The sequence below is a fragment of the Microbacterium sp. dk485 genome, from assembly GCF_004570445.1.
GTDB classification, from domain to species: Bacteria; Actinomycetota; Actinomycetes; order Actinomycetales; family Microbacteriaceae; genus Microbacterium; species Microbacterium wangchenii.
This window is the reverse complement of the sequence record NZ_SPQW01000003.1, coordinates 55241-111104: the sequence shown is the minus strand read 5'-3', so window position 1 is coordinate 111104 and position 55864 is coordinate 55241. Positions and strand designations below refer to the sequence as shown.

Sequence of the window (55864 nt, the reverse complement as noted above, 5' to 3'; positions counted from 1 at the left end):
ACGTTCGATGAAACGACGCGCGAGTTCCGGGCGACGAAGGCGTCGACCACGCCCGGCCACCTCAGCAAAGGCGTGCTGAGCGGACTCGAGTCGATCATCGACGACTTGGCGGACATCGACTTCATCGTCCACGGCACCACGCAGGGCCTGAACGCGTTCCTCGAGCGCCGTGGTGTGCGGGTGCTGCTCCTGGCCACCGACGGTGTGCAGGACGCCTACCACATCGCCCGCGGCCCCCGTCACCGCCTCTACGACGCGCAGTACCGCAAGCCGGAGCCGCTGGTCGAGCGCAAAGACGTCATCGGTATTCCCGGCCGATTCCAGTACGACGGCAGCGAACTGACGCCCCTGGACGAAGCCGCGGTGCGGGCCGCGGGCATCCGGGCCAAGGAGGAAGGCTACGGAGCCATCGCCGTCGGGTACCTCTTCAGCTACCGCAACCCCGCGCACGAACTGCGTACCCGCGAGATCCTCCGCGAGGTACTCGGCGACGACTTCACCGTGTCGCTGTCGCACGAGGCGGCGAAGGAGTGGCGCGAGTACGAGCGCACCTCGTCCGCTGTGATCGAGGCCTACACCGGTCCCGTGGTCCGTTCGTACCTGCTCGACCTCGAAGACCAGCTCACCGAGCGCGGCGTCGACGCTCCGCTGCACATCATGCAGTCCTCCGGCGGTGTGCTGACTGCCAAGTCGGCCCGGGAGCGGCCGCTACAGACCCTGCTGTCGGGGCCGGTGGGCGGCGCGATCGGCGGCGAAGCGCTGACGAACATCGTGGGCACCAAGAACCTCATCGGCGTCGACATGGGAGGCACCTCGTTCGACGTCTCGCTCGTCGTGGACGGCACTCCCGATGTCTCGACCGAGGCCGTCCTCGAGGGGCTGCCGATGCTTATGAGCATCGTCAACATCCACACGATCGGTGCCGGCGGCGGATCGGTCGCATGGATCGAAGCGGGCGGCCTGCGTGTCGGGCCGCGTTCGGCCGGCGCTCAGCCCGGACCCGCTTGCTACGGGCGCGGGGGCACCGAGCCGACCGTCACCGATGCGAACTTCGTCCTCGGCCGCGTGGACGCCGACAACTTCGCCGGGGGCCAGATGCGCCTGGACCGCGACGCCGCCGTGCGGGCACTGGAGAGCGTCGGCCAGCAGCTGGGTTACGACGTCGTCCAGATGGCAGAGGGCATCTGCAACGTCGCCAACTCCCAGATGGCGCAGGCCATCCGCACCATCACCATCTCGCGCGGAATCGAGCCTCGCGATTTCTCGCTCGTCGCGTTCGGCGGGGCGGGACCGATGCACGCGGTGTTCCTCGCCAAGGAGCTGGGCATCAAGGAGACCATCGTCCCGCGCTTTCCCGGGGCGTTCTCGGCATGGGGGATGCTGCAGGGCGACATCCGGCGCGACTTCACTGAGCCGTACTACTTCCTGGATGAGGACATCGACACGACGGACATGAGTCGCGTGCTCCGGACCGTCGAGACCGAGGCGCTGCACTCGCTGGAGAGCGAGGGTGTGCCGGCGGCCAGCCGCACCGCTCAGCACGCCGTGGATGTGCGCTACCTCGGGCAGGAGTACTTCCTCACCGTGCCGCTGGAGAGCGCCGACGAGCCGCTGCAGGCGGGCTTCCTGGACTCCCTCGGGGCTCGCTTCGCCACCGCGTACGAGGCGCGCTACGGGCACTCGACGCTGGGAGCGCCGATCGAGATCGTGACGCTGCGCACCCGAGTCGTCGGCAAGCTCGAGGGCGTCAGCGCCTTCACCGTCGACGCGGCGACCTCGCCGGAGTTCGCCCACGAGATCCGTCAGGTCATCTTCGACGGCCAGGAGCTCGACACGATCGTCACCGAGCGCGACGCCTTGCGCGGCGGCCACTCCTTTGCCGGCCCCGCCATCGTGATCGAGCCCACCGCCACGACGGTCGTCCCCCCCGGCTTCCGGGTCGACGTCGACGCGCACGGCTCCCTCATCATCACCAACCTCGAAATCGAAAGTGAGGCCTGACATGGCATCCACGGTTCTTGACCCCACGGTCACTGTCGACCCGGTGACCGTAGAAATCCTCCGCAACGCGCTGACCAGCGCCGCCGAGGACATGAACGCCACCCTCATCCGGTCGGCGTACTCGATGATCATCTACGAAGGCGGCGACTGCGTCGTGGCGCTGCTGGACCAGAACCATCAGGTCCTCGGGCAGTCGGCGGGCCTCCCGCTGTTCCTCGGCAACATCGAGACGTGTTCGAAGGCGGTCGAGGACAAGTACGGCCGCGACGTCTGGCGCGAGGACGACGTGTGGATCCTCAACGACTCGTACATCGGCGGCACGCACCTCAACGACGTGACGATCTTCGCCCCGGTGTTCGTCGACGGCGAGCTGGTGGGCTTCTCCGCCACCCGCGCCCACTGGATGGACGTGGGCGGCAAGGACGTCGGCGCATCGATGGACTCGATCGACATCTTCCAGGAGGGGTTCCGGATGGGCCCCGTGAAGCTGATCGAGGCGGGCGTCGAGACCGACGTCGTCGAGCTGATCCAGACCAACACCCGGTTCCCGTACCAGACCATCGGTGACATGCACGCCATGGTGGCTGCGCTGCGGATGGGCTCCATCCGCATGCAGGAGCTCGTGCGCAAGTACGGCCTGGAGGTCATCGAGGCGGCGCGTGACGAGATCTTCCGCCAGACCGAGGAGCTCGAGCTCGAGCGGGTGCGGCAGATCCCGGATGGCGTCTACACCGCCGAGGGCGTGCTCGACAACGACGGCATCAACCTCGACACACCCATCCCGATCAAGCTGAAGGTCACCGTGTCGGGCAACCAGATGGAATTCGACGTCACCGAATCCGCTGACCAGACGCAGGGGCCCGTGAACTGCGGCGTCGCGCAGGCGATTTCCGCACTCCGCGTCGGGTACAAGATCCTCGTCAGCCCCGAGACCAACTCCAACGGCGGCTCATTCCGGCCTCTCACGGTGAAGGTGCGCGAAGGCTCCGTCCTCGGCGCCGTCGCGCCGGCCGCGTGCCAGTGGTACTTCTCCCACCTCGGGATGCTGATCGACATGGTCTCGCGTGCCCTCGCGCCCGCGCTCCCCGATCGTGTCGCGGCGGCCAGCCACGGTGATTCGATGATCATCACCAGCGCCGGCTTCGACCCGCGCGTCGGACGCAACTGGGTCTCGATGGAGGCCACCCTCGGCGGATGGGGGGCGTGGGAGGGCGAGGACGGCGAGTCCGCCCTCATCAACAACGTCAACGGCTCGCTGCAGGACTTCCCCATCGAGATGGTCGAGACCAAGTGGCCCTTCCGCATCCGCGAGTACTCGATCCGCACCGACTCCGGCGGCGCCGGTCAGTGGCGCGGCGGCAACGGGGTCATCCGTGAGTACGAGTTCCTCGCCGATGGCGTGGTCGGACTGTGGTTCGAGCGATCGAAGACCCCCGCGTGGGGCCTGTTCGAGGGTAACGACGCGGTCGGACCCGAGGTGATCGTCAACCCGGGCAAGCCCGATGAGATGCGCACCCTGAAGATCAACGCGCACCCCGTCAAGAAGGGGACGGTCGTGCGGCTCACCGTCGGCGGCGGCGGCGGCTATGGCGACCCCGCCCGGCGCGATCACGAGGCGGTCCGCTACGACGTCGAGAACGGCTACGTCTCGGCCGAGCGGGCTCTCGCCGACTACGGCTACAGGCACTCCTCCTGAATCACCCGAAAAACACAAGAGAAACGGCACTGCCATGAAAAAGAAGTACCTTGCACTTCCCGGGCTCCTTCTCGCCTCCGCCGCCGTGCTCGCCGGCTGCAGCGGCGCAGCCTCTGAGCCCGCATCCGGGGGCGGTGAAGACGAAGCGCTGAGCATCGGGTTCTTCGGCTTTGCAGCCGCGAACTCCTTCGCTCAGGGTGTTTACGACGGCGTCGAAGCCGCCGCCGAAGAGAACGGCGCGACCGCGGAGTTCGTCGACTCTAACTTCGACGGGCAGCTGCAGGCGCAGCAGATCACCGACGCCACCACGTCGGGCCAGTACGACATCATCATCATCCAGGCCAACGACAACCTCGTGGTGCAGAAGCCCCTCGAAGATGCCATCGCCGCCGGCATCACGGTCGTCGTGGAGTTCACGGCGGTCGGCCCCGACTTCGAGACCATCGAGCCGCAGATCGAGGGTGCCATCTCGATCGTCGACCCTGCCGTGACCAACGGCGTGAAGCTCGGCGAGATGGGTCTGCTGGCCTGCGAAGAAGCCGCATCGGACCCCTGTCAGGTCGCTTACATGGAAGGCTCCCGCGCCCTGCCGTTGGACAACGCCCGCACCAAGGCTGTCGTCGACACTCTAACGGCAGGCGGCGCCGAGGTCGTGGCGCAGGTCGAGGGCGGCTACACCGCCGACGCCGGCCAGGCGGCGTTCCAGGACATCATCACGGCAAACCCGGATGTCGATGTGGTCATCGGTTCCTCGCAGGCGGTGGGAGGCGCGCGCCTCGCGGCCGGCGCCGACAGTGACGTCAAGTTCATCGGCAACGGCTCTTCGCGTCAGGCGGTCCAGGCCGTGCTCGACGGTGAGTGGTTCGCTGCGTACGCCCTCGATGTGTACCTCAACGGCTTCACGGCTGCGGAGCTTGGGATCAGCAAGCACAACGGCGAGGACGTCGAGGTCGCCATCTCCGAGCCCGACCTCACCCCCAGCAAGGGCATCGGCACCGCCGAAACCCTGAAGGACTTCGTCGCCACCTACGACGACTGATTCGGCCCGCGTCGACCGGGCCCGCCGTCGCGGCGGGTCCCGTCGACCGGTCATCCGCATCCGCATCCGCAAAGGGGAAACAGTGACTCCGTCGGCGACACAAGAGAAGACCCCGCTCCTCGGGCTCGAAGCGGTGGGAAAGTCTTACAACGGCATCTCCGTGCTGCGCGACGTGTCCCTCGAGATCGCGCCCGGCGAGATCCACGGCCTGCTCGGAGAGAACGGCGCAGGAAAGTCCACGCTGCTGAAGATCCTCGGCGGCGCCATCACGGCCGACGCGGGCTCCGTGACGTTCGACGGCGCCCCGACGCGCCTGGGCACTCCGCGCGACGCGATCGCGCACGGGGTCTCCCTCATCGCACAAGAGCTCGCGCTCGTGCCGCAGCGCACAGTCCTGGAGAACGTGTTCCTCGGCCGTTGGTCGCAGGCGGGCGGGGTCGCGACGCCGGCCGCCGATCGACGGCTATTCGACGCCCTGTGCGCCGACAGCGGGTTCGATCTCGACCCGCACGCCAGAGTCGACTCGCTTCCGCTCGGCAAGGCCCAGCAGGTGGAGATCCTCAAGGCGCTGGCCCGCGGCTCTCGCATCCTCTGCCTCGACGAGCCGACCGCCGCGCTCGGCGAGGCCGAGACCGAGCAGCTTCTCAGCGTTCTGCGTGTGCTCGCCGCGCGCGGGACGACCGTCATCATCGTCTCCCACTTCCTCGACGAGATTCTCGGGATCGCCGACCGCATCACGGTGCTCCGCGACGGCGCGCAGATCGCCACCGACGATGCGTCCGCCCACACGACCGAATCCCTCGTGCGCCTCATGGTCGGCCGCGAAGTCGCCGCGCTGGCCCGCAGCCCGATTCCCGTGCCGCCCGGTGCACCTGTCGTGCTCCGCGCCGAGCATCTCACCACCGACCGCATCACGGACGTGAGTTTCGACGTGCATGCCGGTGAGGTGCTGGGTCTTGCCGGCCTCGTCGGAAGCGGCCGGTCCGAGACCCTCCGTGCCATCTTCGGGGCCGATCGCATCCGGTCAGGCTCCCTCACGATCGACGGGACGCGCGTGCGGACGGGATCGATTCGCCGCATGATCGCCCGCGGACTCGCGCTGGTCCCGGAGTCGCGCAAAGACAGCGGCTTGATGCTGGGGCGAGACGCGTCCGAGAACATCGCGCTCCCGTCGCTCGGGGCGCGGCAGATCGGAAGCGTCGTGCGCCGCGGCACCGAGCATGCCGCCGTGAATCGGGTCGTGACCACGGTCGACGTGCGTGGCAGCGTTCGACACGTCCCCGTGGGCGCGCTGTCGGGCGGAAATCAGCAGAAGGTGCTCTTCGGGAAGTGGCTCGTCGAGCCGCCCCGCGTCTTTCTGATCGACGAGCCCACCCGCGGCGTCGACATCAACGCCAAGGTCAACATCCACAACCTCATCCTCGATCTCGCCGCGGCGGGGACGGCCGTGATCGTGGTGAGTTCCGAGCTCGAGGAGGTCATGGCGCTCTCCCACCGGATCGTCGTCATGTGTCGAGGACGGGTGGCCGCCGAGTTCACGAGCCCCGCCGCCCGCGAAGACATCCTTTCCGCCGCCTTCCTGTAGGAGAAACCGTGAGCACTGGAACATCAGAGACCGTCGTCGTCCGGCGTCGTAAGCGGATCGACGTGAAAGATTTCGGCATCCTCGGCGGCCTGGTCGCCATTGTGGTGTACCTGAGCCTGGCGACCAACACGTTCCTGACCGGGCAGAACATCGTCAACTTGCTCGATCAGGCTGTGGTGATCGGGCTTCTCGCCGTGGGTGCGACCCTGTGCATCGTGTCGGGGGTCTTCGATCTCTCGGCCTCGGCCAACCTCGCCGTCTCCGCCATCGCAGGGGTGTTCCTCACGGCGCATTTCGGTGTCGCGGGCGGCTTCGTCGCGGCTCTTGTCGTGGGTGCCATCCTGGGTGCGATCACCGGCACCCTGATCGTCGTCACGCGGGTGAACTCCTTCATTGGCTCGCTGGCGGTCAGCATCATCTACCGGGGAGTGGCGATCGTCCTCACGGGAGGGGCCATCGTGGCCGTACCCGCCGATCAGCTCGCGGAGTTCCGGGTGTGGGCGCTGCCGGTGTTCGCCGGGATCTCCGGCGGCACCATCCTCCTCGCCGTCGTGGCGCTCGTCCTCGGCTTCGTGCTGTGGGGCACGACCTTCGGTCGTCGCATCTACGCCGTCGGCGGCAACGAGGAGGCGGCGCGGCTGAGCGGTGTGCGCACGCCCCTCATCCACATCTCCGTCTTCGCCATCAACGGCGTGTGCGCCGCAGCAGCAGGGATGGTGCTGGCCTCCCGTGCCGGATCGGCGCAGCCCGCGATGGCCATCGGTATGGAACTGACCGCGATCGCGGCCGTGGTCATCGGTGGGACCAGCATCCTCGGCGGTTCCGGCGCCGTGTGGCGGACCGTCGTCGGAGTGATCATCCTCACGGTGATCGGAAACGGCTTCAACCTCCTGCGATGGGATACCACGTATCAGCAGGTGGTCACCGGTGTGCTGATCCTCGTGGCCGTCGCCGGAGACGCGTGGTTGTCGCGGCGATCACGCCGAGCGGGATGATTGAGAGTCAGACTCTTCCCCCTACCCGGAAGGACGCCATGCGGATCGGCGTGCGCGTAACGGTCGCCGAGGTGTCGGCTGCTGCCCTCACCTCGGATGGACGGACGCAGTTCGCCTCGCGTCCCCTCCAGGGAGGACTGACTCGCCCGGTCGCCGCGGTGATCACGGAGCTTCGCCGCGCTCTGGACGAACCCGTCGCCGTGGTGGTATTCGATGTCACGGGGGTGCTGCGGACGGATGCTGACGCTCGCGTGGTGTCGGTGCTGATCGAGCCGCGTCGTCCGCTCCAGCCGCGCCGACATCTGTGGCTCGAGGAGTCCCTTCAGGTGCGGGCGGCTCACGTGCGCGGTGGCCACAATGCGCTCGGGCAGGAGCTGTTCTCGCTGGATGAGGACGCGCTCCTCCGGCTGGCGGAAGACGTCGGCGACGGCGCGCACATCGTCGTCTCCGCCGCAGGTGCGCCGGGCAACGGCGATCACGAACGTCGCGCGGCCGAAGTGCTGCGCGGCGCGCTCGCGCCGGCAAGCATCACCGAATCACGATCGTTCTACGGCGACAGCCTTCTCGTGCGCGAATACACCGCGGTACTCAATGCACTGCTCGGCGCCAGCGCCGAGCGCATCGCCTCCGATCTCGCGGATGCGGTGACGACGTCGGCGGGGGAGAAGGCTCGGGCGCTCGTCGCCACGAATGAGGGGGGAAGCACGCCGCTGACGCGACTGCCGATCACCCCCGTCCACGCGTTCCGCGCCGAGATCGCCAGCGAGATGCTCGGCGCGGCCCTCCTCGGGGGCAGGTCGGACGGACGGGTGATCGTCGCCCACGCCGGCACGGTGCGGATCGCGGAGTTCATCAGCGGTCTTCCTGCGGTGGTCAGCCGCACCTCGCTCCCCGACGGCACATCCCTCGCATCGAGCTTCGCGCACGTCGTTCCGCTTACCCAACTCCTCCTCTCCGGATCGGGGGAGCCGCCCGTCACCGTGCTGGTGCGGGGCGCCGAAGACGCGCTCGTGCCCTTCGGCCTCACCCCCGCCGTCACCACAGACCACGATCTCGTTGCACTCGGTGCGGCGGTCGCCCCGATGTCGTATTGGCACAACCGGGTGGTGAGGGTGACCAGCGCCGCAGATGTGGCGCAGGCGCTGGCAGACGGTGAGGGCACCGCCCGTGCCAACCTTGTGGCGGCCGGAGCGGACCCCGGTCACGTCCACATCCCGGAGTCTCGCGTTCTGGCCACCACGTACGGTGAGGCGCAGATGGTGCGAATACGGGTGCGCGGTGTCGCCGAGACGGCCCCCCGTCCGTGCCGTCGCGCGCCGATCGGAGCGCGGCATGACACGTCGCCAGCTCAGCGCCGGCGACATCGCGCACCTGTGCACGGGAGCGATGTTCGTCGCCCCCACGATCGAACACGCCAGCTGCCTGCAGTATCGCGACATGGCCGTTGAGCTCCTCGAGCGCGACGACCGCAGGCCCGTTCTCGCCACGGTCGACGACCTACCGGCCACCGCGCTGACCGCCTCGATCGGGTTCGTCAACAAAGGACTCATGGTCGCCGAGATGATCCCCGTCGGCGACGAGTTCGTCACCGCTCTGGGTCTCCTCGAGCAGCGGCTCGAAGTGCGACTCGAGGGGATCTTCCCCCTTGCCGCAGCCAGCGTGAATGCCATGGTGCCGGTATACGTGGCGCTTCAGACGGGGCTTCCGCTGATGGACGCCGACCCGATGGGGAGAGTGTTTCCGCTCGTACATCAGACGACGCTCGCGCTCGGCGGCCTCAGCGCAGGGCCGATCGGTCTTACCGGACCGACGGGGGAGACGGCGGTGCTGGACGTCTCTGCCCCCGCACGCGCCGAGCGGTTGGTCCGTGCGATGGCGGCAGAACTGGGCGGCTGGTCGGCGACCGCGTCGTATCCGGTCTCCGCCTCGCAGCTGCAGCAGTACGGTGTGCTCGGAAGTGTCAGTCGGCTGATCGACATCGGGCGAATCCTCAACTCCCCCCAGCACACGCAGGAGAAGTACGCCGCGCTAACGCGCTTGCTGGGGATGAAGAAGGTCATCCGTGCGCGGGTCGCGGAGGTCGAAGGCCTCTCCCGCCCATCGATCCCGGGCATGCCCGACAGTCCGTCGAGTGTCACGCTGGTCGACGAGGCGCAGGGCCGGATCGTGAGACTGGAGATCCAGAACGAGATCCTCATGATGCTCGTCGACGGGGCCGTCCACGCTGTCATGCCCGACATCATCACCATGGTCCGCCCCGAGGACGCGAGCGTTGCCAGCCTCGAGGATCTGTGGGTGGGCAACAAGCTCGATCTGATGTCGTTCCGCGCGGCTGCACCGTGGTACACGCCCGAGGGGCGTGCGCTCGTCGAGCCGATGGCCGTGCGCATCGTCGGTCGCGCACGGGGAGGGCGGTCCGCATGAGCACCTCTCGTCGCGGCGTCACGCTGCAAGACCTCCTGGCCGCGCACAATAGCGCAGGTCTCACCGCTCATCATCTGCCGACGCATGCTCAGCCGGTGAGGGATGTCACTCTCGTCACCGATGTCGACCACATCCTCTCCGTCGGCCCCGACAGCGTCGTTCTTCTCGGAGAAGAGCTCGCCCTCGGCGGCTGGGTCGTCTCGGTCGCGCTGCGCTACGCCTGGGAGCGCAGAGCTGTCGCGCTGATCGTCTCCGATCAATCGGTGTCGGAGACCGTCACCGAACTCGCCCGTCGGTTCGGCGTCGGGCTGTTCACGACCGCGGCCGGCATCGACCGCACGGCGCTCGCCCTGGCCAGGGAACTCGGGGCGCTGGAGGCGGGCGTCTTGACCCGACTGGACGCCCTGCACTCGCGCATCCTGACCGTGACAACGGTGGCGGATCTGCTGTCCTTGCTCTCGCGGGAACTGGGCAGTGCGCGCGTCGACCTCCTCGTCGGGGGCCTTGTACTGTCCTCGGCCGGGGAGCAGCCGGCGGGCGCGGCGGAGATGCGACTGCCCGTCGGCCCGGGCGCCTCCGCCCAGGAACTCGCCGCGTGGGTGCCACCCGCCCAGAATGAGGTCGCGGTGCAAGCGCTGTCGCGTGCCGCGCCCACCGTACGCGCGCTTCTCCTGGAGCAGGAGATCCATGACCTCGCGAACGCGGCCCCGCTGTTGTCGTTCACCGCGCTCACGGGTATCGAGGATCGTGACCTGGACGAGCTTCCCGCTACGACGACGGAGAGGCTGCGCCGGTGGCCGGCGGAGTCGCCGCTGGCGGTGGCCGTCTTCCGCACGCGCGAGGATAACGCGGGGCGGGTCGGCCCGCTCCTCAGCCACTCCTGGCGCACGATGTTCCCCCATGTGCCGTTGGCTCGCACCCGTTCGGCCTGGTTCGGATTCGTTCCGCTGGGCGACTCCTCCGCCGACGTGCTTGCGAAGCTGCGCGATGTGTCGGGCGTAGCGCTATCCGGACTACGAGTCGCGGTCGGCGTCGCCGCGGACACGGCGGGCGGCGAGGAGCATGCCCTCCTTCTCCGGCGTGCCTGGCTGGCGGCCCGCCTCGCCGAACCTGACGGCGAAGCAGTCGAATTCCAGGCGATGGGCCCGGCGATGATCGCCCGGCTCCTCCCCGCCGAGGACGCGCGGGAGATGGCCGAGATCGCGTACCCGGCGCTGGTGGGCGACGCGCACTCCGCAGAGATCGCCGACGCCGTTCTCGCCTACCTGGATTGCGCCGGCTCCGTCGCCGGCGCAGCCGAGCGTCTGGGCATCCACCGCAACACCATGCAGGCGCGCTTGCGCCGGGCCGCCGAACTCGGCGTGCGCCTGGACGATCCCGATCAGATGCTGGCGACGCATTTGCTGCTGTCGGCATTCGCGCGCTCCCCGGCACCCTCAGACCACACCGACTCCTGACCATCCACGAACGGAAAGCACCACCCATGACCTCCCTCTCCCTTCCCGAAGCGGCAGACCAGGCGCGGCAGCGTCTCGGCACCATCCTGTTCACCGTCACGGTCCTCACCCCCGACGGGGGCGAGATCTCCCGCGTGTACTCCACCCACCCCGAGGCCTACGCCATCGGCGGTCGAAAGCGCACCGACCCCAGCCAGACCTCGCCTATCTGGGCAGAGCAGGTCATCGCCGGGCAGGAGCCTTTCCTCGGTGCCGACCGCGAGGCCGTCCGCAGCTTCTTCTTTGACTGGGAGACGATCGAGTCCCTCGGATGCGGCGCCATCGTCAACACGCCGGTGGTGCACGAAGGGCGGACGATCGGGTCGATCAACTTCCTCGGGCCGGAAGGGAGCCTCGACGACGATTCCGTCGCCGTTGCGCTCGAGATCACACACGCGAGCACCCCCGCGGTCGCCGAGGTACGCGCCCAGGTCTTCCCGGAGGTTGCACAGTGACGAATTTCCGCGGCCGCGCTGGTTCCGTTCTCATCCGCAACGGCCTCGTCTTCGACGGTGAGTCGGCCGAACTCTCCGCTTGCGACGTCGTCATCCGCGACGGGGTCATCCTCGCCTCGGACGAGCCCGCGCCCGCCGATGCCGTCGAGATCGACGCGGCCGGCGGCGTGGTGACGCCCGGGTTCATCGACGCGCACCTTCACGCCTACGCGGTGTCGCTCAATCTGCTGAGAAACGAGACCCGCCACCTCAGCTACGTGGCGCTCGCCGCGGCCCAGCGGTTGCGTGCGGCCCTCGGACGCGGGTTCACGACGGTACGCGATGTCGCCGGTGGCGATGCCGGCCTCGCCCTCGCGATCGAGGAGGGACGCTTAGACTCGCCCCGCTACTACTACTCGGGAGCCGCTCTCAGCCAGACCGGCGGTCACGGAGATCCGACGGCGCCGGATGACACGCTGTGCTTCCATTCCGGCCCCGGCCTGGAGATCGTCGACGGCGCGGATGCGCTTCGCGTGGCCGTCCGCAGCCGTCTGCGCGGGGGCGCCCATGTGATCAAGATCATGGCGTCCGGAGGCGTGATCTCTCCGTCGGACCCGCTGCGGATCCCGCAATACTCCCTCGAGGAGATCCGCATCGTGAGCGAAGAGGCGCAGCGGCGGGGAAGCTATGTCGCCGCGCACGCGTACTCGCCGGAGGCGATCAGTCACGCTCTTCAGGGCGGTGTCCGCTCGATCGAGCACGGAAACCTGATGGATGAGGCGACCGCTCGCGAGATGGCAGATGCACACGCCTACCTCGTTCCCACCCTCGCGACCTACGACGCGATGTCACGCCACGGCGAGTCGCTCGGGATGACGGCGGTCGGGCTCGCGAAGAACGCGGAGGTGCTCGACCACGGCAAGGTGGCGATCGAGCGCGCACGCGCCGCCGGAGTCCCCATCGGGTTCGGCTCCGACCTCATGGGCGATCTCGAGACCGAGCAGCTGCAGGGTTTGCGCCTGCAGAGCGAGGTGACCGGAGTGCTCGAACTCCTTCGCAGCCTCACCTCCGTGAATGCCTCGCTCCTGCGCGAAGAGCGTCTGGGGCGCATCGCGCCGGGAGCGGTGGGCGACGTGCTCGTGTTCGCCGGCAATCCGTTCGAGGAGCCCTCCCTGCTGTGGCGAGAAGAGCGTCCGCTCGTCATCCTCGATGGCGTGGCCGTGCCCGGCACGGGTGAGGTATGACGTCGGTCACGGTCCGCGGGGTGTGGCGCGACGAGGTGCCGGAGGGCAACCTCGACGCGCGTCTTCTCGACGGGTTCACCGGCGCCATCGGGCAGTCGCGGGTCGAGCAGGCCGCGGGCGACGTCATCGCCGTGACGGGGCTCGGCGACCGGGAGCGGGCGACGGCGGCGGGACTCCGACTTTCGGCGAGTGCCGCCGCACGACGGATCGCTGCGGCTCTGCCGCAGCATCCCGAAGCTGCGGTATCAGTGGCGTTGACGGTCGACGCGGAATCCTTCGCGTCGACGGTGGATCCGGATGCGGCTCTGGCCGCGGTCGCCGACGGGCTGCTCGCCGGCGGGTACCGGTTCCGGATGACGGGGGCCCGCACCTTCGTCTCCGACGCCGTGCCGGTCGCCTCCGGAGAACTGTCCGGGGTGCCCGGGTGGCGGCGGGGGAGCGCCCTGGGCGCGGCCGTCAACACCGCTCGTGACCTCGTCAATCTGCCCGCGGCCGCGCTGACCCCCGCGGACTTCGCGCGCTGGGCGAAGGAGTCGTTGGAGCCACATGGCGTTGGCGTCGCGGTTCGCGACGCGGAGGAACTCGTCGCGAACGGATACGGCGGTATCATCGCGGTCGGACAGGGGGCCGACAACCCGCCGCGCCTTCTCGAGCTCACCGTGGGCGACGCGTCGCCGGAGTACGCGTTCGTGGGCAAAGGCGTCACCTTCGACACCGGTGGGCTCTCGCTGAAGTCCTCCGATGCGCTGATGGACATGAAATCGGACATGGCAGGCGCGGCGGCCGTGGTTGCAGCGTTCGCGCTGCTTCCCGCATTGGCCCCGGGACGCTCCTTCGCCGCCGTGGTGCCCCTGGTGGAGAACATGCCGGGACCCGGCGCCACACGACCCGGAGATGTGGTGACGCTGCGGGACGGTTCGACCCTGGAGATCCTCAACACCGATTTCGAGGGGCGGATCATCCTCGCCGACGCCCTGGCGAGGGCGGCCGAACTGCACCCGCGCGCCATCGTCGACATCGCCTCGCTCACCTACGCTTCCCGGCACGCTCTCGGGGACGAATACGCCGCGCTCGTCTCGAACGACGATGCCCTGGCGGCCGAGGTCGTCGCCGCGGGCGACCGATCGGGAGACCGGGCATGGCGGATGCCGCTGCAGCCCGAGCTCGAGTACCAGATCCGTTCGGACCTGGCCGACTACAAGAACTTCCCCGGTGTCCCGCATGCCCGGGTGTCCACCGCCGCCCTGCTGCTCAGCAGGTTCGTGGGGGACATCCCGTGGGCGCACCTGGACATCACTGGCCCGTGCTACCGCCACGCCTCTGACGCGTTCGGCGCGGCTGGGGGCACGGGGTACGGCGTGCGTCTGCTGGCAGAGCTGGTGCGCGGTGCCTGAGCGTCCGCCTGAACTCGCCGGGGCGGACGCCGAGCCGTCAGGCGACCACCGCGGTGGCCACCAGCTCCACGCGGTAGCCCGGCGCGAGCGCGGCGCCGTGGGTGAAGCGAGTCGGAAGGTTCTGGCCGATGTGGTCGCGATAGATGCGGTTCATCACGTAGAAATCGGCCATGTCGGTCAGGATCACCTGAATGCGCACGACGTGTGCGAGGTCACTGCCGGCCGCCTCCAGCACCCCGCGCAGATTGGTCAGCGCGAGTGCGACTTCCTCCTCGAAGGACTCCGGAACGGAGCCGTCGGCACGCTCCCCGACCTGCCCGGCGGGAAACACCCAACCGCCGGCGATCGTCGCCGAGCTGAAGGGTGAGCCGTCGGCCCCTGCCAGGCGTGCAACATCCGCGATCATGATTTTCTCCTTCACCACGCCATCGGACCGAGCGTCGGACCGGCGCGGTGAGGTTAGCAAGGCGTAGCCGCCCGCTCTTGGGCGTTTCGCACAACGGCAACGAAGGGACAGGCGAATGAGCATGGCGGATCTGACGTTCCTGGACGAGGAGCAGGTGTTCGCTGCGGTGCCGTGGGCCGAAGCGGTGGCGGCGCTGCGGGCGGCGCTTGTGGCCGGCGTCGAACCGGCCACGCAGCCGGCCCGCGCCGGGGTGCCCGTCAGTCGGGGCGAACTCCTATTCATGCCAGCGGAGCACGAGGGCATGGCGGGGGCGAAGCTGTTGTCCGTCGCGCCCGACAACCCGGCGCTGTCGCGGCCGCGCATTCAAGGGATTTACCTCTTGATGGACGCCGACACGCTCACACCCTGCGCGCTGCTGGACGGCCCCGCCTTGACGACGCTGCGCACTCCGGCGCTCGCCGCTGTGGCCGTGGACGCGCTCGCGCCGCCCGACGCCCACCGACTCGTGGTCTTCGGTGCCGGACCCCAGGCCGAAGGACACATCCACGCCTTCCGCGCGGTGCGACCGATCGACAGCATCCGCGTCGTCGCCCGCAGCCGCGACAGTGCCGATGCACTCGTACGCCGACTGGCCGCACAGGAGATCCCGGCGAGCACCGGAAACGCGGCGGATGTCGCCGACGCCGACCTCATCGCCGCCGCCACGTCAGCCGCAATCCCCATCTTCGACGGCACGCTGGTGCCTGATGGGGCTGTCGTCACCGCGGTGGGGTCGCACCATCCGGATGCTCGAGAACTGGATTCCGGGCTGATGGGCCGATCGACCGTCGTGGTCGAGGACGCCGCCACGGCGGTGCGGGAAGCCGGAGACGTCGTGATGGCGATCCGCGATGGCGCGCTATCGGCCGACCGTCTCGTTTCCGTGGGGGAACTCGTGCGCGATCGCACGCACCCCGCGCGCACGGAGCGGCGACCGGGGCCCGCCGTGTTCAAATCGGTCGGGCAGGGATGGCAAGACCTCGTCATCGCGTACGCGGCGTATACCGCCGCGACCGCTGCGCTTCAGGACTGAATCGATCAGGTGACCCGGCCGTCCCCGGGCCGCGAGACCCGCAGCCAGCGGTAGCCGTACGCCGCGACCTCCAGTTCGACCGCCCCGCGGGTCCCGAGGGGCAGGCGGTCGGCGGCCAACAGGTCGACCAGGACCGTGCCCTCCGGCTCGTCCGGCAGCGCGAACGCGAGCGTGGCGGGGGTACCCGTGAAATTGTGGATCGCGACCATTCGCCCGACGTCCGCACGCAGGGAGTGCACGAGGATGCCGGGGACCTCGTGCTCCAGCACCTCGAACTCGCCCCATCCCAGTTCGGGGGAGATACGGTAGCGGCTCGTCAGGTTGCGGAAGAAGTGCAGGAGAGAGTCGGAGTCCTCCAGCTGGTCGGCGACGTTCACGTGGGCCGGCGCGTACCCGTCGCCGGGCGGCGCGGCGATCAGACGCGACGGAGGGGCGGTGGAGAACCCGCCGTTGCGATCCGGTGACCACTGCATCGGCGTGCGGACGGCGTGACGCTTGTCGAGCTCGGCGTTCTCGCCCATGCCGATCTCCTCGCCGTAGAACAGCACGGGCGTGCCGGGCAGGGTGAACAGCAGGCTGTACGCCATGCGGATGCGGCGCGGATCGCCGTCGAGCATCGTCGGCAGGCGCTTGGTGATGCCCCGCCCGTAGACCTGCTGGTTCTCGTCGGGCGCGAGCGCGTCGAACACCTCCTGGCGCTCGTCGTCGGTGAGCTGGTCGAGGGTGAGCTCGTCGTGGTTGCGGAGGAAGTTCGCCCACTGCGCTTCCACCGGCAGCGCGGGCCGGGACGACAGGGCAGCCGCCAGCGGAGCGGGGTCACCGCGCACGAGCGAGAGGTAGAACGCCTGCATCCCCGCGAAGTCGAACTGCATCGTGAGCTCTTGCCCGTCGTCGGTTCCGAAGTAGGCGGCCTGCTGGTCGTACGGCAGGTTCACCTCCCCGAGCAGGACCGCTTCGCTCGAGCGACGCTGCAGGAACCGGCGGATGTCGCGGAGCATGTCGTGCGGGTCACCCATCTGCTCGCCCGCGGGCACTTCGAGGAAGAACGGCACCGCGTCCACGCGGAAGCCGGTGATGCCCAACTGGAGCCAGAATCCGATCGCCTTGGCGATCTCGTCCCGCACGGCGGGGTTGGCGATGTTGAGGTCGGGCTGGTGCGGGTAGAAGCTGTGCAGGTACCACTCGCCCGACTTCTCGTCCTTCTCCCACAGCCCGTCGGCCTCACCCGGGAACACGGGGTTCTTCTCGCCCTTCGGGGGCGGATCGGAGCGCCACACGTAGTAGTCGCGGTAGGGCGAGGACGTGCTGCGCTTGGCGGCCTGGAACCACGGATGCCGGTCGGAGGTGTGGTTGACGACCAGATCGACGATGACGCGCATGCCGCGGTCGCGAGCGGTGCGGATGACCTCGACCAGATCGCCGTGGGTGCCCAGGCGTGGGTCGACGCCGTAGAAGTCGGTGACGTCGTATCCGTCGTCGCGGTCGGGGGTCGGATAGAACGGCATGAGCCACACGCACGTGACCCCGAGCTGCGAGAGGTAGTCGATGCGGGAGGCGAGCCCCTGCAGGTCGCCTACCCCGTCGCCGTCGGAGTCCCGGAAGGTCTCGACGTCGAGGCAGTAGATGACCGCGGATTTCCACCACAGATCGCTCGTGTCGGTGATCCTCACAGCAGCTCCCTCAGTCGCGGCAGCAGCCGTTTCCGCGCCGCCTGCAGGAACGGCGCCTGGTCCTTGCCGACGTGGTGCAGGTACACGCGGTCGAAACCGATCCGCGCGTGCTCCGCGATCCGCTCGGCCAGCTCTTCGAGGTCGGCGGAGATGAACAGCGCCTCCCGCAGCTCGTGGTCCTCCGGCTGGCCGGCGACGGCGTCGAACTGCTCGGGCTGTTCGATGTTCCACGCCTCCGGCGGTCCGACGACCCCGTTGCTCCATTGGTCGCGCGCGATGGCGAGGGCCTCGGCATCCGTCTCGGCCCAGCTCAGGTGCACCTGCAGGATGCAGGGACCGGCGCCGCCGGCCGACCGGTACGCCGACACGACGTCGTGCAGCGCGTCGGGCGGCTGCAGGACCGTGGCCAGCCCGTCGGCCCAGGATGCGGCCCACCCGGCCGTCTCAGGGCTCACGGCCGTCGCGAACAGGGGAGGAGGCGTCTCCGGGAGGGTCCACAGGCGCGCCTCGTGGACGCGCACGAGGCCGTCGTGATCGACCATGTCGCCGTTCAGCAGCCGCCGGATGACCGAGACGCTCTCGGCAAGCCGCTCGTTGCGCTCGTGCTTGGGCGGCCACGGCTCACCCGTGACATGCTCGTTCATCGCTTCGCCGCTGCCGAGGGCGGCCCAGAAGCGGCCGGGGAACATCTCCTCCAGCGTCGCGTAGGCCTGGGCGACCACGACGGGGTGGTAGCGCTGACCGGGTGCGTTGACGAATCCGATGGAGAAGTCGGTACGCGCCAGGGCGGCACCGAGCCAGCTCAGCGCGAAGCCCGACTCGCCTTGCCGCACACCCCACGGGGCGACATGGTCGGAGCACATCGCGCCGTCGAACCCGGCGGCTTCGGCCGCCACGACGTCGTCGAGGAGGCGGCTGGGTGGAATCTGTTCATGCGAGGCGTGGAATCCGAGGAACACCATCCCCCGAGTCTTGCGGGCGATCCGCCCTTTGTGAACGAGTTGCCCCGAGCGCTTGTGTGCGATATCCGGCATATAGGACTGGTCGCCTGTGATACTGAGTGCCATGAGGGCACCCCACCTGATCACCGCAGGGATCATCGTCGCCACCGCGCTTGCCGTTCCGACATCGGCGGTGGCCGCCCCCGCCCCGCCGCCGGCGGAGTTTCTCACGGAGGGCGAGGTGGAGTTGCACACCGCCACCGAGAGCGACGACGATTTCGATCCGGGCACCGTGTATTGGGAGGTGCAGCTCCAGTGGAGCGACGGCATCCCCGCGTACGTCGCCACCTGGGAGCGTTCGGCGGGCACGTGGGCGTCGGTGGATGAGGTGAAGGCGCATTTCGCCGCCGCCGGCGCTGTCGACACGATCACCGAGAGCCGCCAGTGCCAGCTGTCCCGCATTCGGGAGATCGCCGCGGGAACGTCGTCTTACGAGGAGTTCCATGCGCTGTCGGGCGTCTCCGGCGAGGGCTGGCAACTCGCCCCCGACACCTGGAAGGAGATCAACGAGGCGTGCGCCTACGAGTATGAGAAAGACTGGGAATGGGCGTGGGAGCGCACCCCGTCGGTGCGCGACGAGGACACCGGGATCGCGACCGTACGGATCCCCATCGACGTGATGGGGCCCGGCGAGCATGAGCTGTTCGCCATGTCCTACGGGTTCTCGTACGAGCCCTCCGCTGACCTGGATGAGCTCTGCCGCATCCACACGTGGCCGGACGGACACTGGGCGAGCCGGACGTGCCGGTTCGAGTGGCGGGAGCCGGCGACGACCACCGTGATCGTGCCCGAGCCGCCGAGCGCGGCGCCCACGGACGCTCCAGCGGCGGACGCGCAGGAGTCGTCGGCCGGTCTGTCGGTGACGCCCGTGCTGGTGGGCGCCGGAGTCGGTCTCGTGGTCGTGGTCGGCGTGGCCGTCCTCATCGTCGTCATGCGGCGACGCACCCGGTCCTAGACCGCGAAGCCCGGACGTGGCGGCTCACCGCGTGCTGTCGAGGGTGACCGCATCACCGACGCGCACGGTACCGCCGCCCTCGAGAGGGAGCAGCAGAACGCCGAGGGTGGCCTCGTCCTGCGCGAACTGCGTCGTGAGGATGCGGAGGAGGCGCGCGTCGCGCTCGCCGGTGTCGGGGTTGGCCATGATCGCCGCGCAGCGTCCGATGGGCCGCTGCACCTCGAACCACACCTCGCCGATCCGCACCCGCCCGGCCCAGCTGAGCTCCTCCCACGGGGCCGTGCCGCCGATCACGGTGTTGGAGCGGAACCGGCGGTCATCCACCGGCGCCGGCACCGCCGCGTCCACCGCCTCGACCGACGCCGCCCCGTGCAGGGAGACGAACCCGGCCGGGCGGTCCTGGAACCTCGACGTGACCCCGTCGCCGACGAGGCGCAGGGGCAGGACGCCGTCGCCGGCCAGGCGCCGGGCATCGGAGGTCTCAGCGAGGAAAGACGTGATCGCCTCCTCGAGCTCGCGGCGCCCCGCCGGGTCGAGCCCCGCGTCGGCCACCACGCGTTCACCGACCGACAGCCGCACGCGCAACCCGACGTGGTCGAACGTCAACCGCAGCCGCGCCAGGGAGGGGAACTCCATGAGCGCGAGCCCGCGGTCTTTCGGCCAGTACTCCCGCCCGTCCCGCATCTCGGGTTCGGATGCGGTGGCGAAGCGGAAGGCGAGCACGCGGTCACCGGCGATCCGCCCGTCGGCCTGGACGACGAGCTCGTCCCGTCGCTCGGGGGTGAAGCCTTTCACCGGGTAGCGGTAGAGGGCGGCGACGGTGGGCACGCCTCATCCTCTCAACTGCGACCCGGAACCCCGCGGATCGCGCGCGAAGCGGATCCCGAACGCGCTTCGCCGAGTCGGCATCCGCCTATCCCGGCGGCGTGCCCTGCCAGTAGCCTTGTCGGATTCCTTGCTTCGCCGTGCATGTCACGTGCGGTGAAAGTGTCAGTCAATCGCTGGTCTGGGTCGGCCAGATCCAGGTGGATCGCGGCGCTCCGGCGCCGAACGGAGGGCGGGCGAAGCGCCACGTGAACCACATGCATGCGCGCTCGAGGCGGCAGGCGCGCCGCGTTCTGTCCGGCGGACCCCGCTGGCATCACTTGATCATCCTGATCCTGCTCGTGCCGAACCTCCTGCTGAGCTGCTCGTCCATGCCCGCGGTGGAGAAGAGCCCGCCCGTCGACGCGCCGAGCTCGCCGCGTCCCGCCGAGGGGTCGGCCGAGCAACCCGATCCGGTCGATCTGACGTTGGAATTGGCAGCGCTGGAGGCCGCTCATGGTGGACGCCTCGGGGTGTTCGCCGTGGACGTCGCGTCGGGGGGATTCGTGGCGTACCGGGAAGACGAACGCTTCGCGTACGCCTCGGCCATCAAAGCGCTCCTCGTCGCCGCGGTGCTCCGGAAGATCCCCGATCTGGAACGCGTCGTGGTCTTCTCCGAGGAGGAGTTGGTGTTCCAGTCCCCGGTGACGCAGCAGCACGCCGGTACCGGCCTGACGATCCGGCGCCTCTGTGAAGCCGCGCTGCGCGACAGCGACAATACGGCCGCCAACCTGCTCCTCGAAGAGCTCGGCGGCCCGGCAGGATTCGAGATCGCCCTCAGGGAGATGGGCGATCACACCACAATGCCGGCACGATTCGAAACCGACCTCAACTCCGCGACTCCCGGAGACGATCGCGATACGAGCACACCCCGCGCCCTTGCCCGATCACTGCGAAGCGTCATCGCCGAGGATCTCCTCCCCGATGGCCGTGCGACGCTTCTCATCGAGTGGATGAGTGGCAACGCCACAGGCGATACGCTCATCCGCTCCGGCGCCCCACCGGATTGGCTGGTGGCAGACAAGTCGGGAACGGGCGGCTACGGCACGCGCAATGACCTCGCCGTCGTGTGGCCTCCAGGAGCCGGCCCGATCTTCATCGCCGTGATGACGACGAGCGAATCGAAGGAGGCCGCCCCCGCCGATTCGCTCGTCGCTCGTGCCGCAGCGCTCGCCTTGGCAGCGCTCGGGTAGTCACGCGCCCGGGGAGGCGCCGCCGGTCACGGCCCACGCGACCCCCACGTCGTCATCCGTTCACCCGTGCACAGACCTCAGAAGGCGACCTCGATGGTGGCGTTGGACTCGATCACGTCGCGGACGGCGTCGCTCGTGAACGCCTTCGTCAGCGCGGCCGTCGCATCCGAGCCTTCGTCCTCCTCGCGGACGACGAGGTTGAGCGCGAAGGTGTCGTCGAGCTCGGTGAGGAGGCCGTCGTCCTGCGGGGTGAGTCCGAGAGCGGCGATGTGGGAGGGCCACTGGAAGACGAGGTCGGCCTCGTCGTACGCGGCGTTGAGCGAGTTGATCGGCACCTGCAGGAACTCCAGCTCGTGCGGGTTGTCCACGATGTCGGTCACGGTCGCCTCGTACGGGTCGACCGCGGCATCCAGCGTGATGATGCCCTCCTCGGCCAGCAGCTTGAGCGCCCGCCCGGTGTTCGACGGGTCATCCGGGATCGCCACCGTGGCGCCGGCGGGCAGCTCGGCGATATCGGTGAGCGTCTTGGAGTAGAACGCGATGACGAAGTTGTACACCGGCTGCACGCCCACGAGCGTCCCGTCATTGCCGGCGTTGAATGCTTCCATGTACGGCACGTGCTGCGAGAAGTTCGCGTACACGTCTCCGTCGTTGAGGATCGTGTTGGCCGTGACGTAGTCGGAGACCTCGACGAGCTCGATCTCGTACCCGTCCTCGATGGCGTCCGCGGCCGCTTCGACCACGTCGGTCATCGGCGACGTGACCGCGGCGACCTGGAGCGTGAGCGGAGCGGCGTCATCGCCCGCCGCATCCTCGCCGCCGGACGCGCAGCCGGCGAGGACCAGCACCGCTCCCAGTGCGGATGCGACGATGCTGACTCGAGACGATCTCATGTGTTCCTTCTTTCCTGGGGTGGCTCGGTGGCGGGAGGGGGATCAGCGATGATCCAGCCGCACGGAGGTGCGATGGCCGAGGGCCTGGATGGCGAGCACGCACGTGATGATGAGAACGATCGTGAGATACATGAGGCCGTCGTTGTACTCCTGGTAGCCGTAGCGCATCGCGAAGTCGCCGATCCCGCCGCCGCCGACGACGCCGAGGACGGTGGAGTAGGACAGCAGGCTGATCGCGGCGGAGGTCAGGGCGTAGACCAGCCCTGATCGCGCCTCGGGCAGCAGCACGCGGAACACCGCCCGTGGCACCGTGGCGCCCATCGCCACCGCGACGCGCGAGATGCCCGGCGGGATCTCGCGGAGGATCTGCTCCACCAGGCGCGCGTATATGGCCACCGCCACGAAGCACAGCGGCAGGGTCGCGGCCTGCGTGCCGAAGCTCGTGCCGATCACGAAGCGGGTGAAGGGGATGAGGAAGACCACCAGGAGCAGGAAGGGGAAGGAGCGGACGATGTTGATGTACATGTTCGCGACCGACCACACCGCCCGGTTCTCCGCGATGCCGCCGCGCTGGGTGAGGAAGACGACCATCCCCAGCGGCAACCCGATCAGGACGGCGGCCAGGAGCGAGACCAGCAGCATGTACCCGGTCTCGCCCAGGGCCTCCAGCATGTCGCCGCCGTACTCGGAGAGCAGTTCGGTCACCGCGTTCACGGCATCAGCTCCCGCTTGACCTGCTCGTAGTACGTCGGCAGGCTGCGGTAGTCGCTCTTGACCACAGGGATCAGCTCGCGCAGCCGGCCCCGCTCCAGCAGCGCTGCGCGGTCGCAGATCGCCTTGACGACGTCGAGGTCGTGCGTGATGACGACCACGGTGGTGCCGAGCTTGTCGCGGGCATCCGAGAGCACCCGCAGGATCTCCGACGTGGTCGAGGCATCCAGCGACGACGTCGGCTCGTCGCACAGCAGGACCGCGGGCCGCGCGACCAGGGCTCGGGCGAGGCCGACGCGCTGGCGCTCGCCGCCGCTGAGCTGTGCCGGGAAGGAGTCGGCCCGGTGCGACAGCCCCACGAAGGCGAGGATCTCGTCGACGGCGCTGCGCTCTTCGGCGCGGCTGAGTACCGCCCCGTCGGTTCGCCGTGCCAGGTGCAGGGGGAGGGCGACATTGGCCCGCACCGTGCGGTTGCTGAGGAGATGGATGCCCTGGAACACGACGCCGATGCGCTGCCGCAGTCGGCGCAACCCACGGCGGCCCAGTCGGGTGACGTCCACGCCCTGCACCGTGAGGGAGCCGGAGGTCGGAGCGGTGAGCCCGTTGATGAGTTCGAGGAGCGTGGTCTTGCCGGCGCCACTCTCGCCGATCACCCCGAAGATCTCGCCTTGACGGATGCTGAGGCTGATGCCGTCCAGCGCCGCGCGTGTGCCGGGGTCTGCGTCGTGGCGCTTGGTGACGTCTTGGAACTCCACGATCGCGGTGCCGGTAGAGACCATCGCGTCGCGTCGTCCTTTCACGTCCGGATACTCCGGAGAAGTTTCTGTATCGCGTCCAACTATACTTCCCCTGTGAGTGCGAGGTACCGGACGGCCGCCGTCAACCGCGATGGTGGGGACGGCGTCAGCAGCGTGATCGGCGGACTCGAGGTGCCGGTGTCCTCACCGCTCGCGCGGGACTTCGACGCCACCGCATCCAACCCGGAGCAGTTGCTCGCCCTGGCGTGGGTGACGTGCCTGAACGCGACGGCGCAGGCGGTGGTCGCGGGGGAGCGGCGCACGGTGGTGCGCGTGGAGGTGGAGCTGCATCCCGCCGCCGCGCGCTCCGGGTACGAGTTCCACGTCGACGCGTACCTCTCGGCGGAGGGCGCCTCGATCGAGGAGACCGCGGAGATCTTGACTGCCGCCCACGCGCGCTGCCCGGTGTCGAAGCTGCTGGCGGCAGCATCCACCGTCCACGTGCACCCGGAGGAGTACCGCGCAGGCTGACCCGTCATCCCCTGGACAGCTGGGCCGGTGTGCGCTTTCCTGACGCGTGCAGGACAAACCGCACGACGAGGGGCGCCATGACCGATCCGACCGCACTGCCCGACGCCATCCGCACGTTCGTCGACGCGACCAACGCCGCCGACACGGAGCGGTTCGTCGCCGCCTTCGCTGCCGACGCCCGTCTGAACGACTGGGGTCGTGAATTCCGCGGACACGAAGGCATCCGCTCGTGGAACAGCACCGACAACATCGGCGTCCAGGCCCACTTCGAGGTGGTCGACGTCGCCGCCGGTGAGCACCCGGACACGTACGTCGTGACCCTCGCCGTGACCGGGAACGGCTATAACGGCACGGGGCCGATGCGGTTCCACGTCCACGACGGGCTGATCGCCGACGTCGACATCTCCTGAGGCGGCGTCCGCTATCGGGCGGTGGCATCCCAGGCAGAGACAGGGGCGGCGCGGGGGAGGTGACCGGCTCCGGTGAAGCGTTGCGCATCGGGGAGCGCGTTCGACGGCTCCTCGCAGCCCGGACCGCGGCGTCGGGGGATGCTGGAAGGTATGCGCGACATCGTCAGCATCGAGCTGCTGCTGGATCCGGCATCGGAGGCGGCCGTGCGCGCGGATTGGCAGGCCCTCGCCGCCGCGGGCCTGTCGAGCGCGGGGCGGAACCCGTCGCCGAGCAATCGCCCGCACGTGACGCTTCTCGTGAGGCCCGCGCTCGAGCCGGTGGAATTCGACGAGGCGGTGAGTCGCCTGCCGGTGCCGGTCGTGCTCGGTGAGCCGATCGTCTTCCGGCACGGGGACCGGGGCGTGCTCGCGCGACGTGTCGAGCCGACGTCGGAGCTGCTCGAGCTGCATCTGTCGGTGCATGCGGCTGCACCGCCGGGGCCGGACGCGCGCCACACCCGGCCCGGAGAATGGACGCCGCATGTCACCCTCGCACGTCGCCTGCGGCTGGACGCCGTGGAGTCGGCGCTGAGAACCCTGGGCCCGCAGCGCAGTGGCGAGGGCGTGGCGCTTCGTCGCTGGGACGCCGCGCGCGCCGAGGTCACCCCCATCGGCTAGGCCGCCGACGGGGACGCTCTGACATGAACGGGATGCGGTGGGCCCCGTGGGGCTCGAACCCACGACCCGCGGATTAAAAGTCCGATGCTCTACCGACTGAGCTAGAGGCCCTCGACATCCAGCCTACTGGCCCCGGCGGCCCCGCACGGCGGGCGCCGCCCTTGAACCCGCGGGTAGCCTGGATCGATGACTGATTCGCCCCGGGACTTCCACAAGCCGGTGCGGCGACCGGCGGAACTGTTCGACCGGATCTTCGCTGCGGACGACCCCGCGGAGGTGTCGCGCGTCGCGCACAGCACCGCGCAGGCGCTGCTCTCGCGAGTCCGCGAAGACCCGTCGGCGGATGTGGTCGAGAGGCTCGTCTCGTTCACAGACGAGAACGGCATCGACGACATCGCGGAGCTGTGGTCGCGCTCGCCCGCCCGCACACTGCCGGGCGCCCTGTGGCGGCTGTACCTGCTGCAGCTGATGATCCACGACGACCCGCAGACCGCCGCCCTCCTGTACGAACGCGGCCGCGGGGAGATCGCGTCGGCGGATCCGGTCGTGGCGGGCGCACCGACGCCGGCGAGCCCGGAGGAGCTCGTCACGCTCATCGACGCGATCCTGCGCGGAGTGTTCGACGGCGACTTCGCGGTGGCGCTGGATCGCGCGGCGGCGTTCTGCCGCGTGCAGGCATCGGGGGCGACACATCTCGCCGACGACTACGAGCACACCGAGTCCGATCGTGCGTCGGCTCTGACCACGCGCGCCCTGCGGCTCTCGACCTATGCCGGCGACCTGTCGACGTGCGCGACGCTGTGGCGCCGCGAGTCGCTGGCCTGACGCATCCGCCCGCGGGCAAAAAAGTGCCGGGCCGCAGAACGCCTCTCGGCGCGAGGCCGCTCTCGGCGGCAAAAGATGGAGCCCGGGGTTACTGCGGCCCGGCTATCAGAGTCTAACGGGTCGACGCGGCGGGTATTCCCGTTCCGGCAGGGTTCGGCGCCCGTAGGCTCGGGGCATGGCATGGCGCTACGCACTCGTGATCGACCCGGCGGCCGCGGATGACGCGCGCACCGACTTCGCCGACACCCTGACCGAGATCGATCCGGCCGCCCCTGCGCTGAGCGTGGGGGAGCTGTCCACGCAGCGCGGCGACGGCATCTTCGAATCCATCGGCGTCGTGGACGGTCACCCGCAGGAGACGAACGCCCACCTCGAGCGGCTCGCCCACTCCGCCCGCCTGTGCGACCTACCCGCGCCGCACCTCGAGCAGTGGCGTCAGGCCATCGCCCGGGTGGCGGATGCGGCGGAGCCGGGGGAGAGCGTCATCAAGCTCATCCTCAGCCGCGGCGTGGAGCACGGGCCGACCCCGACGGCGTGGGTGACGCTCGCGCCGGCGCCCGACAACACGCGCGCCCGGGAGCACGGCATCCGTGTCGTGACCCTCGACCGCGGCATGGACAGCGGCGCCCCCGCCCGCGCGCCGTGGCTGCTCCTCGGGGCCAAGACGCTGTCGTACGCGGTGAACATGGCCGCGATCCGGGAGGCCAAGCGCCGCGGCGCCGACGACGCGCTGTTCGTCACGAGCGACGGGCTCGTCCTGGAGGGGCCGACGTCCTCCGTGCTGCTGCGCTTCGGCGATCGCTTCGTCACGCCCGAGCCGGGCTCGGGCATCCTCCACGGCACCACGCAGGTGAGCCTGTTCGATCACCTCGCCGAGCGCGGTTTCGCGACCGCTTACGAGGAGCTCCCCGTGACGGCCCTGGCCGAGGCGGATGCCGCGTGGCTGGTGTCCAGCGTGCGCCTGGCCGCGCCGGTCTCGGCGATCGACGACCGCGAGCTTCCGATCGACGCCGAGTTCACCGCATCCCTCAACCGCTACCTGCTGTCCCCGCGCGACTGACGGGCGGCTCAGCCGAAGCGGCCGGAGACGTAGTCCTCGGTCGCCTGCACGGACGGCGTGGTGAAGATGGTCGCTGTGTCGTCGTACTCGATGAGCTTGCCGGGCTTGCCGGTGCCGGCGATGTTGAAGAACGCCGTCTTGTCCGACACCCGCGAGGCCTGCTGCATGTTGTGCGTGACGATGACGACGGTGTAGTCGCTCTTCAGTTCGGCGATGAGCTCCTCGATGGCGTACGTGGAGATCGGATCCAGTGCCGAGCACGGCTCGTCCATGAGGATGACCTGCGGCGACACGGCGATCGCGCGGGCGATGCACAGACGCTGCTGCTGGCCACCCGACAGACCGGAGCCGGGCTTGTCGAGGCGGTCTTTGACCTCGTTCCACAGGTTGGCCCCGCGCAGTGACTTCTCGACGAGGTCATCCGCGTCCGACTTGGAGATGCGGCGGTTGTTGAGCTTGACCCCGGCCAGCACGTTCTCGCGGATCGACATGGTGGGGAAGGGGTTCGGCCGCTGGAAGACCATCCCGACCTGGCGGCGCACGAGCACGGGGTCAACCCCGGGACCGTACAGGTCGTCGCCGTCCAGCAGCACCTCGCCCTCGACGCGGGCACCGGGGATGACTTCGTGCATGCGGTTCAGCGTCCGCAGGAAGGTGGACTTGCCGCAGCCGGAGGGGCCGATGAAAGCGGTGACGCTGCGGGGCTCGATCTGGAGGGTCACGCCCTCCACGGCGAGGAAGTCGCCGTAGTAGACGTTGAGGTCGTGGACGTCGATGCTCTTGGACACGGGTCTTCTTTCGGGTGTGAGCGGCCGGGTCAGCGGCCGGTCTTGGGGGCGAACACTCGCGCGATCGTGCGTGCGACGAGGTTCAGCACCATGACAATGACGATGAGGGTGAGGGCCGCAGCCCACGCGCGGCCGATGTATGCCTCGGCGGGTATGCCCTGGTTCATGTACTGCGTGTACGTGAACACCGGCAGGGTCTGCATGCGGCCGTCGAAGAGGTCGTAGTTCACGGAAGAGGTGAATCCGGCGGTGATCAGAAGTGGCGCGGTCTCCCCGATGACGCGGGAGATCGACAGCATGATGCCGGTGGTGATGCCCGCGATCGCCGTCGGAAGCACGACCTTGGCGATCGTGAGCCACTTCGGCACGCCCAGGGCGTACGCCGCCTCACGCAGCTCGTTCGGCACCAGGCGCAGCATCTCCTCCGTCGAGCGGACGACCACGGGGATCATGAGCACGGCCAGGGCGACCGACCCGATGATCCCCAGCCGCACTCCGGGACCGAGGAACAGGGCGAACAGCGCGTACGCGAACAGGCCGGCGACGATGGAGGGGATGCCGGTCATCACGTCGACGAGGAACGTGATGCCCCGCGCGAGGCGATTGTTCTGCCCGTACTCGATGAGGTAGATCGCGGTGAACAGGCCGATCGGGATGGAGATCACGGCCGCCGCGAGGGTGATCAGCACGGTGCCGACGATGGCGTGCACCGCGCCGCCGCCCTCGCCGACGACGTTGCGCATCGACCACGTGAAGAACTCGGCGTTCCAGTGCGGGGCGCCCAGGCTGATGACCGTGATCGCCACCGACACCAGCGGCACCATCGCGATCAGGAAGGCCACGGTGACCACGCCGGTGATGAGCCGGTCGACAGCCTTCCGCCGGCCTTCGATGATCGCGGAGATCGTGAAGATCAGGGCCAGGTAGACGATCGCACCGACGACGGCCCATCCGCCGAGGTTGAACGGGCTGCCCGACGACACGGCCGTCACGCCGAAGACGGCGGCGGATGCGGCGAGGGATCCGGCCAGCAGCGCCCACGGCGCCCACCGGGCCAGGTGTCCGCTGGTCAGGCGCGGGCTCGGTTCGACGACGGTGGTCGGGGGAGTCAGTGTCGCGGTCATGTCAGTTCGCCCCCGAGAATTCCTTGCGCCGGCTCACGATGTAGCGAGCGAGCGCGTTCACGCCGAACGTCACCACGAACAGGATGAGGCCGGTCGCGATGAGCACGTTGATGTTGAGGCCGTACGCCTCGGGGAAGCTGAGGGCGATGTTGGCGGCGATGGTGTTGGGGTTGTCGGGCGTGAAGAGCTTGAAGCTGATGCCGCCGGAGACCGACAGCACCATGGCGACGGCCATCGTCTCGCCGAGGGCGCGCCCCAGGCCCAGCATCGCCGCCGAGACGATGCCGCTGCGGGCGAAGGGGAACACCGCCATCCGGATCATCTCCCAGCGGGTCGACCCCAGCGCCAGCGCCGCTTCTTCGTGCAGCTTGGGGGTCTGCAGGAAGATCTCCCGGCAGATCGCGGTGATGATCGGGGTGACCATGACCGCCAGCACGACGGCGGCGGTGAACACCGTGCGCCCGGTGCTGGAGACCGGCCCCGCGAACAGCGGGAACCAGCCCGCGTTGTCGACCAGCCACGTGTAGATCGGCTGCACGGCGGGCGCCAGCACGCCGATGCCCCACAGCCCGAAGACCACGGAGGGGACGGCGGCAAGCAGGTCGACGACGTAGCCGAGCGCCTGCGCGAGGCGGCGCGGGGCATAGTGCGAGATGAACAGCGCGACGCCGAGGGACAGCGGGACGGCCATGATGAGGGCCAGCGTGGCGGCCCACACCGTGCCGAACACGAGAGGCCCGACGTACGCCCAGAAATTGGACGGCAGGATCGACGCGTCGGCGTCGGTGGCGAACAGCGCGGGGAGCGACTGGACGATGAGGAAGATGGCGACGGCGGCGAGGGTGACCAGGATCATCGAGCCGGCGAACAGCGCCGTGCCCGAGAACCAGCGGTCACCGCGGCGCACCGTCCCCTTCGGGGCCCCGGTGCGGGTGACCTCGGGTGTGGTGGTCATGGAGTCGATTCTGTGGGAAGGAGTCGGGATCCGCACGAAGGCCCGGTCCGGCCGGAGCCGGGCCGGGCCCGTCGGCGGTTACTGGATGGCGTCGATGGCGGTGCTCACCTGCTCGCGCAGGGCATCGGAGATGGGTGCGCTGCCGGCCGCCTCGGCCGCCGCATCCTGGCCCTCGGGGCTCGCGACGTACTCGAACAGCGCCTTCACGAGCGCGGCGGTGGCGTCGTCCTGGTAGTCGGCGCAGCCGACCATGTAGCTCACGAGCACGATGGGGTAGACGCCCGCGGCGGTGGTCGTGCGATCCAGGGCGATCGCGATGTCGGTGTCCGCGCGGCCCTCCTCCTCGGGGGAGGCGTCGACGACGGCAGCGGCGGCCTCGGGGGAGTAGGGCACGAACTCCTCGCCCACCTTGATGGCGACGGTGCCGAGGTCACCGGCTCGTGACGCGTCAGCGTAGCCGATCGTGCCCTGGCCGCCTTCGACCGCGGAGATGACCCCCGAGGTCCCCTGAGCCGCTTCGCCTCCGCGCAGCGGCCAGACTCCGTCGGGCTCGCTGGTCCACACATCCGGCGCGGCCTGGAACAGGTAGTCGGTGAAGTTCTCGGTGGTGCCGGAGTCGTCGGACCGGTGCACCGGGGTGATGTCGGTGGCGGGGAGCGTGACCCCGTCGTTCAGAGCCGCGATCGCAGGGTCGTTCCACGTCGTGATGGTGCCGGCGAACATACCCGCCAGCGTGGTCGCGTCGAGGTTCAACGTGTCGATTCCCTCGAGGTTGAACACGACGGCGATGGGGGAGATGTAGGTGGGCAGTTCGACGATGTCCGAACCCTCCACGCACGCGTCGAACGGACCCGCCTCGATCTCCTCGACTGTGAACGGACGGTCCGAACCGGCGAACTGGAACGCACCGGCCTGGAACGACTCACGGCCGGTGCCCGAGCCGGCCGGGTCGTAGTCGATCGTGAGGTCGGGGTTGGCGCCCTGCAGGCCGGCCGTCCAGGTCTGCACCGCGACCTCCTGCGACGACGCACCGCCGCCGACGAGGGTGCCCGACAGGCCGTCGTCTGCGGCAGGAGCAGCGCTGCCGCCGGACTGTTCGTTGACGGCGCACCCGGTGAGGGCGAGGGCCGCCGCCGCGGCGACGGCGCCCAGCCGGGCGAAACGAGTGATCTTCACGATGCGGATCCTTCGGCTTCAGAGATGGGCCCGGGACCGGGCACGCCTCGACGGTAGACACGATGCCTTACCGGACGCCGCAGCGCAGGTGAACGGAAGGTGAACGGGGACCGGCCGGCGCACGCGCCGTCGCGGGCGGTCCACTGCCCTCCGGCGCCTTCTACAGTGGAGCCATGGAGAAGCGACCCCCCGCCGAGGCGCGTGCGCTCGCCGCCCTCCCGGAGGTCGCGGAGGCGGTCCGGGCCGCACGCAAGACCGCCAAGCGGATCGACGACAAGCCCGCACGAGATCTGCGCAAGCGCGCTGCCTGGGTCGAGGCGCTGGCAGCGGCGGCGGGTGAGGGGGCGGAGCATCCGAACCAAGCCCGCCGGAAGACCGTCAAGGCCGCCGCCGCACTGCGCGACGCCACGCATGACGCGCTGCGGGCGCAGGTCGCGCGGGAGCTCGCGCGTGCGGAGGGCACTCAGCAGCGCGTGCGCGCGGCCATGACGGAATCGGGGCCGGTCGTCTCCACGGTTCCCGCGGCGCGTGACACCGGGGTGCCGCCGCTGGTGCGCCCGGAGGACGTGCGGCGCCGTCAGACGCTCGGCTCGTGAGTCTCGATCGCCACGATTCCCGACCCGGGGTGGTCGACGGACAGGTGGGCGACGGAGAAGCCCCCCGTCTCCAGTGACGAGGCGCTGCCCAGGTACGACCCGGCGAGCGTGCCGGTGGCCAGGGCCAGCTCGCTGAGGATCTCCGGCAGCAGTGGGCGGTGACTGCACAGCACCGCGGGGCGGCGGGAGCGCACGCGCTCGCCGACCACCGTGCGCACGTCGGCGGTGCCCTCCTCCCACGCGTCCTGGCTGAGGAGCGGGGTCTGCTCGATCCGGCGGTCCAGGGCCGCTGCCAGGGGAGCGACCGTCTGCACGCAGCGCTCGGCGGGACTGGAGACGATCTTGCGCACGCCGAATGCCTTGAGCGGCCCGACGAGGGCATCGGCCTGCCGTCGTCCGCGGCCGGTCAGGGGCCGTGCGGCGTCGGGGCCGGTCCACGAGCTTCGAGGCTTCGCCTTCCCGTGCCGCAGCGCGACGAGGGGGAACGTGTGCGTGACGCCCTGGTCCACGAGCGCCTGGAAGCCGTCCACGATCTCCACGTCGACGGGATAGCTCAACCTCCCGCGGGCCTTCTTCACGCTCGCCCATTCGAGGGCGGCGATCTCCTTGTTCGGCACGAAGGTCGAACTCCGCACGGCGGCGTCGGTGGCCTCGGCCGCCCAGTAGTGCACGATCTTCTCCCGCGAGTTCGGCAGGCGGTAGTGCGAGACGCCGATCGGCACGCCCAGGCTCACCCGGATGCCGGTCTCCTCGTGCACCTCGCGCACGGCGGCTTCGGCGAGCATCTCACCGGGGTCGACCTTGCCCTTGGGCAGCGTGATGTCACGGTACTTGGTGCGGTGGACCAGCAGGACGTGGGGCTTGCCCTCGACCATCCGCCACACCACGCCGCCGGCGGCGTAGACGGCGGGATCGGTCATCGCACCGCCCGGGCGCGGCGGCGCCGCTGCACCGTGGCCATCGTCTTCTCCTGAAGGTCCACGAGTGCTTTCCCGCTGTCGCTGGTGCTGTGGCGGGTCCACTCGCCGTCGGGTCCGAGGTGCCACGAACTGGTGCCCGGGCTCATCGCGAGATCGAACAATGTGGTCAGTTCGGCGATCTGCCCCGCCGCGCTCACCCGCACCAGTGCCTCGACACGGCGGTCGAGGTTACGGTGCATCATGTCGGCGCTGCCGATGTACACCTGCGGGTCGCCGCCGTTGTCGAAGGCGAAGATGCGGGAGTGCTCGAGGTAGCGGCCGAGGATCGAGCGCACCGTGATGTTCTCGCTGAGACCGGGGACGCCGGGCTTGAGCGAGCAGATGCCACGCACCCACACCTCGACGGGAACCCCCGCCTGGCTCGCCCGGTACAGCGCGTCGATGATCTGCTCGTCGACCATCGAGTTGACCTTGATCCGGATGCCGGCGCGCTTGCCGGCGAGCGCGTGGCGCCGTTCCTTGTCGATGAGGCGGATGAGGCCCTTGCGCAGGTGGAGGGGGGCGACCAGGAGCCGCTTGAACTTCTTCTCGATGGCGTAGCCGCTGAGCTCGTTGAACAGGCGCGTGAGGTCGCGTCCGACCTCGTTGTCGACCGTGAACAGGCCGAGGTCTTCATAGATGCGGCTGGTCTTGGGGTTGTAGTTGCCGGTGCCGACGTGGCTGTAGTGGCGCAGCACGCCGTCTTCCTCGCGGATGACCAGGGCGAGCTTGCAGTGGGTCTTCAGCCCGACCAGGCCGTACACGACGTGCACGCCGGCCTTCTCCAGCTTGCGCGCCCAGACGATGTTGGCGGCCTCGTCGAAGCGTGCCTTCACCTCCACCAGCGCGAGCACCTGCTTGCCGGATTCGGCGGCGTCGATGAGTGCCTGCACGATGGGGCTGTCGCCGGAGGTGCGGTACAGGGTCTGCTTGATGGCCAGGACGTGCGGGTCTTTCGCGGCCTGCTCGAGGAAGGCCTGCACGCTCGTGGCGAAGGACTCGTACGGGTGGTGCACGAGCACGTCGGCCTTGCGGATGGCGGCGAAGACGTCGGCGCGGCGGTTGTGCTCGGGCGGCTGGAACGCCACCGCCGTCTTGGGCACGTGCGGGGGATACCGCAGGTCGGGCCGGTCGATGCGCGACAGGTCGAACAGGCCACGCAGATCCAGCGGACCGGGCAGGCGGTAGACCTCCTGCTCGGTGATGTCCAGCTCGCTCAGGAGCAGATCGAGCGTGACCTCGTCCATGTCGTCGGTGATCTCGAGGCGGATGGGTGGACCGAAGCGGCGGCGCAGGAGCTCGGCCTCCAGCGCCTGGATGAGGTTCTCGGTCTCGTCCTCTTCGATCGTGACGTCTTCGTTGCGCGTGAGGCGGAACGCGTGGTGGTCGAGCACCTCCATGCCGGGGAACAGGTCACCCAGGTGGTTCGCGATGAGCTCCTCCAGCGGGAGGTACCGTGCGGTGCCCCGGGCGCTGGGGATCTGCACGAGCCGGGGGAGCATCGGCGGCACCTTCAGGCGTGCGAACTCCTGACGCCCCGAGCGGGCGTTGCGGACGCGGATGGCGAGATTCAGCGACAGGCCGGAGATGTACGGGAAGGGGTGGGCCGGGTCGACGGCGAGAGGCATGAGCACGGGGAAGACCTGGGCCTGGAAGTACTCGGAGAGGCGCTCGCGTTCGGCGTCGTCGAGCTCCTCCCATGAGACGACCTCGATGCCCGCTTCGGCCAGGGCCGGGCGCACCTGCTCGGTCCACGCGGCCGCGTGGCGCAGCTGCAGCCGGTGCGCTTCGGCGGAGATGTCCGCGAGCACATCCAGCGGTGCGCGGCCGACATTGGTGGGCAGGGCCAGGCCCGTCACGATGCGCCGCTGGAGACCGGCCACGCGCACCATGAAGAACTCGTCGAGGTTGCTGGCGAAGATCGCCAGGAAGTTGGCCCGCTCCAGCGTCGGCTGCGTCGGGTCTTCGGCGAGTTCCAGCACGCGGCGATTGAACGCCAGCCAGCTCAGTTCGCGATCGAGATAGCGGTTCTCGGGCAGCTGGGCGTCGACGGCTTCGACGGCCTCATCGAAGTCGTCGTCGTCCGCGTCGCCCAGACCGGCGTCGAGCACATCGTGTTCGATCATCCCCTCATCATTGCAGGCGGGGGATGCTGCGGCGCGAGGGGTTGTCGCACGCCGTGCGCCGCGTCACCGGATCAGGCGGAGGGCGCCGCGGTCGGCAGCTGATCGTCCTCGTACACGTTGAAGCGGTATCCCACGTTGCGCACCGTGCCGATGAGCTGTTCGAGATCGCCGAGCTTGGCCCGCAGGCGGCGCACGTGCACGTCGACCGTGCGCGTGCCGCCGAAGTAGTCGTAGCCCCACACCTCGCTCAACAGCTGCTCGCGCGTGAAGACGCGCGAGGGATGCGTGGCGAAGAAGTGCAGGAGCTGGAATTCCTTGTAGGTCAGATCCAGCGGCTTGCCGTGCACCTTGGCGGAGTAGGACGACTCGTCGATCGTGATGCCCGAGGTCTGGATGCGGGTGGAGACCTGCTCCTTCGACATCCGCCCGATCGCCAGGCGCACGCGTGCATCCACCTCGGCGGGTCCGGCGCCGACGAGGATGACGTCATCCACTCCCCAGTCGGGGGACACCGCGGTCAGTCCGCCCTCGGTGACCACCAGCACGAGCGGCGCGTCGATGCCGGTGGTGTTGAGGATCTTGCACAGCGACTTCGCGCCGACCAGGTCGACGCGCGCGTCGACGAAGATGACGTCGGCGCTGGGGGCGTTGACCAGTTGCGCCGGCTCGGCGGGGATCTGGCGGACGCGGTGGCTGAGCAGTTCGAGGGAGGGCAGGACAGGACCGCCGCCATGGGCGGAACTCAGAACGAGAAGCTGTGCCAACCGGGACCTCCCCCGATGCGGCGGGCCGCATCCACCCATATCTTAGGGGCGAGACGGGACCGCTCCCGCGCCGCGGTGTGCGGATGCGCCGTACCTGCGGGAGAATGACGCCTATGACCGTTCCCGAGTTGGCGCCGCGACGCACGGTGTGGGGTGTGCTGGCGGTGTGGGTGGTGGCCGCGCTCCTGGGCATCGGCATCGGCGTCTTCGTCCCCGAGGGGTGGCGTGCCGCGTGGCTCACGATCGGGCTGGGGGCGTGCCTCGTCCTGTCCTTCGTCGTCCAGCTCTGGTACGGACGCTCGCAGGAGTTCCTCGTGCGCGTCTCGGCGAGCGTGCTGGGGGCGATGGTCGTCATGGCCGTCATCAGCGCAGGCTTCGGGCTCGCCGCGATCGTTCCGGGATAGACTGACGACATGGATCTTGTCGCGCTCGAACTCTTCTTCGTGGGGTTGCTCGGCCTCGCATCTCTCGCGATCGTGTTCGTGTCGGGCGTCGTCATCAAGAACCTGTACCGCGGCCAGCGCTGAAGGCGGCCTCGTGTTCGAGCTGCCGACCGACCTCCCCGCCGACCTCGCCCCGTTGTCGTGGCTCGTCGGCGTGTGGGAAGGCACCGGCGTGCTGGACTACGCCACCGCCGACCAGCACTTCACGGGTGAATTCCGCCACCGTGTGAGCTTCAGTCACGACGGCGGCGCCTACCTGAACTACTCCGGCAGTGCCTGGCTGCTCGGCGAGGGCGAGCCGACGCCGCTGGTCGCCGAGATGGGGTACTGGCGTCTGAGCCGCCCCGCCGCCGAGGGTGATGCCGGCCCTGGTCTGCTGCCCGCCCTGACAACCGGTCCGGCACGCACGGTCGACGACGTCGAGCGCCTCCGCAACGAGGCCGGCGGGTTCGACATCGAGGTCTCCCTCGTGCACGCGGACGGCATCAGCGAGCTGTACCTGGGGCAGGTGCGGGGACCCCGCATCGACATCGCCACCGACGCGGTGGTGCGCACCGCCGGGGCCAAGGTGTACACCGCCGCCACGCGGATGTACGGCCTGGTCGAGGGACACCTGCTGTGGGCATGGGACATCGCCGCCCTCGGGTCCGAGCTCGCCTCGCACGCGTCGGCGCGATTGGCTCGGGCCGACTGATGACCGATTACACCACCGTCGCCGGAGCCGTGTCCGACGCGACCGGGCTCCGCCATCTCGGCAACCCGTTCGCCGAGCAGCGCGCGCTGGCCTCCGGGAGCGCGCTCGCTCCGCTCGGCGACCGGCGCGTGCTCACCGTCTCGGGGGAGGACCGGCTCAGCTGGCTGGATTCGCTGTCGTCCCAGGCCCTCACGCATCTTCCGCCGGCCACGCCCACCGAGCTGCTCATCCTGGATCCTCAGGGCAGGGTCGAGCACGCCGCCGCGGTCTTCGACGACGGCGCGACGACGTGGCTCCTGGTGGACGCCCCCGACGCCGAACCGCTTCTCGCCTGGTTGCAGCGCATGCGGTTCCGCCTCCGGGTGGTCGTGGCCGACCGCTCCGACCTCGCCGTCGTGGGCGGCACCGCCGCGGCGCTCGAGCGGGTCTCCGCCGTCGCCGAGACCGGGATCCCGGTGATCTGGCGCGACCCGTGGCCGCAGGTCGCTCCCGGCGGTCACGCGTACGCGCAGCCGCTGGAGCATCCCGGCGCCGACCGCGACTGGGCAGAGGCCGTGGTGGAGCAGGCCGAGCTGGAGCGCCTCATCCGGACGTCCGCGCCTGGCGCCCTGGCGGGCCTGGACGCCGTCGAGGCCCTGCGGATCGCGGCATGGCGGCCGCGCGTCGCGGCCGACGCCGACGAACGCGTTCTGCCCCACGAGCTGGACTGGCTGCGCACGGCGGTGCACCTGTCCAAGGGCTGCTACCGCGGTCAGGAGACCGTCGCGAAGGTCCACAACCTCGGCCACCCGCCCCGGCGCGTCGTGGCGCTGCAGCTGGACGGCAGCGACAGCATTCTGCCCGAGCGCGGGGATGAGGTCCGGGCCGGTGACACCACCATCGGAGCGATCACGTCGGCGGCGTGGCACTACGAGGAGGGGCCGATCGCGCTCGCCCTGGTCAAGCGCACTGCTCCCGTAGACGCCGACCTCGTCGTGGACACCGCGCAAGGACCCGTGTCAGCCGCCCAGCAGGTCGTGGTGCCCGCCGACGCCGGAGCCACCGCATCCGTCCCCCGCCTGCCGCGCCTCGGGCGACGCACCTCCGCCGGCTGACCCAGCAGCCCCGCTCAGGCCGGAGCCACGGCGTCCCACGCGACGCCCACTTCGCCCAGCCGCCACCGCGCGCGACTGTGCAGCGGCCAGCCTGCGTCGGCGAGGGAGCTCAGCGCCGTGCGCCAGCGGTGCACGGGCCCGAACGGCGCCACCACCGCGGCGCGGTTCCACTCCGTCTCCAAGCCGATGAGGAACGCGTGGATGCGTTCGCCGGGCACGTTGCGGTGGATGAGCGCCTTGGGGAGGCGCTCGGCCGCGATCGCCGGGGAGCCGAGGCCCGCCAGGCGCAGGGAGATCGTGAGGCTCCGCGGCGCGGCATCCGCGCCGACTTCGACCCACGTCGCGACGCGGCCGAGCTCGTCGCACGTGCCCTCCACGAGCACGCCTCCGGGCGCGAGTCGCGCGCACATGCGCCCCCACGCGGGGGCGACGTCGCGCTCGTCGTACTGGCGGAGCACGTTCATCGCGCGGATGATCGCGGGCCGGCGTCCGGGCGGCGTCGGCACTTCGAACCCCCCGCGGGCGAAGGAGACGTGCTCGCGCTCGGCGGCAGGGGCACGGTGCAGCTGCTCCTGCGCGCGAGCCACGCGATCGGGATCGATCTCCAGTCCGCGCACCTCGACGTCCGGCCGCGCCCGGGCGAGCCGCGCGTACAGCTCCAGCGTGGTCACCGCGCTCGCCCCGAACCCGAGGTCGACCACGAGCGGATCCTCGGCCCGCCGCAGCGCCGGATGCCGGGCGATCCACCGGTCCACGCGTCGGAGGCGATTGGTGCCGGTGGTGCCGCGCGTGACCTGACCCACCACCGACGCACGCACTCATCCCATGATGCCAGCACTGCACGGGAGGCCCCTGATGGCGGCGGACCCGGTCGGTAGGATGGCGGCATGAGCGCGCCCTACACCCTGATCCTGCTCCGCCACGGCCAGAGCGAGTGGAACAAGACCAACCAGTTCACGGGATGGGTGGACGTGCGTCTCACCGATCAGGGGAAGGCGGAGGCCGCGCGCGGCGGCGAGCTGCTCGCCGAGGCCGGCCTGCTGCCGGACATCCTGCACACGTCGGTGCTCAGCCGTGCGATCCAGACGGCGAACATCGCGCTGGATACCGCCGACCGCCTGTGGATCCCGGTCAAGCGCTCGTGGCGGCTCAACGAGAGGCATTACGGCGCGCTGCAGGGCAAGGACAAGGCGCAGACGCTCGAGGAGTTTGGCAACGAGCAGTTCATGCTGTGGCGCCGCTCGTTCGACGTGCCGCCGCCGCCCCTGCCCGCCGACGACCCCTACAGCCAGGTCGGCGACCCTCGTTACGCCGGCATCGACGGCCAGGTTCCCGACACCGAGTCGCTCAAGCTCGTGATCGAGCGCATGCTGCCCTACTGGGAAGCGGAGATCGTGCCCGACCTGCGTGACGGCAAGACCGTGCTGGTGACCGCGCACGGCAACTCGCTCCGCGGCCTGGTGAAGCATCTCGAGGGGATCAGCGACGAGGACATCGCCGCGCTGAACATCCCCACCGGCATCCCGCTGGTCTACCGGCTGGGGGAGGACCTCCTGCCGCTGGGTCCCGGCGAGTACCTGGATCCCGAGGCCGCAGCCGCCGGCGCCGCCGCCGTCGCCGCGCAGGGCAAGGGGTGATGAGCAGCGCGCGAGCGTGCGGTGGTTGCACGCGCCGGTGAACGCGACCGGGGAGCCCGCCGCGGACGGGGCGTGGGCGGTATGAGCGACGGACCTGCTGTCCGATTCGCGCGCGCGCGTCGCAGCTGGGAGCCGCTCGACTGGTGGAAGCTCGAGGCGCACGCCCTGCACGAGGACGCCGAGCTGCGCCGGGCGATCGCCTTCTTCGCGCCCGCCGAGGCATGGCGCGCACTGTCGAAGGACACCGTCCGCGCGTGGGGCTGCCTGTTGACCCTCAGCCACATCGCGAGCTTCGTGTTCCCCGTCCTCGCGGCGGGTGTCGTCGTCGGGTGGCTGTTCGCGCAGGACGAGGGTCTCGACCTCCGCATTCCCGGCTCCATCGCGGCGATCGCCGCGGTCCTGGCGGCGATCGGCCTCGTCATCGACCATCGGGATCCGTCGGGCGTCGACCCCAAGGTCGGTCGGCTGCTCGGCATGCTGCATCTCGGGCCGTCGGCGGCGGCCACTGCCGTCGCCGGCCTGGCGCTCGCACAGGGGGAGGCGGACTTCGGGTTCGCTGCCCTCGGACTGCTCGCAGATGCCGTTGTCGGCGCACTGCATTTCGCGGTCTACCGAGGCCCCGCGGATGCAGGAAGCGACCGGTGGAGCCGGAATCTGGCGCGGCTGGACGCCGCCGTGTCAGGCCTCGCCGAGGCGGACCGGGGGCGGATCCAGGCCGATATCGCGGATGCCCTCGATGTGCTCGACGAACGCGAGCTCGTCCCTGCCGCCGAGCTGGAACGGGCACGGGGAGTCAGGATCGGGCTGCTCGGCATCTCGATGGCGCCGCGGGAGGATCTCGTCCCGGCGCCGGCGGCTGAGCAGGGCGGATGACGCGGTGGCTTTCTCCTTCGTGCGCCCCGAGTCCGAGGCATGGCTGGCCCACGTCGGGTCGGCGGATGCCGACCCGTACGACGCCACCCGTGCCGTCACGGCGCTGCGCGCCGACTACGAGCGGTGGTCGCGGTGGGGGATGGGCGTCCTCGCCTACGCCCTCACCGTCGTGGGCGTGTTCATGACGCTCGTCATGACCGACGCGCTGCTGGCCTGGACAGGCCCGGTGAGCGCCGTCGACATGATCGTCATCATGATCTCCGTCGGCATGAGCGGCGCCGGAGCGTGGCTGCTCATCCGTCTCTGGCGCACGGGGCGACAGCTCGCGGCGGCGGCCGCGTGGTGGATCGGCCTCCCGTTCCGCGGCGGCGCTGCCGCGCCGTCGGCGCGCGGGTGGGTGCAGGCACGCCTCGTGAACCTCGAGCCGCCGCTGTTCGTCCGCCTGATCACCGCCGCGCTGGCGTTCCTGCTCGCCGTCTTCGGGACCGCGCTCCTCTTCCGCGGGATCCTCGAGGGTGAAGACATCGCACTCGCGATCGCGGCGGGACTCGTCGGGCTGATCTCGCTCGTCGCCGGCTGCGTTCAGGCGGGCGGCGTCATGCGCATCGTCCAGGGGTTCGCGACGGCCGATCCGGTCTGGCGGCGCGTCGCGGGCTGATCGGGGCCGTCTATTCGGCGAAGGCCTCGAGTGTCTGCGGGTCGGCGCTCCAGTCGCCGGTGGCGAGGTAGACGACCTTCTTCGCGACCGACTCGGCGTGGTCGGCGAAGCGCTCGTGGTAGCGGCTGGCGAGCGTCGCGTCCACGGTCGCCATCGCCTCGCCCTTCCAGTTCTCGCCCAGGACCTTCTCGAAGACACTGACGTGCAGCTCGTCGATCGCGTCGTCGTCGTTGCGGATCTCCTCGGCCAGGCGCAGGTCCTCCGTGCGCAGCAGCTCGGTCAGCTTGCGCGCCACGGAGACGTCGAGCTCGCCCATCCGCTTGAAGGTGCCCTTCAGGCCCTTGGGGATGGCCCGCTCCGGGAAGCGCGAGCGGGCGAGCTGGGCGATGTGCTCGGCCATGTCGCCCATGCGCTCCAGTGACGCACTCACCCGCAGCGCCGTGACCACGATGCGCAGGTCGCGGGCCACCGGCTGCTGGCGCGCCAGAATCTCGATCGCCAGCTCGTCGAGGGCGACGGCCTTCTCGTCGATGATGCGGTCGGCCTCGATGACCTCTTCGGCCAGTGTGACGTCGCTGGTGGAGAAGGCGCGGGTGGCGCCGTCGATGGCCACTGTCACCAGCTCGGCGATCTCCACGAGACGGTTCTGCACGTCCTCGAGCGACTGATGGAACACTTCGCGCATCGCAGTACCCTTCCTGATTCGCGGCACGGCACACACGTGCGGCCACCGTGGCGATCCTCCCGGCCGAAGGTGAACGAACGGTGCCGTGCGAGTGAATAGTATCTCCCGCCCAACGCCGGGGCGGCCGGGACGGCCTGGCGCGACCGGTGAGCGCCCGTACGCTGGTGGCATGGATCGAACGCAGCTCGTGCTGCTGGCTCTCATCCTGGGAGTCGTCGTCGGGGGTTCCGTCGTCCTTCTCATCGCCTACGCGTTCCGGCTCCGGGACCGGCAGCGCGCCGAGACGTCGTCGCACGTCCCCGACGGAGTGACGCTGGTGCTGCGGGCGATGGATGATCCGGCGTTCGTGTCCGACGCCTCTTCGACCGTGCTCGCCGCCTCCGCGCCAGTCGGAGTCTTCGGCATCCGCGTCGGCGACGTCATCCCCGGCGAGGAGTTGCGTCACGTGGCTCGTGCCGCGCGGAACACCGGCGCCCCGGTGGTGCGGAACCTGCGGCTGCGGCGCGGCCCGGCACCGGCAGAGCCGCGCCTGGTGGCGGCGCGAGCGGCGAGCATCTCCCCGCGCCTGACGCTCGTGGTGCTCCGCGACATCACCGAGCAGGAGCGGGTGGAGGAGATGCGCCGCGATTTCGTGGCCAACACCAGTCACGAACTGAAGACCCCGGTCGGGGCGGTGAGTCTGCTGTCGGAGGCGATCGAGATGGCCGCCGACGACCCGGCGCAGGTGCGGATCTTCGCCGCGCGCCTCACGGCGGAGGCTGCTCGCCTGGCCGCTCTCACCGCCCGGATCATGAGCCTGTCGCGCCTGCAGGCCTCGGACGAACTCCGGGAGGTGCGCGACGTATCCGTGGATGAGGTGGTCACCAGTGCCGTGGAGGCCCACGCGCTGCAGGCCGACTCGGCGTCGGTCACGCTCGTGCGCGGGGGGACGCGCGGCCTGCACGTGCGCGGCGACGCGCAGGTGCTCTCCGAGGCCGTGGGCAACCTCATCGCCAACGCCATCGCCTACTCGCCGGCCGGTTCCAGCGTGGGCGTGGGGGTGAGAGAGGCCGACGGCGTCGTGGAGATCGCCGTCACCGACCGCGGCATCGGCATCCCCGAGGCGGAGCAACAGCGCATCTTCGAGCGCTTCTACCGTGCCGACCAGGCGCGCTCGCGCAGCACCGGCGGCACAGGGCTGGGCTTGTCGATCGTCAAGCACGCCGTGCAGCGCCACGGCGGGGAGGTGCGCCTGTGGTCGGCCCCCGGCCGCGGGTCCACCTTCACGGTCCGTCTTCCGGCCGCGACCCCCGAGAGCGACCCGCCGCAGCCGAAGCCCGTGCGTAAGGACCGCCGCAGGCGGGTCCTCACCCACCCCACGCCGACCGAGAAGGATTCCGTATGAGCCGCGTGCTGATCGTCGAGGACGAGCCGGATCTGGCCGATCCCCTGGCCTACCTGCTGCGTCGCGAGGGGTACGAGGTGGAGATCGCCGGCGACGGCGGTCACGCCCTCACTGCCTTCCGCGAGCGTGGGGCGGACATCGTGCTGCTGGATCTCATGCTGCCCGGGATGCCGGGGACCGAGGTGTGCCGGCAGCTGCGAGCCACCTCCCGCGTTCCCATCATCATGCTGACGGCGAAGGATTCCGAGGTCGACATCGTCGTGGGGCTCGAGCTGGGTGCGGACGACTACGTCACCAAGCCCTACTCCGCCCGCGAGCTGCTGGCTCGGATGCGCGCGGTGCTGCGTCGCTACGCGCAGGACGAGCCGTCGCTGGATGACCGCATCCTCACCGGCGGACGCGTCACCCTCGACATCGATCGCCACGCGGTCGCCGTCGACGGCACCGAGATCAACATGCCCCTCAAGGAGTTCGAGCTCCTGGAAGTACTCATGCGCAACGCGGGGCGTGTGCTGACGCGCGGGCAGCTGATCGACCGCGTGTGGGGGACGGACTACTTCGGCGACACCAAGACGCTGGACGTGCACGTCAAGCGCATCCGCTCGCGGATCGAGTCCGATCCCAGCGATCCGCGCATGCTCGTCACCGTGCGCGGTCTCGGGTACCGCTTCGAAGCCTGAACGCGCCGGTCACCTCACCGGCGGGAGCCGTCAGGGGAGCAGTTCGTTGTAGTAGTCCAGCGCGCCGTCCAGGACGGGCACCTCGTACAGGACGCCCTCGGAATCGCCCGACTGGAAGTACACCGGAACGGTGGAGCCGGCCGGTCCCTCGATGTTCTCCAGCTCGAGCGGGGGAGTGTCGTCGGAGGGGTTGCCCAGGCTCAGGCTCGACTTGGCCGGCACACGAACGGTGGCCTTCTCCACCGATGCGCCCTCGCCCAGCTCGATGTTGAGGGTGTGCGGCTCGTCGGTCTCGTTGACGATCGCGGCGATCATGTTGCCCGCCTCGCCGTCGCCCTCGCTCACGATGAGCACGTTGCGCACCTTGAGGGGGCCGGAGTCGGGGATGTTCACGCCATCAGCAGGCGAATAGACGATGGTCGTCGCCTGCGGGGTGATGAAGGCACAGCCGGTTGCTCCGAGGAGAACGGCGACGCCCAGGGCGGCAGACGCGATGAGGCGCGGTTTCACAGTTCCTCCCGGTGGAGCAGACGAGCTTCCTCAGCATTCTATGGGGTCCGCCGCCGCGTTCCATGCCGGTCCCGTGTCGAGCGGCCCGGCGAGCGGAGAACCTTACAGCATCGCGGGCTGTGGTATCCTAGACGTTGCCGAAAGGACATAACTGCATGCTTTTTGAGGTTGGCGAGACCGTTGTGTACCCCCATCACGGGGCGGCCACGATCATCGAAGTCAAAGACCGCATCATCCGCGGCGAGACGAAGAAGTACCTGAAGCTCAACGTCACGCAGGGTGATCTCATCATCGAGGTTCCCGCTGAGAACGTCGACCTGGTCGGCGTTCGCGATGTGATCGGCAAGGAAGGTCTCGACAAGGTCTTCGAGGTGCTGCGGGCGCCGTTCACGGAAGAGCCCACGAACTGGTCGCGCCGGTACAAGGCGAACCTCGAGAAGCTCGCCTCCGGTGACGTCATCAAGGTGAGCGAGGTCGTCCGCGACCTGTGGCGCCGTGACCAGGACCGCGGCCTGTCCGCCGGTGAGAAGCGCATGCTCGCCAAGGCCCGCCAGATCCTCGTGTCCGAGCTGGCTCTCGCGGAGAAGACCGACGAGGAGCGCGCAGGCGTCGTCCTCGACGAGGTGCTCGCTTCCTGACGCCCGGCGCTAGCGTGGGGGCGTGAGCATCACGCCCGTTCCCCGCATCGCCATCATCGTCGTCGCCGCCGGCTCCGGAACGCGGTTGGGCGCGAACGCGCCGAAAGCGTTCGTCGGCATCGATCGTCACACCGTGCTGCGCCACGCGCTGGAGGGTGTGTTCGCGGCGCCGTCCGCCCAGGTGATCGTCGTGGCGCCGGCCGGGCGTGAGGGCGACGCGCTCACCGAGGTGCTCGCCGCATCCGGAGACCGGCGCGACCTCGCGTCGGTCGTCGTCGGGGGCGCGACACGGCAGGAGTCCGTCGCCGCGGGCCTGGCGGCGGTATGGCCGGACGTGGAATTCGTCCTCGTCCACGACGCCGCCCGAGCCCTCACCCCACCGGATGTTTTCCGTCGCGTGCTCGACGCGCTCGCGGACGGTGTGCCGGCGGTGGTGCCGACCCTCCCGGTCGTGGACACGCTCAAGCAGGTCAGCGGCTCCGATGTCGTGGCTGCGGTGGATCGGTCCCAGCTGGCTGCAGCGCAGACCCCCCAGGGGTTCGCGCGTGTCGTGATCGACAGCGCGTACGCCGTCGCCGACCGCGAATACACCGATGACGCCGCGCTGGTCGCCGCGGCGGGAAGAGCCGTCGCGATCGTCCCGGGTGACACGCGGTCGTTCAAGATCACCACGCCCGACGACCTTGACCGCGCTCGCGCCCTGGTCGCCCCGTCGACGGCGTCGCATGCGGCGCTCGAGCACTCCGTGCCGATACCCCGCGTAGGGATCGGCACCGACGTGCACGCGTTCGCGGCGGCGGGCACCCTGTGGCTCGCCGGCCTGGAGTGGCCGGGGGAACCCGCCCTCTCGGGCCACTCCGACGGCGACGTCGTCGCCCACGCGATCGTCGACGCGATCCTCTCCGCGGCCGGACAGGGCGATATCGGCACGCACTTCGGCACTGACCGGCCGGAGTACTCCGGCGCGCACGCGGAGGCCTTCCTCGCGCGCACGGCGGCGATCGTGGGGGAGGCGGGATGGCGCATCGGGAACGTGGCGGTGCAGTTCCAGGCCACCCGTCCCCGCTTCGCCGGCCGTCGCGCGGAAGCCGAAGCGGCGCTGTCGGCGGCCCTCGGCGGCGCGCCGGTCTCCGTGAGCGCCACCACGACCGACGGCCTGGGATTTCCGGGGCGCGGGGAGGGTGTCGCCGCCTTCGCGACGGCCCTGGTCTTCCCCGTCTGACCCGTCAGAGGGGACGGGTGAAGAAGACCGAGAAGGGATCGGCGCGGTACTTCCCGAACGGGCCGCACGGGATGAAGCCCTCGCTCTCGTAGAGGCGACGTGCCGCGAGGAACTCGTCGGTGGATCCGGTCTCCAGCCACAGTCGGGTCATGCCGCGCTTCCGCGCGGCGCCCATGACGTGGTGAAGGAGGGCGCGCCCGATGCCGCGGCCGAGGAAGGCCTCATCCACGCGCATCGACTTGATCTCGCCGCTGGTGTCATCCAGCCGCGAGAGTGCCGCGATTCCGGCGATCCGGTCGTCGACCTCCGCCGACCACAGCGTCACATCGGGATGCTGCAGCCCCGCCATCTCGAGGGCGTGGACGCTCTCCGGAGGAGAGGCGGCCCGCATGCCGGACAGATGCGCCGACACGAGCGCGCGGGTGCGGGGATCGTCGAGGTCGGCGAGGGCGATGGTGACCACGGTCATGCCTCCACGGCGTAGGGGGAAGGGTCGCGGGGCGGACGCGACCCCCACGCGAGCAGAACGAGGCCGGCGCACAGGACTGCCAGCCCCGCGACCGCCGGCAGCGACAGTCGCTCGCCGAGCACCGCGATGCCCAGGACCGCGGCGGTGAGGGGCTCGCCGAGGGTCAGGGTGGCCGCCGTGCCGGCGGTGAGGCGGTGGAGCCCCCACGTGAAGAGGGTGTAGGCCGCCGCGATCGTGACCAGGCCGAGCCACAGCGACATCACCAGCCCGCCGCCGGTCGTCGCCCACCGCAGGTCGACGAAAGGCACGCACAGCACCGCGATCAGCGCCGCGGTCGCGCCCATGCCGCCGGCGACGCTGAACGGGTTCCATCCGGAGTCGAACAGGCGACGCTGTGCGACGGCGATGATCGCGAAGGTGGCGCCGGCGGCCACCGACGCGGCGAATCCGACCGGGTCCGCTCCCGTCTGCCCCCTGCCGCCCAGCGCCAGCAGGGCGACCCCGGCCAGGGCCAGCGCGGTGGCACCCGCCCACGTGAGCGTGGGGACGCGGCGTGTGAGCGCCCACTCGAACAGTCCGGCCAGCACGGGTGCCGACCCGAGCGCGACGACGGTGCCCACGGCCACGCCGTTGCGCTCGGTACCGAGGAAGAACAGCGGCTGGTAGGCCGCGAGGCTCACTCCGGTCAACGCCAGAAGGGCGACCGCGCGCGGCGTCACCGGCGGCGGATGGGGCTCCCGGCGCCGCGCGCGGGCGCCGACGGCCAGTCCGACGACGGCCAGTACCGTGCCCCCGACCAGCAGGCGGGCGACGCCCACCGCGAGGGGGGTGCTGTCGTCGGGGCCCAGCGCCTGCGACGTGCCGGTCGTCCCGAACAGGACCGCCGCGGCGAGGACGGCGAAGACGGCGGGCATGCGATCATTTCTACCGCCTGCGCCCCTGTGCCGGCGACGCCCAGCGGGCGTGCGGCAGGCCCGCCGGTAGGCTGGGACCGTGACGGTCCGGATCTATGACACGAAGGCGCAGGCGCTGCGCGACTTCGTTCCCCGCGACCCCGACCACGTCAGCATCTACGTCTGCGGGCCGACGGTGCAGTCGGGCCCGCACATCGGTCATGTCCGCGGGGCGCTGGCCTTCGACATCCTCCGCCGCTGGCTCACGTACCGGTTCGGCCGGGTCACCTTCGTCCGCAACGTCACCGACATCGACGACAAGGTGCTCGCCAACGCCACCGACTCCGAGGAGTGGTGGGCGCTGGCCTACCGCATGGAGCAGGAGTTCACCCACGCCTACTCCGCGGCGGGCATCCTGCCGCCCACGTACGAGCCGCGCGCAACGGCGTCGATCCCCCAGATGCAGGAGCTCATCGCGCGCCTCATCGACGCCGGTCACGCCTACGCCGCCGGTGCCGAGTCGGATGCTGCCGGTGACGTGTACTTCGACGTCCGCTCCTGGCCCGCGTACGGCGCGCTCACCCGCCAGTCGGTCGACGCGATGGAGCCGGCCGGCGACGCGGATCCGCGCGGCAAGCGCGATCCGCACGATTTCGCACTGTGGAAGGGCGCCAAGCCGGGGGAGCCGAAGAGCGCCACGTGGGAATCGCCGTGGGGCCGGGGTCGCCCCGGATGGCACATCGAGTGCTCCGCCATGTCGCGGCGCTACCTCGGGCCCGAGTTCGACATCCACGGCGGCGGCCTCGACCTGCGCTTCCCACACCACGAGAACGAGCTGGCGCAGTCCGCCGCCGCCGGCGACGCGTTCGCCCGCTACTGGGTGCACAACGGCCTGGTGACCGTCGGCGGGCAGAAGATGTCCAAGTCGCTCGGCAACTTCGTGCTCGCTCAGGACGTCCTCGCCGAGCACGAGCCGCTCGTCGTCCGGTACGCGCTGGCCGCGGCCCACTACCGCTCGACGCTGGATCTCACCCCCGAGTCGTACGCCGAGGCGCGCGCGGCGCTGGAGCGCATCACCACATTCCGACAGCGCGTGCTGCGCCTGACAGCCGGCGACCCGGCGGCGGTGACGCCCGCCGGCATCCCCGAGGCGTTCGCGGCGGCGATGGACGACGACCTGGGTGTGCCGCAGGCCCTCGCCGTCCTGCACGAGACCGTGCGCGCCGGCAATGTCGCCGTCGACGACGGCGACCGCGACGGCGCGATCGCCGCGTCGCGCGCCGTGGCGGCGATGCTCGACGTCCTCGGTCTCCTCGAGACCGGCAGTGCCGTCGCGTCAGCCCCGGATGCCGCGGCCGCGGCCCTGGACGGGCTGCTCCGCGCACTCATCGACCAGCGCGCGGAAGCCCGCGCGAACAAGAACTGGGCGGCAGCCGACCGCATCCGCGACGCGATCGCGGCGGCCGGTGTCGCCCTCGAAGACGGTCCCACCGGGACCCATTGGAGTCTGAACGATGGCTAAGCCAGGAAACCCGTCCGCCGGGCGTGGCAAGAAGGGCCCCACCAAGGGCACGGGCGGCAAGAACAAGCGATCCCTCGAGGGTCGCGGACCGACGCCGAAGGCCGAGGACCGCGCGTGGCACCCCGCCGGCAAGCGCAAGGCCGCGGCCGAGCGCTATGCCGCGGCGGGTGGAGCGCGCAAGCCCGGCGGGTCCGCCGGCGGACGCGGGGGTAACCCCAGTCGTTCGAAGGCGAAGAAGGACGACGACACCGAGACGGTCACCGGCCGCAACTCGGTGCTCGAGGCCCTGCGCGCCAAGATCCCCGCGACCGCGTTCTACATCGCGCAGCGCGTGGAGATGGACGACCGGGTCAAGGAGATGCTGTCGATCGCGAACCACCGCGAGATCCCCGTGCTGGAGGTCACCCGCCCCGAGCTGGACCGCATGGCCGGCTTCGACGGCGTGCACCAGGGCGTCGCGCTGAAGGTTCCGCCGTACGAGTACGCACACCCGCAAGACCTGCTCGAACAGGTCATCGACCGCGGGCAGACTCCGCTGTTCGTCGCGCTGGACGGCGTGACCGACCCGCGCAACCTCGGTGCGATCATCCGCTCCACCGCAGCCTTCGGCGGGCACGGCATCATCATCCCGCAGCGCCGGTCGGCGAGCGTGAACTCGGCGGCGTGGAAGACGAGCGCCGGCGCAGCCGCGCGCATCCCCGTCGCCATCGCTGCGAACCTCACCAGCACGCTCAAGGAGTTCAAGAAGCAGGGCGTGTTCGTCCTGGGACTCGACGGCGACGGTGACGTGGCGCTGCCGGCGCTGGAGCTGGCCGACCGGCCCGTCGTGATCGTGGTGGGCTCGGAGGGCAAGGGCCTGTCGCGCCTGGTCACCGAGACGTGCGACCAGGTCGTCTCCATCCCGATCTCCGCCGCGACCGAGTCGCTCAACGCCGGCATCGCCGCATCCGTCGCCCTGTACCAGGTGGCGACCCTCCGCGCCGTTCGCGAGTAGGAGCGGGTCGGGGTAGGGGATTCGCCGGAGCCGGTGCAGGATGGTCGGAGTGTCCGCGACGGAAGGAAGACCGTGACCCGTATCGCTGTCATCGGAGGAACCGGCTACGCCGGACGTCACATCGTGGCCGAGGCGGTGAGCCGCGGGCACACCGTCGTCTCGATCGCCCGCTCGGTGCCGTCCGAGCGCGTGGAGGGCGCGAGCTACATCGAGGGCAACATCCTCGACGTGCCGGAACTGGTTCACCAGCTCGAGGGCGTGGAGGTCGTCGTCGCGGCGGTGCCGGCACGCGGCGACATGCTCGGCAAGGTGCGCCCCGCCCTGGAGGAGCTGTTCGCGGCTCTCCCGGAGAACGTGCGCGTCGGCGTCATCGGCGGCGCGGGCGGGAGCCTCGTCGCTCCCGGCGGGCCGCGCCTGGTCGACACCGAGGGCTTCACCGAGGACTACAAGCCGGAGGCGCTCGAGGCGATCGGCGTGCTCGAAGACCTGCAGTCGGGAACGGGTGGACGGGACTGGTTCTACGTGCACCCCGCGGGCGGCTTCGGCATGTGGGCGCCGGGGGAGCGGACCGGCTCCTACCGCGACGGCGGCGACGTGCTCGTGACGGACGCGGACGGCGAATCGTTCATCTCCGGCGCCGACCTCGCCGTGGCCGTCCTCGACGAGATCGAATCGCCGAAACACTCCCGCGAACGGTTCACCGTGGGGTATTGACCCCGGCTCCGCCGCTACACGAGGTCGCGCCAGTCCACGCCCTGCTCGTCGTCGTCGGCGACGGGCAGAGCGCCGGTGATGACCGGCAGTGACACGGTGTCGGTGGGCGGGCCCATCACGGTGGCCTCGTCCCGGCGGTGGCGCAGGACGTCGTCGATGTAGGACGTGAGCACTTCGGCGATCGGGACGGATCGCCCGCGCGTCTGCGACATGTACCACCGGTGCTCGAGCACCTGATGGAACACCTCCGCGGGCTCGAGCTTCGCTCGCAGGTCGAACGGGATCGCCATCACGACCGGCTCGAACACGCGCGTGAGCCATTCGTGGGCGACCATCTCCTCGTCCGCGCCCAACCGGCTCACCCGGGCGCGGAACTCGTCCAGGTCGTTGAGCAGTCGCCGCGCCTGGTTCTCCTCGACGTCGAGGCCGGTCAGCCGCAGCAGCCGGCGCTGGTGGTGCCCCGCGTCGACGACCTTGGGCTGGATCGACACCCGTGTTCCGTCGGTCGTGGTCTGGATCGACATCTCGCCGATGTCGAAACCGAGGGCGTTCAGGCGCTGGACGCGCTCGGTGAGCCGCCACGACTCGTCGACGGCGAAGCTCTCCTTGTCGGTGAGTGCCGCCCACAGCGAGTGGTACGACGACACGAGCCCGTCGGCGACCTGGACGGCGTCGATGCCGCCCTCCAGCCGGCCGCCGGCGGCGAGGTCCATGATCTCGCCGGCGATGTTCGTGCGCGCCACGTCCAGGTCGTGCGCACGCTGCCCGGGCGTGAGCCCGCCTTCATGCAGTTCACCGGTCTCGGCATCCACCAGGTACGCGGCGAAGGCGCCCGCGTCGCGGCGGAACAGCGTGTTCGACAGCGACACGTCGCCCCAGAAGAACCCCACGTTGTGCAGGCGCACCAGCAGCACCGCGAGGGCGTCGACCAGGCGGGTGGCGGTGTGCGGGCGCAACACCTGCGTGAACAGGGCGCGGTAGGGGAGGGAGAAGCGCAGGTGCGCCGTGACCAGAGCCGCGGGCAGCGGCTCGCCCGCCGCATCCGTCCGGCCGGCGATCACGGCGACGCGCTCCACGCACGGGGCGGCGAGGCGGTGCAGGTCGCCCAGCATGTCGTACTCGCGCCGGGCCATCTCCTCGGTGGTCTCCTTGATGGCCACCACCCGCCCCGAGAGGTTCGCGAAGCGCACGAGGTGGCGCGAGATCCCCTTGGGCAGGTAGACGATCGTGCTGCTCGGCCACTCCGCCAGAGGCGTCGCCCACGGCAGGGACAGCAGACCCGGGTCGACGGAGCTCGCGGTGATACTGAGGGCTGAGGGGGACACGGGCACTCCTGGCGGAAACGACGCGGCGCGGGCAGCCCCAAGGCTACCCGCGCCGCGGTGTGAGAGTCGTGTCAGGCGGAGACGACCGGCTTGTCGTTCAGGCGCTCGCCGGACTCGACGTCGAACGCGTGCACGTGACCGGCGCTGGCGGCCAGTGTGACGGTCTCACCCGCGTTGGGGTGGTTGCGGCCGTCGACACGGGCGACCAGGTCGGCGCGCTTGCCGTTGATCTCGGTGTGACCGTAGAGGTAGCCGTCCGCGCCGAGCTCCTCGACGAGGTCGACGACCACGGACAGGCCACGGCCGTCGGCGGGGCCGACCACGATGTCCTCGGGGCGGACGCCCACGGTGACCTGGCTGCCGTTGGCGCGGCCCACGGTGTCGCGGTCGAGCGGCACGACCTCGTCGCCGAAGCGCACGCCGCCCTCGGCCAGGTCGGCCGAGAAGAGGTTCATGGCGGGGGAGCCGATGAAGCCGGCGACGAAGACGTTGTTCGGCTTCTCGTACAGGTCGCGGGGCGTGCCGACCTGCTGCAGGATGCCGTCCTTGAGCACCGCGATGCGGTCACCCATCGTCAGGGCCTCGGTCTGGTCGTGCGTGACGTAGACGGTGGTGACGCCCAGGCGGCGCTGCAGCGACGCGATCTGGGTACGCGTCTGCACGCGGAGCTTGGCGTCGAGGTTCGACAGCGGCTCGTCCATGAGGAACACCTGCGGCTGACGGACGATCGCGCGGCCCATCGCGACGCGCTGACGCTGACCGCCCGAGAGTGCCTTCGGCTTACGCGTGAGGTACTCCTCGAGGTCGAGGAGCTTGGCGGCCTCCAGGACGCGGGCGGCACGCTCTTCCTTGCCGACGCCGGCGATCTTCAGGGCGAAGCCCATGTTCTCGGCGACGGTCATGTGCGGGTACAGCGCGTAGTTCTGGAACACCATCGCGATGTCGCGGTCCTTGGGCGGCACGTCGGTGACGTCGCGGTCGCCGATGAGGATGCGGCCGGAGTTGACCTCTTCCAGGCCGGCCAGCATGCGCAGCGACGTGGACTTGCCACAGCCGGAGGGGCCGACGAGGACCAGGAATTCGCCGTCGGCGACTTCGAGGTTCAGCTTGTCCACGGCGGGACGAGTGCCCCCGGGGTACAGGCGGGTTGCGTTCTCGAACGTGACAGACGCCATGTTCTCTTCTCCTTCACCGGCAGGTACGTGCCGGACGATCCGTAGTGAGGATGAGCGGGGGCTGGCCCGCACGCCCGCCATCGGGCGCGATCCTCAGTATGCCACGCAACCCGAACCGTCTGGGTTTTTCCCAGACAGCCTGACTAGCATCATTTCTGGCCGCCTCACCCCCGTGCGGCCCGCCGGATCCCCGGCCCCACCATCTGTGCAAGAGGATTCATGCCGAGCGATCAGACACCGCAGGTGCCTGCCACGCGTGACCGCCGCGAGGCGGTGCGCGAGAAGGCTCAGCAGGTGCACGCCAAGCAGTCGCGTGTGCGTCTGCTGCGTGGCGTGATCCTCGGTGCCGTCGGGCTCGCCGTCATCGGGGGCGCCGCCGCCGCCGTCATCTGGGCGTTCGCCGAGATGGGGCCGCGCCCGCAGGTGCAGCCGGCCAACGCGCACGGGGACGGATTCACGGTGTCTTCGATCCCCGAGGTGGGCGAGCCGTTGCAGACCGGTGTGGACGGCTCCACCCCGACCGCCGAGACGACGCCGGAGGAGGAGGCGCCGTCGGAGGGCGAGGCCACCCCCACCCCCGGCGCCACCGACACTCGGGCCGTCGACATCCGCGTGTACGTGGACTACCTCTCCACCGGCGCACGAGAGTTCCAGATCTCCAACGCCGAGCAGCTGAAGAAGTGGGTCGGTCAGGATGCAGCGACCCTGACGTACTATCCCGTGGCCATGCTGACGTCGAAGTCCAACGGCACGAAGTACTCCCTGCGTGCGGCGGGAGCGGCCGCGTGCGTGGCGACGTACTCGCCCGACACCTTCTTCACCTTCAACGACCAGATGCTGCGCAAGCAGCCCGAGATCGACTCCGACGGCATGAGCGACGAGGAGATCGCCGAGCTGGCCCAGGCCGCCGGCGCGTCAGCCCCCAAGGTCGTGCGCAACTGCATCGAGGAGGGCTCGTTCCTCTCCTGGGCGCGCGCGGCCACCGACCGGGCCTTGGAGAGCATCCCCGACACCGACGGCGTCGCCCTGACGGGGACCCCCATGGTGCTGGTGAACGGCACGCCCTACATCGGCGCGATGGACGATCCGACCGAGTTCGCCCAGTTCGTCCTCACCGTCGCCAGCGACGCGTATTACCGCACGCCTTCCCCCACGCCGTCGCCTTCCGAGTCCGGGACGCCCAGCCCCACGCCGTGAGGCGGCGGGGTGCCCGGCGCGGCATCCGCGGACATCGCACGGACGCCCTCTTCCGCCGATCCAGGCGAGGCTCTATCCTCTCGGCAGATCCCGTCGACGAGGAGGCCGCATGCCTGCCACGCCCCTGCCGCACGGCGGCGCCGTCCCCACCGGACCCAAGACGTGCGATGCGAGCGGCATGATCGACATCCACCGCATGTTCCGACGGGGCTTCGGCGAGGCGCCCGACCTCATCCGGCGCGTCGCCGAGGGCGACACCGCGCACGCCGCCGTCGTCGCGACGCAGCTCGAGACACTGTCGCTGGGGCTGCACGCCCATCATGAGGGCGAGGACGAGCGGCTCTGGGACGCCCTCGACGAGCGCGCCCCGGCCTGCACCGTGCACGTCGAGCGCATGAAGGCGCAGCACGCCGAGCTGCTCGCGCACCTCACGGTCATGGATGCCGCACTGCCGGCCTGGCGGTCGTCGGCGAGCTCGGCGGATGCCGCGCCGGTGCTCGATGCGCTCGAGGGCATCAACGCCGCCATCGCCGTGCACCTGCCCGACGAAGAGACCAACATCGTGCCCGTGATGGAGTACACCATCACCAAGGCGGAGATCGACTGGTTCTCGCAGCACGGGCGCCGCTCGATCCCGAAGGGGCAGACCTGGCAGCAGTTGGGCGAGATCCTCGCCTCGCAGCCCGACGGCGGCGACGAGTGGCTGCACAAGAACATGCCGCCCCCGGCGCGTTGGGCCTGGCGCTGGGTGGGTCAGCGGCGCTACCTCGCCCATCGCGCAGCACTCGAAGGACGCTGAGGGCGGACGCTCTACACTCGGTAGGGAGAATCCGAAGGTGGGGGGTGATCCGTCACCCGACTCCCGCAGTTTCCAACACCCGTGGAGTTCCACGACCAGCCGGCTTGGCGCAATTGGTAGCGCACCTAACTTGTAATTAGGGGGTTGCAGGTTCAAGTCCTGTAGCCGGCACCGATCAACCTCCTGCCCGTTCGGCCGGGCGCCGCGTCCGAATTCAGGCGATCCGCCGAGATCAGGACGGACGGAGCGGATTCGGTCCTGAATCCGGCGTTCCTCCTGAATTCGGGGTGGGACTCCCGGAACGGCGCATACGTCGGGAGGGCACTTTCTCTCGAGTGACAGGCTCGTCGCGCCTTTCACGGACTTTTCTTCATTCGCCTGCATCCAAACTGCTCGGCCCGGCGGAATAAGAGGGGGAAGGGTGGCCACGGGGTCGCCCCCGAGCAAGGAGAACACAGTGCGTAAGACTCTTTCCCT

The 55864-nt window shown here is 70.0% G+C and carries 57 protein-coding genes and 2 tRNA genes (2 of these 59 cut by a window edge); 37 read left to right on the top strand and 22 right to left on the bottom strand.

Annotated elements, in window-relative coordinates; genetic code table 11:
* From E4V99_RS17685 to E4V99_RS17640, 11 genes are all read left to right on the top strand, one after another.
* On the top strand, positions 1–2001 hold the 3' portion of the coding sequence (locus tag E4V99_RS17685) for a hydantoinase/oxoprolinase family protein (protein WP_245233241.1). The gene continues 54 nt to the left of window position 1, outside the view; only the last 2001 of its 2055 coding nucleotides appear in the window; its start codon lies beyond the left edge, outside the window; the stop codon is at positions 1999–2001.
* Position 2002: 1 nt separating this feature from the next.
* Entirely contained in the window at positions 2003–3697 is a 1695-nt protein-coding gene (locus E4V99_RS17680; protein ID WP_135118073.1) for a hydantoinase B/oxoprolinase family protein, read from the top strand.
* A gap of 34 nt (positions 3698–3731) precedes the next feature.
* Positions 3732–4736: a sugar ABC transporter substrate-binding protein gene (locus E4V99_RS17675; RefSeq protein ID WP_167758152.1), complete on the top strand. Its 1005-nt coding sequence runs from the start codon at positions 3732–3734 to the stop codon at positions 4734–4736.
* Between the two features lie 133 nt (positions 4737–4869).
* Complete coding sequence (locus E4V99_RS17670; protein ID WP_209305654.1) at positions 4870–6321, top strand: sugar ABC transporter ATP-binding protein; 1452 nt, start codon at positions 4870–4872, stop codon at positions 6319–6321.
* 8 nt (positions 6322–6329) lie between these two features.
* Entirely contained in the window at positions 6330–7316 is a 987-nt protein-coding gene (locus E4V99_RS17665) for an ABC transporter permease (protein ID WP_135118070.1), read from the top strand.
* Between the two features lie 50 nt (positions 7317–7366).
* Entirely contained in the window at positions 7367–8764 is a 1398-nt protein-coding gene (locus tag E4V99_RS18530) for a hypothetical protein (RefSeq protein WP_167758151.1), read from the top strand.
* On the top strand, positions 8649–9740 hold the full coding sequence (locus tag E4V99_RS17660; RefSeq protein ID WP_167758150.1) for a DUF917 domain-containing protein: 1092 nt from the start codon (positions 8649–8651) through the stop codon (positions 9738–9740). The genes E4V99_RS18530 and E4V99_RS17660 overlap by 116 nt, the downstream gene beginning before the upstream one ends.
* 95 nt (positions 9741–9835) lie before the next feature.
* Entirely contained in the window at positions 9836–11197 is a 1362-nt protein-coding gene (locus tag E4V99_RS17655) for a PucR family transcriptional regulator (protein WP_135118068.1), read from the top strand.
* Positions 11198–11223: 26 nt separating this feature from the next.
* Entirely contained in the window at positions 11224–11691 is a 468-nt protein-coding gene (locus E4V99_RS18665; RefSeq protein ID WP_245233240.1) for a GAF domain-containing protein, read from the top strand.
* Complete coding sequence (locus tag E4V99_RS17645; RefSeq protein ID WP_245233239.1) at positions 11688–12914, top strand: amidohydrolase family protein; 1227 nt, start codon at positions 11688–11690, stop codon at positions 12912–12914. The genes E4V99_RS18665 and E4V99_RS17645 overlap by 4 nt, the downstream gene beginning before the upstream one ends.
* Complete coding sequence (locus E4V99_RS17640; protein WP_135118066.1) at positions 12911–14308, top strand: leucyl aminopeptidase family protein; 1398 nt, start codon at positions 12911–12913, stop codon at positions 14306–14308. The genes E4V99_RS17645 and E4V99_RS17640 overlap by 4 nt, the downstream gene beginning before the upstream one ends.
* 37 nt (positions 14309–14345) lie before the next feature.
* On the opposite strand, the gene E4V99_RS17635 is transcribed toward E4V99_RS17640, so the two are convergent.
* A complete protein-coding gene (locus tag E4V99_RS17635) occupies positions 14346–14714 on the bottom strand; it encodes a RidA family protein (RefSeq protein WP_167758149.1) in 369 nt (122 codons plus the stop codon).
* Positions 14715–14829: 115 nt separating this feature from the next.
* Here E4V99_RS17635 and E4V99_RS17630 point away from each other — a divergent pair, with 115 nt between their 5' ends.
* Positions 14830–15786: an ornithine cyclodeaminase family protein gene (locus tag E4V99_RS17630; RefSeq protein WP_209305653.1), complete on the top strand. Its 957-nt coding sequence runs from the start codon at positions 14830–14832 to the stop codon at positions 15784–15786.
* Between the two features lie 5 nt (positions 15787–15791).
* Here the strand turns inward: E4V99_RS17630 and E4V99_RS17625 are convergent, their stop codons facing one another.
* Complete coding sequence (locus tag E4V99_RS17625; RefSeq protein ID WP_135118064.1) at positions 15792–17456, bottom strand: alpha-amylase family protein; 1665 nt, start codon at positions 17454–17456, stop codon at positions 15792–15794.
* A complete protein-coding gene (locus E4V99_RS17620; RefSeq protein ID WP_135118063.1) occupies positions 17453–18418 on the bottom strand; it encodes a TIGR03885 family FMN-dependent LLM class oxidoreductase in 966 nt (321 codons plus the stop codon). The genes E4V99_RS17625 and E4V99_RS17620 overlap by 4 nt, the downstream gene beginning before the upstream one ends.
* A 103-nt stretch (positions 18419–18521) precedes the next feature.
* Here E4V99_RS17620 and E4V99_RS17615 point away from each other — a divergent pair, with 103 nt between their 5' ends.
* Positions 18522–19412 carry a hypothetical protein gene (locus E4V99_RS17615; protein ID WP_135118062.1) on the top strand — a complete coding sequence of 297 codons (891 nt, stop codon included), beginning with the start codon at positions 18522–18524 and terminating at the stop codon, positions 19410–19412.
* Between the two features lie 24 nt (positions 19413–19436).
* Here E4V99_RS17615 and E4V99_RS17610 read toward each other — a convergent pair whose 3' ends face one another.
* Complete coding sequence (locus E4V99_RS17610) at positions 19437–20240, bottom strand: MOSC domain-containing protein (protein ID WP_135118061.1); 804 nt, start codon at positions 20238–20240, stop codon at positions 19437–19439.
* A gap of 317 nt (positions 20241–20557) precedes the next feature.
* Between E4V99_RS17610 and bla the strand changes: the two genes are divergently transcribed.
* Positions 20558–21469, top strand: coding sequence for a class A beta-lactamase (gene bla / locus E4V99_RS17605; RefSeq protein WP_209305652.1), 912 nt, complete (start codon positions 20558–20560; stop codon positions 21467–21469).
* Positions 21470–21546: 77 nt separating this feature from the next.
* On the opposite strand, the gene E4V99_RS17600 is transcribed toward bla, so the two are convergent.
* From E4V99_RS17600 to E4V99_RS17590, 3 genes are read right to left on the bottom strand one after another with little or no spacing between them, the layout of a single operon-like run.
* Positions 21547–22362, bottom strand: coding sequence for a MetQ/NlpA family ABC transporter substrate-binding protein (locus tag E4V99_RS17600; protein WP_135068220.1), 816 nt, complete (start codon positions 22360–22362; stop codon positions 21547–21549).
* Positions 22363–22404: 42 nt separating this feature from the next.
* Entirely contained in the window at positions 22405–23076 is a 672-nt protein-coding gene (locus tag E4V99_RS17595; protein WP_240742698.1) for a methionine ABC transporter permease, read from the bottom strand.
* Entirely contained in the window at positions 23073–23873 is an 801-nt protein-coding gene (locus E4V99_RS17590) for an ATP-binding cassette domain-containing protein (RefSeq protein WP_245233238.1), read from the bottom strand. The genes E4V99_RS17595 and E4V99_RS17590 overlap by 4 nt, the downstream gene beginning before the upstream one ends.
* A gap of 51 nt (positions 23874–23924) precedes the next feature.
* Between E4V99_RS17590 and E4V99_RS17585 the strand changes: the two genes are divergently transcribed.
* From E4V99_RS17585 to E4V99_RS17575, 3 genes are all read left to right on the top strand, one after another.
* Positions 23925–24341, top strand: a complete 417-nt coding sequence (locus tag E4V99_RS17585) for an OsmC family protein (protein ID WP_135118060.1) — start codon at positions 23925–23927, stop codon at positions 24339–24341.
* Between the two features lie 77 nt (positions 24342–24418).
* Positions 24419–24751 carry a nuclear transport factor 2 family protein gene (locus E4V99_RS17580; RefSeq protein WP_135118059.1) on the top strand — a complete coding sequence of 111 codons (333 nt, stop codon included), beginning with the start codon at positions 24419–24421 and terminating at the stop codon, positions 24749–24751.
* Positions 24752–24901: 150 nt separating this feature from the next.
* The gene (locus E4V99_RS17575; protein ID WP_187270406.1) at positions 24902–25408 is read left to right on the top strand and encodes a 2'-5' RNA ligase family protein; all 507 of its coding nucleotides are present in this window, start codon (positions 24902–24904) and stop codon (positions 25406–25408) included.
* 38 nt (positions 25409–25446) lie between these two features.
* Here the strand turns inward: E4V99_RS17575 and E4V99_RS17570 are convergent.
* Positions 25447–25519, bottom strand: a tRNA-Lys gene (locus E4V99_RS17570).
* A gap of 75 nt (positions 25520–25594) precedes the next feature.
* Here E4V99_RS17570 and E4V99_RS17565 point away from each other — a divergent pair.
* Complete coding sequence (locus E4V99_RS17565; RefSeq protein WP_135068212.1) at positions 25595–26233, top strand: DNA-directed RNA polymerase subunit beta; 639 nt, start codon at positions 25595–25597, stop codon at positions 26231–26233.
* A gap of 175 nt (positions 26234–26408) precedes the next feature.
* On the top strand, positions 26409–27293 hold the full coding sequence (locus tag E4V99_RS17560; protein WP_135068210.1) for an aminodeoxychorismate lyase: 885 nt from the start codon (positions 26409–26411) through the stop codon (positions 27291–27293).
* A gap of 8 nt (positions 27294–27301) precedes the next feature.
* Here the strand turns inward: E4V99_RS17560 and pstB are convergent, their stop codons facing one another.
* From pstB to E4V99_RS17540, 4 genes are all read right to left on the bottom strand, one after another.
* Positions 27302–28081: a phosphate ABC transporter ATP-binding protein PstB gene (gene pstB, locus E4V99_RS17555; protein WP_135068208.1), complete on the bottom strand. Its 780-nt coding sequence runs from the start codon at positions 28079–28081 to the stop codon at positions 27302–27304.
* Positions 28082–28110: 29 nt separating this feature from the next.
* Positions 28111–29205 carry a phosphate ABC transporter permease PstA gene (gene pstA / locus E4V99_RS17550; RefSeq protein ID WP_135118058.1) on the bottom strand — a complete coding sequence of 365 codons (1095 nt, stop codon included), beginning with the start codon at positions 29203–29205 and terminating at the stop codon, positions 28111–28113.
* Position 29206: 1 nt separating this feature from the next.
* Complete coding sequence (gene pstC / locus E4V99_RS17545; protein WP_135068204.1) at positions 29207–30160, bottom strand: phosphate ABC transporter permease subunit PstC; 954 nt, start codon at positions 30158–30160, stop codon at positions 29207–29209.
* A gap of 78 nt (positions 30161–30238) precedes the next feature.
* Positions 30239–31336, bottom strand: a complete 1098-nt coding sequence (locus tag E4V99_RS17540; RefSeq protein WP_135118057.1) for a phosphate ABC transporter substrate-binding protein PstS — start codon at positions 31334–31336, stop codon at positions 30239–30241.
* Between the two features lie 173 nt (positions 31337–31509).
* On the opposite strand from E4V99_RS17540, the gene E4V99_RS17535 reads away from it, so the two are divergent.
* Positions 31510–31932, top strand: coding sequence for a hypothetical protein (locus E4V99_RS17535; protein WP_135118056.1), 423 nt, complete (start codon positions 31510–31512; stop codon positions 31930–31932).
* Here E4V99_RS17535 and E4V99_RS17530 read toward each other — a convergent pair.
* The 3 genes from E4V99_RS17530 to E4V99_RS17520 form a co-directional block, all read right to left on the bottom strand.
* Positions 31914–32852 (bottom strand): NUDIX domain-containing protein, encoded by a 939-nt coding sequence (locus E4V99_RS17530; protein WP_135068198.1) that lies wholly within the window; start codon positions 32850–32852, stop codon positions 31914–31916. The genes E4V99_RS17535 and E4V99_RS17530 overlap by 19 nt on opposite strands.
* Positions 32849–35017 (bottom strand): RNA degradosome polyphosphate kinase, encoded by a 2169-nt coding sequence (locus E4V99_RS17525; RefSeq protein WP_135118055.1) that lies wholly within the window; start codon positions 35015–35017, stop codon positions 32849–32851. The genes E4V99_RS17530 and E4V99_RS17525 overlap by 4 nt, the downstream gene beginning before the upstream one ends.
* A 71-nt stretch (positions 35018–35088) precedes the next feature.
* A complete protein-coding gene (locus E4V99_RS17520) occupies positions 35089–35781 on the bottom strand; it encodes a response regulator transcription factor (protein WP_135068194.1) in 693 nt (230 codons plus the stop codon).
* 113 nt (positions 35782–35894) lie between these two features.
* Here E4V99_RS17520 and E4V99_RS17515 point away from each other — a divergent pair, with 113 nt between their 5' ends.
* The 3 genes from E4V99_RS17515 (at position 35895) to E4V99_RS17505 (ending at position 38012) form a co-directional block, all read left to right on the top strand.
* Positions 35895–36185 (top strand): hypothetical protein, encoded by a 291-nt coding sequence (locus tag E4V99_RS17515; RefSeq protein ID WP_135068192.1) that lies wholly within the window; start codon positions 35895–35897, stop codon positions 36183–36185.
* 133 nt (positions 36186–36318) lie between these two features.
* Positions 36319–36918 carry an FABP family protein gene (locus E4V99_RS17510; RefSeq protein WP_135118054.1) on the top strand — a complete coding sequence of 200 codons (600 nt, stop codon included), beginning with the start codon at positions 36319–36321 and terminating at the stop codon, positions 36916–36918.
* The gene (locus tag E4V99_RS17505) at positions 36918–38012 is read left to right on the top strand and encodes a glycine cleavage T C-terminal barrel domain-containing protein (protein WP_135118053.1); all 1095 of its coding nucleotides are present in this window, start codon (positions 36918–36920) and stop codon (positions 38010–38012) included. Before E4V99_RS17510 ends, E4V99_RS17505 begins: the two co-directional genes overlap by 1 nt.
* A gap of 14 nt (positions 38013–38026) precedes the next feature.
* Here E4V99_RS17505 and E4V99_RS17500 read toward each other — a convergent pair whose 3' ends face one another.
* Entirely contained in the window at positions 38027–38830 is an 804-nt protein-coding gene (locus tag E4V99_RS17500; RefSeq protein WP_135118052.1) for a class I SAM-dependent methyltransferase, read from the bottom strand.
* A 69-nt stretch (positions 38831–38899) separates the two neighbouring features.
* Here E4V99_RS17500 and E4V99_RS17495 point away from each other — a divergent pair, with 69 nt between their 5' ends.
* The 3 genes from E4V99_RS17495 (at position 38900) to E4V99_RS17485 (ending at position 41180) form a co-directional block, all read left to right on the top strand.
* Positions 38900–39649, top strand: a complete 750-nt coding sequence (locus tag E4V99_RS17495) for a phosphoglyceromutase (RefSeq protein ID WP_135118051.1) — start codon at positions 38900–38902, stop codon at positions 39647–39649.
* Between the two features lie 81 nt (positions 39650–39730).
* Complete coding sequence (locus E4V99_RS17490) at positions 39731–40522, top strand: hypothetical protein (RefSeq protein ID WP_135118050.1); 792 nt, start codon at positions 39731–39733, stop codon at positions 40520–40522.
* Between the two features lie 4 nt (positions 40523–40526).
* The gene (locus E4V99_RS17485; protein ID WP_135068181.1) at positions 40527–41180 is read left to right on the top strand and encodes a hypothetical protein; all 654 of its coding nucleotides are present in this window, start codon (positions 40527–40529) and stop codon (positions 41178–41180) included.
* A gap of 10 nt (positions 41181–41190) precedes the next feature.
* Here the strand turns inward: E4V99_RS17485 and phoU are convergent, their stop codons facing one another.
* Positions 41191–41865: a phosphate signaling complex protein PhoU gene (gene phoU, locus E4V99_RS17480; RefSeq protein ID WP_135068179.1), complete on the bottom strand. Its 675-nt coding sequence runs from the start codon at positions 41863–41865 to the stop codon at positions 41191–41193.
* A 169-nt stretch (positions 41866–42034) separates the two neighbouring features.
* On the opposite strand from phoU, the gene E4V99_RS17475 reads away from it, so the two are divergent.
* Together E4V99_RS17475 and E4V99_RS17470 are read left to right on the top strand one after the other, a co-directional pair.
* On the top strand, positions 42035–43249 hold the full coding sequence (locus tag E4V99_RS17475; protein ID WP_135118049.1) for an ATP-binding protein: 1215 nt from the start codon (positions 42035–42037) through the stop codon (positions 43247–43249).
* The gene (locus tag E4V99_RS17470) at positions 43246–43929 is read left to right on the top strand and encodes a response regulator transcription factor (protein WP_135118048.1); all 684 of its coding nucleotides are present in this window, start codon (positions 43246–43248) and stop codon (positions 43927–43929) included. The genes E4V99_RS17475 and E4V99_RS17470 overlap by 4 nt, the downstream gene beginning before the upstream one ends.
* Before the next feature lie 30 nt (positions 43930–43959).
* On the opposite strand, the gene E4V99_RS17465 is transcribed toward E4V99_RS17470, so the two are convergent.
* Positions 43960–44439: a DNA modification methylase gene (locus E4V99_RS17465; RefSeq protein ID WP_135068173.1), complete on the bottom strand. Its 480-nt coding sequence runs from the start codon at positions 44437–44439 to the stop codon at positions 43960–43962.
* 155 nt (positions 44440–44594) lie between these two features.
* Here E4V99_RS17465 and E4V99_RS17460 point away from each other — a divergent pair, with 155 nt between their 5' ends.
* Positions 44595–45077, top strand: a complete 483-nt coding sequence (locus E4V99_RS17460; protein WP_135068171.1) for a CarD family transcriptional regulator — start codon at positions 44595–44597, stop codon at positions 45075–45077.
* A gap of 22 nt (positions 45078–45099) precedes the next feature.
* A complete protein-coding gene (gene ispD, locus E4V99_RS17455) occupies positions 45100–46299 on the top strand; it encodes a 2-C-methyl-D-erythritol 4-phosphate cytidylyltransferase (protein WP_135118047.1) in 1200 nt (399 codons plus the stop codon).
* Positions 46300–46303: 4 nt separating this feature from the next.
* Here ispD and E4V99_RS17450 read toward each other — a convergent pair whose 3' ends face one another.
* Together E4V99_RS17450 and E4V99_RS17445 are read right to left on the bottom strand one after the other, a co-directional pair.
* Positions 46304–46768 carry a GNAT family N-acetyltransferase gene (locus E4V99_RS17450; RefSeq protein WP_135118046.1) on the bottom strand — a complete coding sequence of 155 codons (465 nt, stop codon included), beginning with the start codon at positions 46766–46768 and terminating at the stop codon, positions 46304–46306.
* Positions 46765–47682 (bottom strand): EamA family transporter, encoded by a 918-nt coding sequence (locus E4V99_RS17445; protein ID WP_135118045.1) that lies wholly within the window; start codon positions 47680–47682, stop codon positions 46765–46767. Before E4V99_RS17445 ends, E4V99_RS17450 begins: the two co-directional genes overlap by 4 nt.
* A gap of 79 nt (positions 47683–47761) precedes the next feature.
* On the opposite strand from E4V99_RS17445, the gene cysS reads away from it, so the two are divergent.
* The 3 genes from cysS to E4V99_RS17430 all read left to right on the top strand — a co-directional run bounded on the left by cysS (position 47762) and on the right by E4V99_RS17430 (position 50891).
* Complete coding sequence (gene cysS / locus E4V99_RS17440; RefSeq protein ID WP_135118044.1) at positions 47762–49183, top strand: cysteine--tRNA ligase; 1422 nt, start codon at positions 47762–47764, stop codon at positions 49181–49183.
* On the top strand, positions 49176–50177 hold the full coding sequence (gene rlmB / locus E4V99_RS17435) for a 23S rRNA (guanosine(2251)-2'-O)-methyltransferase RlmB (RefSeq protein ID WP_135118043.1): 1002 nt from the start codon (positions 49176–49178) through the stop codon (positions 50175–50177). The genes cysS and rlmB overlap by 8 nt, the downstream gene beginning before the upstream one ends.
* Before the next feature lie 72 nt (positions 50178–50249).
* Positions 50250–50891 carry an NAD(P)H-binding protein gene (locus E4V99_RS17430; RefSeq protein ID WP_135068154.1) on the top strand — a complete coding sequence of 214 codons (642 nt, stop codon included), beginning with the start codon at positions 50250–50252 and terminating at the stop codon, positions 50889–50891.
* Positions 50892–50905: 14 nt separating this feature from the next.
* Here E4V99_RS17430 and E4V99_RS17425 read toward each other — a convergent pair whose 3' ends face one another.
* Positions 50906–52216, bottom strand: a complete 1311-nt coding sequence (locus tag E4V99_RS17425) for a DUF4032 domain-containing protein (RefSeq protein ID WP_135118042.1) — start codon at positions 52214–52216, stop codon at positions 50906–50908.
* Between the two features lie 71 nt (positions 52217–52287).
* Positions 52288–53391, bottom strand: a complete 1104-nt coding sequence (gene ugpC, locus E4V99_RS17420; RefSeq protein WP_135068150.1) for a sn-glycerol-3-phosphate ABC transporter ATP-binding protein UgpC — start codon at positions 53389–53391, stop codon at positions 52288–52290.
* A gap of 219 nt (positions 53392–53610) precedes the next feature.
* On the opposite strand from ugpC, the gene E4V99_RS17415 reads away from it, so the two are divergent.
* The 4 genes from E4V99_RS17415 to E4V99_RS17400 form a co-directional block, all read left to right on the top strand.
* Positions 53611–54588, top strand: coding sequence for a thioredoxin domain-containing protein (locus tag E4V99_RS17415; RefSeq protein ID WP_135118041.1), 978 nt, complete (start codon positions 53611–53613; stop codon positions 54586–54588).
* 109 nt (positions 54589–54697) lie between these two features.
* A complete protein-coding gene (locus E4V99_RS17410; RefSeq protein WP_135118040.1) occupies positions 54698–55387 on the top strand; it encodes a hemerythrin domain-containing protein in 690 nt (229 codons plus the stop codon).
* Positions 55388–55485: 98 nt separating this feature from the next.
* Positions 55486–55558: transfer RNA gene (locus E4V99_RS17405), tRNA-Thr, on the top strand.
* 286 nt (positions 55559–55844) lie between these two features.
* Positions 55845–55864, top strand: the 5' portion of a protein-coding gene (locus tag E4V99_RS17400; protein WP_135118039.1) for a DUF4397 domain-containing protein. Its footprint extends 805 nt past the window's final position; only the first 20 of its 825 coding nucleotides appear in the window; its start codon is at positions 55845–55847; its stop codon lies off the right edge, out of view.

Coding starts and splice junctions, on each gene's coding strand:
- ugpC (WP_135068150.1), bottom strand. CDS start 53,391: ATGGCGTCTGTCACGTTCGAGAACGCAACCCGCCTGTACCCCGGGGGC.
- E4V99_RS17535 (WP_135118056.1), top strand. CDS start 31,510: ATGGAGAAGCGACCCCCCGCCGAGGCGCGTGCGCTCGCCGCCCTCCCG.
- E4V99_RS17495 (WP_135118051.1), top strand. CDS start 38,900: ATGAGCGCGCCCTACACCCTGATCCTGCTCCGCCACGGCCAGAGCGAG.
- E4V99_RS17530 (WP_135068198.1), bottom strand. CDS start 32,852: ATGACCGATCCCGCCGTCTACGCCGCCGGCGGCGTGGTGTGGCGGATG.
- E4V99_RS17635 (WP_167758149.1), bottom strand. CDS start 14,714: ATGATCGCGGATGTTGCACGCCTGGCAGGGGCCGACGGCTCACCCTTC.
- rlmB (WP_135118043.1), top strand. CDS start 49,176: ATGGCTAAGCCAGGAAACCCGTCCGCCGGGCGTGGCAAGAAGGGCCCC.
- E4V99_RS17515 (WP_135068192.1), top strand. CDS start 35,895: ATGACCGTTCCCGAGTTGGCGCCGCGACGCACGGTGTGGGGTGTGCTG.
- E4V99_RS17505 (WP_135118053.1), top strand. CDS start 36,918: ATGACCGATTACACCACCGTCGCCGGAGCCGTGTCCGACGCGACCGGG.
- E4V99_RS17460 (WP_135068171.1), top strand. CDS start 44,595: ATGCTTTTTGAGGTTGGCGAGACCGTTGTGTACCCCCATCACGGGGCG.
- E4V99_RS18665 (WP_245233240.1), top strand. CDS start 11,224: ATGACCTCCCTCTCCCTTCCCGAAGCGGCAGACCAGGCGCGGCAGCGT.
- E4V99_RS17600 (WP_135068220.1), bottom strand. CDS start 22,362: ATGAGATCGTCTCGAGTCAGCATCGTCGCATCCGCACTGGGAGCGGTG.
- E4V99_RS17620 (WP_135118063.1), bottom strand. CDS start 18,418: ATGGTGTTCCTCGGATTCCACGCCTCGCATGAACAGATTCCACCCAGC.
- E4V99_RS17565 (WP_135068212.1), top strand. CDS start 25,595: ATGACTGATTCGCCCCGGGACTTCCACAAGCCGGTGCGGCGACCGGCG.
- E4V99_RS17410 (WP_135118040.1), top strand. CDS start 54,698: ATGCCTGCCACGCCCCTGCCGCACGGCGGCGCCGTCCCCACCGGACCC.
- E4V99_RS17640 (WP_135118066.1), top strand. CDS start 12,911: ATGACGTCGGTCACGGTCCGCGGGGTGTGGCGCGACGAGGTGCCGGAG.
- E4V99_RS17660 (WP_167758150.1), top strand. CDS start 8,649: ATGACACGTCGCCAGCTCAGCGCCGGCGACATCGCGCACCTGTGCACG.
- E4V99_RS17615 (WP_135118062.1), top strand. CDS start 18,522: ATGAGGGCACCCCACCTGATCACCGCAGGGATCATCGTCGCCACCGCG.
- pstC (WP_135068204.1), bottom strand. CDS start 30,160: ATGACCACCACACCCGAGGTCACCCGCACCGGGGCCCCGAAGGGGACG.
- E4V99_RS17475 (WP_135118049.1), top strand. CDS start 42,035: ATGGATCGAACGCAGCTCGTGCTGCTGGCTCTCATCCTGGGAGTCGTC.
- E4V99_RS17490 (WP_135118050.1), top strand. CDS start 39,731: ATGAGCGACGGACCTGCTGTCCGATTCGCGCGCGCGCGTCGCAGCTGG.
- E4V99_RS17450 (WP_135118046.1), bottom strand. CDS start 46,768: ATGACCGTGGTCACCATCGCCCTCGCCGACCTCGACGATCCCCGCACC.
- E4V99_RS17680 (WP_135118073.1), top strand. CDS start 2,003: ATGGCATCCACGGTTCTTGACCCCACGGTCACTGTCGACCCGGTGACC.
- E4V99_RS17525 (WP_135118055.1), bottom strand. CDS start 35,017: ATGATCGAACACGATGTGCTCGACGCCGGTCTGGGCGACGCGGACGAC.
- E4V99_RS17560 (WP_135068210.1), top strand. CDS start 26,409: ATGGCATGGCGCTACGCACTCGTGATCGACCCGGCGGCCGCGGATGAC.
- E4V99_RS17630 (WP_209305653.1), top strand. CDS start 14,830: ATGAGCATGGCGGATCTGACGTTCCTGGACGAGGAGCAGGTGTTCGCT.
- E4V99_RS17415 (WP_135118041.1), top strand. CDS start 53,611: ATGCCGAGCGATCAGACACCGCAGGTGCCTGCCACGCGTGACCGCCGC.
- E4V99_RS17675 (WP_167758152.1), top strand. CDS start 3,732: ATGAAAAAGAAGTACCTTGCACTTCCCGGGCTCCTTCTCGCCTCCGCC.
- E4V99_RS17445 (WP_135118045.1), bottom strand. CDS start 47,682: ATGCCCGCCGTCTTCGCCGTCCTCGCCGCGGCGGTCCTGTTCGGGACG.
- E4V99_RS17580 (WP_135118059.1), top strand. CDS start 24,419: ATGACCGATCCGACCGCACTGCCCGACGCCATCCGCACGTTCGTCGAC.
- E4V99_RS17575 (WP_187270406.1), top strand. CDS start 24,902: ATGCGCGACATCGTCAGCATCGAGCTGCTGCTGGATCCGGCATCGGAG.
- E4V99_RS17470 (WP_135118048.1), top strand. CDS start 43,246: ATGAGCCGCGTGCTGATCGTCGAGGACGAGCCGGATCTGGCCGATCCC.
- phoU (WP_135068179.1), bottom strand. CDS start 41,865: ATGCGCGAAGTGTTCCATCAGTCGCTCGAGGACGTGCAGAACCGTCTC.
- pstA (WP_135118058.1), bottom strand. CDS start 29,205: ATGACCGCGACACTGACTCCCCCGACCACCGTCGTCGAACCGAGCCCG.